The organism is Blautia parvula (assembly GCF_020215665.1).
GTDB lineage: Bacteria > Bacillota > Clostridia > Lachnospirales > Lachnospiraceae > Blautia > Blautia celeris.
Window position 1 is genome coordinate 3,212,378 of sequence record NZ_CP084061.1, and the last position, 57,671, is coordinate 3,270,048.

Consider the following 57,671-nt stretch of genomic DNA (forward strand, 5'->3'; position numbering starts at 1 on the left):
CCGCCGGTCACACCTGTGTATGCCGCTGTATAGAGCGGATCTGCTGCCACATTCAGACCTACATGCTTCATGGATGCCAGAGCACGCACACCGCTGATGGACGCACCGATTGCCACCTCTGTTGCCACTTTTTCATTGGGGGCCCACTCTGCATAAATTTCCTTATATTTTACAATGTTCTCACTGATCTCTGTGCTTGGTGTTCCCGGATATGCTGCAGAAACCTTTACCCCTGCCTCCCAGGCACCTCTTGCAATGGCTTCGTTGCCAAGCATGATTTTCTTTTCGCCCACGTCTCCTACCTTCTTTCTGTAATTATGGTAACGATGCAGTCAATGGAATCGTTACTGATATTGTAAAACTAATTCTTTCTTAAATCAATCACACGTTTCGCTTTTCCCTCAAAACGTTGTATAGAATTCGGTGATACCAGAGAAACCTTTATATCCAGTCCCAGAACCACACGAATCTTGGACTTAATCTTCTTCTCCAGCTCCTGGAGCGCTGCATAGGAGTCCATCATATAATCAGAAAGGACTTCCACACGGATTTCCAGGGTATCGCTGTGGTTCTTTCTGTCCACCACGATCTCATAGTGCGGCCCGCACTCCTCAATCCCCAGGAGCACTTCCTCGATCTGACTCGGGAATACGTTGACCCCGCGGATTTTCAGCATATCATCTGTTCTTCCAAGCAGATTCTCCATCCGCACAGTGGTTCTGCCGCATTTACAGGGCTCGTACATCAGCCTTGTGATATCCTTGGTGCGGTAACGGATAAGCGGCAGCGCTTCCTTGGATATACAGGTGATGACCAGCTCCCCCTTCTCTCCCGGAGGGAGAACCTCACCTGTTCTCGGATCAATGATTTCAGGTATAAAATGGTCCTCATTGATATGCATGCCGTTTAACTCCAGGCATTCTCCGGAGACTCCGGGTCCCATCAATTCGCTCATACCGTAATTCTGTGTAATATTCATATGATCGCCCCAGGCTTTGTACATCTCCTGGCGCATGGCTTCTGTCATCAGCTCACTTCCCACCAGCGCTGTCCTCATGCTCAGATCACACTGAGGGTGTATGCCCATCTGCTCCGCAACCTCTGCAATGCGCAGCGCATAGGAAGGTGTTGCGATCAGCAGGGTTGTACCGAAATCCTTCATAAACATAAGCTGCTTCTCTGTATTTCCTGTTGAGGAGGGAACAATAGCAGCCCCAAGCCTCTCCAGTCCGTAGTGAAGTCCAAGCGCTCCGGTAAACATACCGTATCCGAAACAAATCTGCGCAATCTCGTCAGGCTGCGCTCCGCCCATACACGCAATACGACAAACGCACTCTGACCAGACATCCAGATCCTTTCTGGTATACCCAACCACAGTGGGCTTTCCTGTTGTTCCGCTTGATGCGTGAATACGAATCAAATCCTTCTTTGGCACTGCGAACAGCCCAAACGGATAATTATCCCTCATGTCCTGCTTTGTTGTAAACGGCAGGTTATGTAAGTCTTCAAGACCTCTGATATCTTCCGGCTTCAGGCCCGCCTCATCCATTTTCTTCCGGTAAGGCTCGACTGTATGATAGACCCGCTCCACCGTCTCTCTGAGGCGTGCAGTCTGAATTTCCTTGATCTCCTCCCGGGATAATGTCTCTTCTTTTGCCCAAATCATAACTTTCTTCCCTTCATTTCCCAGCCCTTATCCGTTTCAGGGAAACATATGCCCTTTCCCGCGGGGACTGTCTGTGCTTCCTATATTAACATATTTATCACGTCAAAGCAATGAAGTACAGGGATTTTCTTGGGATAATTTCGTTATTTTTTGCAGATTTTTCTTGCTCACCCTGTATTTTATGTTAGAATGGAAAAGACGAGAATGTGTTAATCACAATTTTTAGAACAATAGTACAAATGAAACGGAGATAAGTATGAAAAACAAACTGAACGAACTGATTTACACAATTTCCCGCTACACTGAAATTGCCCTGTCAGCAATCATGCTGGTGGTGATCATAGTTCTGATCATACCCATGATCTACAATTTCATAAGCATTCCCCTGCTCAGCATAAAAGCCAGCCAGTTTACTGAATTTCTCGGCAATATCCTGACTCTGATCATCGGGGTGGAATTTGTAAAGATGCTGGCAAAACATACGGCGGAAAACCTGCTGGAGGTGCTCATGTTTGCCATTGCCAGACAGATGATCGTGGAACATCTCAACATGATCGATACTTTGATAGGAATCATATCCATAGCTATCATCTTCTTCATCCGCAAATATCTGCTGCTCAAAACTACTGACAACAAAGCCAAAGTATACGATAAATTGTAAAAGGACAGCCGCACTGCATTTATGCTTTGCGGCTGATCTTACCTCTTTCACTCCACCCGGATAAGCACCTGCCAGTATCCTTTGTGTGTGCTTCCCACGCGGCGCAGACCGCCCTTGTCCTTCCATTTCTTCATATAATATTTTACTCGGTCTGTATTCCAGCACAGCTCTGCTGCCAGTTCCCTCTGGGATATATATGGATATTTTCTAACTGCCTGCAGAAGCTGTCTGTCATAAGCTGACATGCGCACCTCGGGTGTTTGGGTAGTATCCGGTATTGATTGGGTTGTATCTTCGGCTGTTTTGGCAGCATTCGGAATTAATTGGGTAGTGTTCCGTATTGGTTGGGTAGTGTTTCCCATCATTTGGGTAGTATTTTCGGCCGTTTGGGTAGTGTTCCCGGCCGTTTGGGTAGTGTTTTCAACCGTCAGCCCTGCCTGCTCCATTTGTTTTCCGGCTCTGTATTCTGCCGGTTCTTCCATAACCAAAAACGAATTCCGTGCGGACTCCCGGTATAGATTTACGCGAAAATCCACACCTTCTTCCGAAAATTCAGGCTCTTCCACACCAAACTCCCTGCACATCTTCAACATTTTAGGTACACCACTGCCCCATTGTTCCATTATTTTCATATAGGTAAAAGCATTGGCAATCGCCCTGTTTCTGGGCTTGGAATATCCCTCCCTCATCTGCGCAAGTGTCAGTCCGCCAAACAGCATACCCGGAGATGTGACCTCCAGCCGATCATCATACAACGCAACCTGTACGCATCCCGGGTTCAGATAACTTCTGTGCGTCACCGCATTGGCAATAATCTCACGAATACAGAGAATCGGCAGTTCATAGTCATCCACTCTGTACAAACCTTTATATTTCGCCCCATACCGGATATTGCGCAGCACAAAATTGTAGGCTTCGTCTATTTGTTTGTAAATCGGCCCTGTATACTCACGTCTCTCCAGAAACTCACCTCTCGTTGTTCCTCTGAATACGGCACACTGTATTTTAGCCTGCAGAAAATTGTTGTCTGTCAACAGTACAAACGCATTTGTCGGCAGTATTTTTCCCTCTTTCTCTGTCAGTATACCCCAGGACAACAGATTGCTTCTTGTCACGTTCTTCACTGCTGCCCTTTCATTTTCCGTGCTGCACATTTTCAGCGCATACTGCCTCATGGAACTGCACAGTTCCCTGATTTGTCCCTCCTCTGCCAGCCTCGGCGCCGCATATGTCTGATCAAAACACCTGTTCATTCCTTCAAACTCCAGCTCCCTCAGCAAATAACTGTCCGCCGGCCGTGAAGTTCCTGAAATCCGTACATATGTGCCGTTCTCTTTTCCTAATGCAGTGATATAATAGGGACGCTGCCCTCCAGGATAAATCTCTACAACGATCAGTGTCTTGTCTTCTACGGTCTGCAGGGTAATATCGGGAATGATCATGGGCGTACAGCTGTCACAGATTGCATTGGTGAGACTGTCCATGGTCTCAAATACCGTTTCCTGCGGCACTCCTATAATCCTGTGCGTCCCATCCTCCACACCGAAAACCAGCCTGCCCCCTGCCGTGTTCGCAAAAGCAACAACTGTTTTCATATATCGCTCACTTCTGGCCGGCACTTCCTGCTTAAATTCCAGATTTTTTGATTCACCGGTGTATATTTCATCAATTGTCATATATTCCACCCTTCCACTTATATTATAAACCGTATCGTAACTGTTCAGTACCCTCACAGTTACAAGCAAAAATCCATGCAAAATCGCCTTTGGCGATGAAGTTTTTGCCCGGCTGCTAAACGTTTTCTTACGGTCAGCGCAGTAAATGCGCAGACCTACTGAATAATTACACCGTATCAGCAGTTATCCAGTCAAAAATGTGCATTTACTGCTTTTATCCGGCAGCCATCCTGCGATAAACATAGTTTATCACACTTTGCAAATTTCCTCAATGTATATCGAACATATATTCTGTTTTCGTGATATACAACAAATTCTGCCGGTTCAAAACCCGCCAAATTTGTCTCTATTTTCCATATACGCAAAACAGCCGGCACGGATTATATATTAATCCGAACCGGCTGCCCTTCAGACATCCTGCTGTCCTTATACAGCAACAAACGGTATCACATATGCCACGATCGCTATGACAACAGCACATGCCACAACGGTTCTCCAAATCTTAAATTCCTTGTCCATCTTCTGTCTCTCCTGTGGTGTCGGAATATCTTCTTCCATAATGATACGGTCCATCTCTTTTGTCTCATCACTCTGATAGCGTTTCCGACAGACAGCATATATGATCAGTCCGAGAATGCACCAGATCACACCTGTCACCAGTGCTTCCCGGTCAAGCTGGGTCATCATGATAAGATAAATGATAACACTGAGCGGTGCCCCGATCATAATTCCCGGCGCCTTAAAGGGGCGTTTTAAATCGGGATGCTTTCTGCGAAGCCCAAAGGATGCCGCAATGCCGATCACATAATAAAACAAATCTGCAAACAGACTCACGGATGCTATGTAGATCATAGAGTTGGACGCGATCAGAAAAGCAGAAAGCAGGCCAAGCACAATGATTGAGATATAAGGTGTCTTGTATTTCGGGTGTACTTTTGCAAATATTTTCGGCATGGCGCCGTCACGTGCCATGGTGAAAAGATATCTGGGCGGTACGGCGATACTGGCATTCAAAGTTGAAAAATCTCCGCCGAACGCAATTCCGGCTGCCAGAAGGATCAGCGGAAAACCAAGGATACCTGCTGTTTTCATAGCTTCGGCAAAAGGCGCGCTTGCTGTGGACAGCGTGGCGATCTGTTCTGTCGGAACGATACCAACCAAGAACCACTGAAACGCTGCATTTACCGCAAAAACAATAAACGGCGCAAGAAACAGTGCACGGGGAATATTGATCTGCGGATATTTGATCTCCTCCCCCATAGCGCAGCAGGTCTCAAATCCCGCAAAGCACCACCAAATCATACTGACAGATGCGATAAAACCAAGCGGAGTGGACTGGGCAATAAAATCAGGGAGTTTAACGAAATTAGGCATATTTACGTTCGGCAGCATGGTCAAAAACCAGATGATCGCTACGCCCCAGAAAAAGAACATGAATCCATTCTGAAGCTTTCCGGTCATTTCCACACCGCGGACGTTGGTGATAATGAACGCAATTACCACCACTGTGGCAACCACACGGTCGCTCACAGGCAGCTCAATGCCCAGTGCAGAGAAAAATGTTTTGAAATAAAAACTAAACGCCAGTGCCTCCCCGCTGGTAACCGCTACCAGGGAAATTATAAAATTCCACCCGGCAAGCATACCCATGGGTTTTCCTATACCCAGGGATGCATACTGATATGTGCCGCCAGCGTAGGGGAGCGCAGCTCCCATCTCCGCATACAGTAGCGCCGGATAAATACTGATAAGCATAGCAACAAATGTAGCCAGGATAACGGCCGGACCAAGGCCGCCCACCACATTAGCTCCTGTAGTGAACAGACCGACACCTACCACGGTGCCAACGGTGATGGTTACAGCTTCCTTCATTCCGAAGGTTCTTTTCAATGTATTTGTATTCTGATTACTCACTGTGAAGTCTCCCTCTCTCTGTTATGTCGTATTCCTGCTTTTATTTTTGGCTTGTGAAGCGGATGTCAGCCGCCTGCCTGTGCCCTTTCAAGCCCTCGCCGTCAGCCAGTCTGGAGACAAGAGGCGCAATATTTCTCATGGCTTCCGGGGTCATGCTCTGCTGGGTACATGTTTTCAGGAAGGTTCCCACCCACACACCACCGGTATAACGGGCTGCTTTCAGTGTTGGCAGCGTGTGATTGGTACCGGAAGCATAATCCCCAAACACCTCCGCTGTATTCTCTCCTATAAAAAGAGAACCATAGTTGCAGAGTCCCGAAATCAACGCATCAGGATTCTGCACATTCAGCTCCAAATGCTCCGGAGCGTATTCATTTACAAGGTTTACAGCCTCATCAAGATCAGATACCACAACTACCTCACCGTATGTCTCCCAGGATTTTCTGGCGATATCAGCAGTTTCAAGCTGTTCCAGTTCTCTTTCCACTGCCTCCATCACGGCTTTTCCGAATGCCTCATCTGTGGTGACCACCATGCCCTTTGCATTGACATCGTGTTCAGACTGTGCCAGCAGGTCAGCAGCCACGATCTCAGGCGTTCCGCTGCCGTCCGCGATCACCAGAACTTCACTGGGACCTGCTACAAAGTCAATTCCCACCTGACCATAACACTGTCTCTTGGCCTCTGTCACGAAACGGTTGCCCGGCCCAACGATCATATCCACCGGGGCAATCTCTTCCGTTCCATAGGAAAAAGCTGCGATCGCCTGGGCCCCGCCCACTGCATAGATCTCATCCACACCTGCAATATCCATGGCAGCCAGGGTCTTAGGATTAATCTTTCCGGTTCCCTTCATGACCGGCGAACATGCAGTCACACGCTCCACGCCGGCAGTCTTGGCCGGAATGATCAGCATAAGCGCTGTGGAATAAAGGGGATAATTTCCTCCCGGCACATAACAACAGCAGGATTTTACGGGAATGATCCTGTGTCCCAGAAAGATTCCCGGCATAGGGCTGAAGTTTTCAAGAGGCTTCACCGTCTCCCTCTGGGCTTTGGCAAATGCCTGTATATTGGATGCCGCTGCTTTTAAGTCAGCTACCTCCTGGGGAGAAAGCTGCATATAAGCTTCCCGGACCTCCTCTTTTGATACGCGCATGGAAACCCGCTCACACTGGTCAAACTTTCTGCTGTACTCCTTAAGCGCCTCATCCCCGTTTCCCCGTACATTGTCAATAATCTCCTGTACCATACGGGACAGCTCTTTTCTGTCCTCCTCGGTCCTCTCCTGAGCTTTTTTTAATATTTTCATCATCCATACCTCACTTTTTATATGAATTCTACCCGTTTTTCTTTATCGTGCTACCATAATAAATCATAGAGTCTGCTTTAGGTCAATATACTATTTTTACGAAAACTGATATAAACCTTGAGTATACTCCAGATTTATGCTAGAGTGTAGGCATAAAAATGGATTCTCAGGAGGAACCGGACTGTGCGCATAGGAAAAGTATCGGAAAAATACCATATTTCAGTGGACAACATCTATTATTACATTAATTATGGGCTTTTGGTCCCTCCCAAACCCAAAGGCCAGTACGTATTCGACGAACAGACTGTCAGGGACCTGGAATGGATCCTGGGTTTAAAAGAACTGGATTTCTCGCTGCGGGAGATTCATGTTATCCTGTCCCTGAAACGAATCTCAGGACTGGCTGACCCCCAGGACATGGAAGAATTAAAAGAAATTTTCAAGGGAAAACGTGACTTCTGTATGAAAGAAATTGAGCGGAAACAGCAGGTACTGGAACGTCTGGATTCGCATATCAAAACCATAGAAGCATCCGAAAGCACTCCACGGGCCAGCACCGGTGTCCCCCTTACTGCCCTGCCGCTTCTGTGCTGCCCCCTCTGCGGCGGGTCCCTCTCTCTCTCTGAGGTGAAAATGGATCAGCGTTTTATTTACAAAGGCAGCTTATCATGTTCCTGCGGCTACAGCGCCCATATCTCCTCCGGTATCCTTATGACACCAAACAAAAACGAAAACCTGCAGGATACACCGGATATTACCCGCGAGCTATACAAAGATCTGCCGCCTGCGCTGATCAGCACCTTCCAGCGCTCCTATAACTGGATGTTGAAACAGATTGAAGAAACAGACCTGCATGAAAAGGTGATTGCGGAGACTTATATCAATGCCTGGTTTTTTATGCACAATCATCTGGAATATCTGCCCACTGACAGCCTGTACATTGTCATTGACAAATATCCGGAAACCCTTCTCATGTACAAGCATCTGATAGAACGTCAGAAACCAGAGCTGGATATCCTGTATCTTGCGGATTCCAGCACCCGTTTTCCTCTGAAAAAAAACTGCATAGACGTACATCTCGACTTCTTTGCAGCCAACGAACATAACTTTTATCATGATACTTTTTTATTTGAAAGGATTGCCCCTTATCTTACCGCTCACGCAGACTTGATAGGTACTTATTTCTACTTTGAAAATGCCCCCAAATCCATGCGCCTTCTGCTGAGCCAGTATCCGGAATGTTTCTGTATGAATTTCCGGCTGGACTATTTTCTATCCTCACTGAAGAAAGCAGGCTTTCGCCTGAAAGGTTCTGAGGACTGCGGTGCGGTCACGGATTCGGGGAACAATCTTGGATTTGGATTTCATGTAAAAGGTGAAAAAATGCATCTCATGCCATATCATGCCAGTTCTGCACCTAATGGTCAGGATATCAGCAGCGGTTCAGACAATACTGTATGAACTCATGTGCCAGACTGCACATTTCCTCTGTCCAGTATTCAGCGCCGCCATGGTCTGCTCCTTCCAGCAGATATAAACGGACATCTTTACCACATGCTTTCATTTTTTCATAGAGCTGCACGCTCTGGTATGTATGAATCGTTCTGTCCTTTGTGCCGTGAACGATCATGGTTGGAGCCATATCCAGCTCCGGTGTGATCCAGCATTCCACGGAACCTTTTCTGCATAGTTCCGGGTGCTCTTTCAGATTTACTTTTCCCATCAGCAATCCTTCCGGGCTGTCCTCCATATGATGATTGACTGTAGATGGAAAACCTTCCTCGTACATCATGCTGACAGAGCCATAATAATTAAGTATGCCTTTTACCTCCGCTGAGACTCCCGGAAACAGGCTGGCATCCAGTTCCCCGCCTTCCCTTGCGATTCCGCAGAACATGGATGTATGTCCCCCGGATGAATCACCGCCGACCACAATTCCATCCGGGTCTGCATGGTACTCGGAAGCGTGAACCCTCATATAACGAATTGCGTTTCTTGCATCCTGAATCTGTGCCGGGAAAGGTGCAAGGCCGGAATGCCGGTATTGGACAACCGCTATCACATACCCCTTCTTGGCCAGTCCGGACAACATGGCACACTGCATCCAGACATCCTGCTCCATCCATGCAGATCCTTGGATAAATACCATGCACGGGTAAATTTTATCCGGCTCATTCCTGATAAAAGGCAGCAGGATCTGCAGATGCAGGGGTACATCGTCAACTCTGGCATATTCCACATCGTGCAGGTAACGAACCCCCACTTCATCTCCTGTTGTCTTCAATCGCACTGCTCCGGGTACTTCCTCTGAATACCCTGGATACTCCTCATAGGTCCATGCTTTAATTTCCATTTTGACACCTCCGCTTATATAGTTTTGCATTATTTAAAACCTTTTTCCGCTGCAGTTCTGATTCCCACAGAACTTTCTTCAGGTGGGAATCTTCCTGCCAAAAAAGGCCTTAAGTTCTTTTCTCTCCGCACAGGATTCCGATCAATTCTGATTTCTCGTCCAGACTCCCAGCTTTTGGCGGAGTTTTGACTGGAAAACTTTACTATATATCTATCATACATGGGTGGTATCAAGAATGCAAAGGTCTTTTTGAAAACTCATAGGAAGATATGGTTTCCGAACCTTTTATGATTGTAGAAGTGCCTTGATATATTAGAATAAGATGTTGATTGGCCTTCTATTACAGATAAGTCTTAACCGAAATATATACCCTGTAGGTAATTTGGGTGATTTTTGACATGATACGCCTCTGTTTTACAGATAAACCTTAACTGAAATATATACCCTGTAGGTAATTCTGGTGATTTCAGCCTGAAAATGACCTTGATTTACAGATAAATCCTAACTAAAATATAAACTCTGTAGGTAATTCTGGTGATTTCTGACTTGGTACGCCTCTGTTTTACAGATAAACCTTAACTGAAATATATATTTTATAGGTAATCCCGGCAATTTCAGACTGAAAATGTCCTTGATTTACAGATAAACACTGACCCATCATTATACCCTCCTCCCCCACTTCCAGCACTATTCTCCCCTCCAAAAACCACCATAATTTCCCGCCACACACAAAAAAGGGAAACATACCCCCAATAAACCTCAGAAGTATATTTCCCTTATCACCCATGTTACACTATTTAAAGAACTTCTCAGCCGCCTGGATCAGATAACAGGTATCCTTAACCCCGGCAGTCTCGTAAGGAGAATGCATGGCAAGCTGCGGAAGGCCGATATCCACGGCGTTAAGCGCCACTTTTGTATTGGAGATATTTCCAAGTGTGGAGCCTCCCAGAATGTCGGAACGGTTTGTAAATGTCTGGAAAGGCACACCTGCCTCCCTGCACAGATCCTTGAATATGGCAGCAGATACGCCGTCTGTACAGTATTTCTGGTTTGCGCTGTGTTTGATGACAATACCCTCGTTCATATAAGGACGGTTCACCGGGTCTGCCACCTCCTTGTGATTCGGATGTACTGCATGGGCATTGTCAGCGGAGAGCATGAAGCTCTTTGCAAGTCCTCTTAAATACTCCTCATAAGACAGCCCCAGGCACTCATTCACACGCACCAGTGTATCATACAGGAATGTGGATGCAGCACCCTGCTTTGTTCCGCTTCCCACTTCCTCATTGTCAAGCACACAGTGTACTGCCACGTACTCCTTTTTCTCCCCCTTTAAAAATCCCTGAAGAGAGGAAAATGCGCACTGCAGATCATCCAGGCGTGAGGAGGATACAAACTCCTCATTTGCGCCCCAGATACTGCCCTTAACACGGTTGTACAGGAAAATGTCATGTCCTAAAATGTCCTCTTCCTTCACTCCTGCAGCCTTTGCGATGGTCTTCATAAAGGTATCTTTTGAAGAGATATCACCGTACAGCGGAAGCATATCCACCTGGGCGTTATATTTATATCCGTCATTGACTTCCCTGTTCATATGGATTGCCAGATTGGGGATCATCAGCAGGTCCCTGTCCACATCCACAAGCTTTGTGACAAAGCTATCCCCTTCTTTCACGATCACCCTTCCCGCTACGGAGAGCGGACGGTCAAACCAGGGGGCGCAGAGCATACCGCCGTAACGCTCCACATTCAGCTTCACATACTTATTATCCACTTCCATCTCCGGATTTTCCTTGATCTTAAAAGTAGGGGAATCGCTGTGGCTGGCCATGATGCGGTATCCGGTAAATCCGGTTTCCGGTATGGTGAATGCCACGATGGAGGAGTCATTTCTGGTGACAAAATATCTGCCGCCCTTTTCGATCTCCCATTTCTCTTCCTCTTTCAGCTCTGCGAATCCGTCTGCCGAAAGAATCTCCTTCATATTTTTAATAGCATGAAAACAGCTTGGGCTTTTTTCAATAAATGCAAGAAGCTGTTCTGCAGTCTCTCTGTACATTAATTTTTCCTCCTGTAGTTCTGCCCGCCAATGAGGGCTTTTTCTTCTATTGTACCTGTCCGGCGCTGTTCTGCCAACAGGAATTTTCATACAACAAACGCCCAGCCGCTTTTGGCAGCCAGACGCTTCTTTTACTTATGCCTGATTCTTTGCTTTGGAACGTTTTGCGATCTGAGGCATAATGAATCCCAGTCCGATCAATACGAAAGGAGTCACAATATTCAGTACGAACTGGAAGGTATCCTCAGAGTAAATACCCAGAACACACGCAAACGCGGTAAACAGGAAACACCACGCTCCCAGAACAACGCCAAGCGTTTTGTTCTTCACAAAACGGTACTGTGCCGGGAATCTCTCCCCTGCTTTTTTCAGCGCAATATATGCCACGAATACCCACAGATAACGCAGAGGCATACACACGGAATTCACCTTTACCAGCCAGCGTACCAGTGTATCCACGCTGCCGATGCCGATTGCCGGAACAATGATCAGAATAGAAACAATGATCATGACCAGCTTATGGCCGTTGGTGTATGTGCCGTGTTCGTTCTGTTTGAACATGGATGCAGGGATGAAGTTGTCATCCGCATTGTCAAGCAGCATACGAAGAGGCGCGTCGATGGAAATGATCATAACCGTAAACTGACCGATCAGGTTACAGATTGCATAGACCACCACGAAGAAATTGCCCAGTCCGTAATACTCTCCCAGTGTCTGGAATGCATAGTAAGCACCGTTTGTCATAAGGTCTTCCGGAATGTTGTTGGAGTCAAACATCATGCCCATGGCAATGGTTCCCAGCATAGCGCAGACAGCAACCATAACAGCCAGGGCGATCATGCCCTTTGAGAAATCCTTTGCGGGATTTTTCGTCTTATTTACATATGGAGAAATTTTCTCACATCCGCCCACGGCAAATACCAGAATGGACAGGTTTAATAAGAATTTCGCATCAAAGGACGGCATAAAGGTCTTCACAGACCAATCTATATCCAGTACATTTGCATGGGTGATAGCCGGAGCTGCAAGCATCATGACCACAAACAGCAGGGACATAATGAACATGGTGGAGCCTGCCAGTGTGGAAAGCTTTTTCAGCACATTGATTCCTTTGGATGCCACCCAAACGGCAAACAGGAACAATACCAGACAGAGTACCTGCAGTACCCTGGTGTTCATGGAGCTGATCCGGTTGTCCCTAAAGATTGCCCAGCTCGCTGCAATAAAAGATGCACTGGGCTTCTGGGAAATATAAGGCATATGGACGATCCAGTAAGTCCATCCCGCCATATAAGCCATCCTTGGGCTTATGGTTTCCAGAATCCAGGAACTGACACCGCCGCCTGCGTCCTTGAAGGCACTGCCCAGTTCACCTACCATCAGTGCGTATGGCACAAAGTAAATGGCAAATATGATCACCCAGGATATGATTGCCTTTAATCCGCCGTACTCTGAGAATCCGTTGATCACATTTCCGAATCCCCACACCGTGGAGAATGCCATAAATGCAAGGCTGTACCACAAGATTTTCTTTTCACTTTCGTGTTGTTTCATTGTTTTCCTCTCCTTGATTTTTTCTCCCGGTTTTTATCAGTCTCACCGGGAATCGCCAGCCAGTTCAAGGTAACAAAGCAGCCGTCAAAATTTCGTCAAAATTCATCTTTTTTGCAATTTTCGCATTCAATTCCTGCAATTCCCATGGCTACTTTTTCCGGCGTGATGGGCATCTCCGAAACCCTTACACCTGCGGCATTATAAACGGCTGCCGCTATTGCCGGACATGGAGTGTCAATCACGATCTCACCGATGGATTTGGCACCAAAGGGATGGCTTCCTTCAAAGCTGCTCTCAAAATCTACGCGGATCTTACCTACGTCTAAGCGGGTGGGAATCTTGTACTGCATCAGGGAATTGTTCAGCATCTGTCCCCGTTCACTGTACTGAATATCCTCAAAGAGGGCCATGCCGATACCCTGAGCGATACCGCCCTCTGTCTGCACTCTGGCAAGGTTCGGATTGATCGGGGTGCCGCAGTCCACCACTGCCACGTAGTCGATCATTTCCACAGACCCGGTCTCTCTGTCCACTTCCACTTCCGCCATGCCCACCATGAATGGCGGCGGGGATATGGGTGAGGAGGCATTTTCTGTCACCTGAAGGGAATCGTTGTTGCCGAAGGTACCGCGGATGCCGATCTCCTCCAGGCTGACCGCCCCGCTTCCGTCCTTCCTGCTGACTCTGCTTCCGTCAAAATCCGTCTCCTCCCTGGGAACCTCCAGCATCCCGGCACCCAGATCCCAAATCCGTTCTTTCAGACTTTCACAGGCCTTCACCACAGCCTTGCCTGCAATATAAGTGGTGGCGGAGGCGTAGGAACCGGAATCATACGGTGAGATATCCGTATCCACCCCAAACACCACAATGTTGTCATAATCCGTCATCAGCGTATCTGCTGCCATCTGGGAGAGCACCGTGTCACAACCGGTACCCATATCCGTGGCCCCGAGGCTTAAGGTGTAAGAACCGTCCTCGTTAAGCTTCACGCTGGCGCCTCCCACATCCACGCCTGCGATGGAGGAGCCCTGCATGGCCATGGCAACACCCACGCCGCGCACTTTTCCGTTCTCCATCACTCTGCGGGGGAACTTCTCGTCCCAGTGAAACATCTCCTTTGCCCTTGCCATACAGCGGTCCAGAGCACAGCTTGTGACCTCTGTGCCGCCGTCGTATCCGATAAACCTGCCGCCCTCTTTTGTCATATTTTTCTCGCGCAGCACAACCGGATCCATATGCAGCTTTTCCGCCAGCTCATTCACAGCGGATTCCACTGCGAAGATTCCCTGGGTAGCTCCGTATCCCCTGTAAGCGCCTGCTGACATCTGGTTGGTATACACAACGTCATACACAAAGCGGTATGCCTCTGTATTCCGGTAAAGGGCAATGGATTTGTGACCGGAAAGTCCCACTGTGGTAGGACCGTGCTCACCGAAAGCCCCTGTGTTTGACAGGGTATAGACGTCAATAGCCCGGATGGTCCCCTCCCTGTCCGCACCGATGCGGACCTTTAACTCCATCTCGTGTCGGGGGGAAGAACATATCTGGGATTCATAGCGGGAAAAGATCATTTTCGCCGGCTTTCCTGTCTTCACCGTCACGATTGCTGGGTAGACCTCAGATACCAGCGTCTGCTTTGCGCCGAAGCCTCCGCCGATACGCGGCTTGATCACACGGACTTTCGATGCCCCGATTCCCAGTGCCCGCCCCAGGATTCTCCTCACATGGAAAGGCACCTGTGTGGAGGACACAATATTCAGCCTTCCGAAATGGTCCATATAGGTATAGCTTCTGAATGTCTCCATCATTGCCTGCTGATTGGCCTTTGTATGGTATGTGCGTTCCACCACACAGTCACAGTCTGCCAGGATCTTCTCCACATCCCCGTCCCCTTCCTCGGCATGGGCACAGAGATTCCGCTTATTGTCTGCTCCCACAGGAAAACGTGACTCCCAGTTGTCCTCCGGGTGGATACAGACCGCATTGTCCTTTGCCTTATGGAAATCCAGAACCGGCTCCAGCACCTTGTATTTCACCTTAATGATCTTCAGTGCCCGGTCCACGGCCTTTTCCGTCTCCCCTGCGACAATGGCAGCGGCATCTCCCACAAAACGCATTCTTCTGTCAAGGATCAGCCTGTCATAGGGGCTGAATTCCGGATAAGTCTGTCCCGCCATGGTAAATCTGTCCTGGGGCACATCCTCGTAAGTGAGGATACACGCGATCCCCGGAACCTTCATGGCATTCTCTGTCCTGATCTCCTCGATCCACGCATGGGCATGGGGGCTGCGCAGAACCTTTACCACCAGACAATCCTTCGGCGCCAGGTCATCCGTGTACACAGGCTGGCCTGTCACAAGGGCCATGGCGTCCTTTTTCCTCACCGGTTTGTTTACATAACTCATCTGTCGCTGCCCCCTTCCCTCTGCTCCTTCTTATATTTTAAAAATGCCAGAATACTTCTCGTCTGCCCCATGAATCCGGAACAGCGGCAGAGATTTCCGGCAAGATATTCGCCGATCTCCTCCTCCGTTGGCTCCTTCATCTCCTCCAGCATGGCAAAGACATTCATGATAAATCCCGGATTACAGAAACCGCACTGCTCTGCTCCCTGGTCTGCTAAAAAGGAACCGAACTCCTCCGCTTCCCTCTGCATTCCCTCCAGGGTCACGATTTCATGTCCGTCCGCGCGGACCGCCAGCATACTGCAGGAGAGCACCGGCTTTTTGTCCATCAAAACAGTACAGAGGCCGCAGTTGGCAGTCTCACATCCCCGTTTCACGCTGTAGCAGCCCTTCTCCCGAAGAAGGTCTAAAAGCAGCAGATCCGGCGCTGCATCCACCTGCATTTTCTTTCCGTTTAAAATAAATTTAATTTCCATTTTCCATACCTCCTGCTGCCAGCAGCGCCCTTTTGGTCAGAACACGGACCAGATGGGTTCTGTACTCTTTGGAAGCCCGCATATTGCTTCCCGTGACAACGCACTCTGCAGCCTTTTTGGCCAGCAGCTCCGCCTGTCTGTTCCACTCCCCGGCACTCATATCTTTTTTATTGACAGGGGTATCCATCTTCTCTTTCAGAAGAGCCGCTCTGCCGGGCCTTGCTCCGATGGAAAGCCGCATACCTTCCTCGTCAAGACATACCGCACAGGCCAGTACAGGGAAATCCGTCTTAGCATTTCTCTGGCTTACATATGCGGATCTCTGGTGATGTTTCTTAACAATTATATTTACCAGGATATCTCTGTCCGCTTTTTTTTCTGCAAACTCTTCCATGGATATCCTGCCGCCTTTATAAAGCTCCACATAGGAATCCAGCGCCAGAAACATGGTGAGCACATCAGAAAATCCAAATCTGCCATAAATGCTGCCTCCTGCAGTCGCACAGTTTCTGAACTGTACTCCCACAATATGCCGCAGGCTCTCCCGCACAGCTCCGTCCGTGCAGGCATTTAATCCCGCGTGTGTCTCCAGAGTCCGCAGGGAGGTCATACAGCCGATCACGAATTCGTCCTCTGTCTCTTTGACCGTATCCAGTCCGAGACCGGACAGATCAATGGCCGTTCCCACGCTTCGGTTCATCATCTTCATCCAGACCATTCCCCCAAGCACGCGGGATGACTTTTTCTGGTTCAGCTCATAGGCTTCCTCCAGACTGTTCACCTTCACATACTCTTTAATCTTCAGCATAATCCATTCCTCTCCGTTTTTGACATCCCGCGCTTTTTGCGGGCAGACATCACTCAAAAAAACACTGCTGATGCAGTGCTCCCAAAAGTCATTTTCTCTCTATGAGGGAATTATAACATAGGCTGTTTGTGAGGTGCAAGCTGTTTTGCCGTACCCCCGTAAATTCCAAAGGAAAATACCTGAAATACTAATGACAAATTTCTGCTTTTTATTTATAATGAGATGAGTAATGCAAAAATTTACAGACAGCCTGAAATAACAGACAGAAAAGGCAGATGATACCAATGAAAAAGAACTCTGACATACGAAATATCCTGGTGCTGACATTTCTGTTCCTCCTCAGCATCATACCTCTGGGCTTCCTGACAGATGCCTCCCAGGATACTTTTGCCTATGCACCGCTGCCGAATACGGATTACGCTTCCCCGGATCTTGATCTGGAATACGAAGCCCTGGAGAACATGGCCGATTATATACTTGTGGAATCCGATATTGCTGAATATTCCCCTGAAAGAGAAATTCCCGAGGGCAGCACAGCCGAAAGCCTGCTGGATTCCATTCTGGAAGAATACGGACTGAATGAAGAAAACTTTTCCTTCTTCTACCGCAATACCTTCACGCAGGAAATATATATATACAATCCTGACACCCTCTTTACGGCAGCCAGTACCGTGAAGGTGCCTGTCAACATGCTCTACTACGATGCCGTCAACAGCGGGGAGCGCACCCCGGAGGACGGGCTTCCCTACAATGCCTCAGCCACAGATACGGAGGGAGACGGCTCCACCCCCTATGATTACCGGCCCGGCAGCCTGGTTCCCCTCTCCTATCTCATGGAGGAGAGCATAGTGTACAGTGACAACACCGCCAATAATATTATGATTCAAAACCTGGGCGGTGTTTCCGCCTACCGGCATATGATGCTGAAATATTCGGACAACACCTACCCGGATGCGTTTTTTGCCAGCAACAAGCTTTGTGCTGATTTTTCTTTTGATGTGATAAATTATCTATATGAACATTCCTCCGCGTACACTCCGCTTCTGGAATACATGAAAGAAGCTGCGCCGGGCACCTTTTTACAAAAATACATAGACCTGGACCTCTTCCCGGTGGCCCATAAATACGGAGATTACGACGGGTGTCTCCACGACTATGGGATTGTCTACACACCCGCACCATTTTTGATCGGTGTGTTTACTGACCACGTGTCCAATGCGGAAGATCTGATCGGAGTGATCGGCGAGACCTACTTAAACTATACCCTGAGCGTTGCCGAACCAACTTATGTAAGAATATCTGTGGTACCGGCATCATAATTATTCTGTAGGCCTGCGCATTTACCTGTCATCATAATACAAGGGCTGCGCGCCCCTGAGACGAAAGGAAACAAAAAACATGAAACAGACAACTGACCTGGGCAGGGACAAGGTATGGCTGCTGGTCCTCAAACTGGCTGTCCCCTCCATGATCGCCCAGTTCGTCACCGTACTTTACAGCATCATTGACAGAATGTTCATCGGAAACATACCCAAGATCGGAGATCTGGCACTTGCGGGAGTGGGAATCTGCGGCCCTATTGTCACCCTTCTCACTTCCTTCGGAACCCTGATCGGACTGGGCGGCTCTATCCTCATGTCCATGCGTCTGGGTGCCGGGCGGAAGAAACAGGCCCAGTCCATATTGGCCCACAGCTTTGCCATGCTGGTGGTCTTCTCCGCTGTACTGACTCTGCTCTTTCTCCTGACGAAAAAATATCTTCTGCTCTGGTTCGGGGCAAGTGCCGCCACCTTTGTATACGCGGACACCTATCTCACCATCTACACAGCAGGAACGTTCTTCGCCCTCATGGCGATCGGGCTTAATTATTTTATCACCTGTCAGGGGTTTCCCGGTGTGGGAATGACCACTGTGCTGATCGGCGCTGTCACCAACATAATCCTGGACCCTGTCTTTATCTTCGGTCTGCATATGGATGTGGCGGGTGCAGCCATTGCCACGGTCATCGCACAGTTTGCATCCTGCGCCTTTGCTTTCTGTTTCCTGATCGGCAAAAAGGTTCCCATCAAAATAACCAGGCTGCGGAAACCGGCCTGGTCCCCCATGATCGTCAAAAGGATCCTGGTACTGGGTGTCTCCCCCTTCCTGATTCTGGCAACCGACAGTGTGATCATCATTGTCCTGAATGCCATGCTGCAGAAGTACGGCGGTCCCGGCGAAGGTGATGTGCTCATCACCTGTGCCACCATTGTGCAGAGCTACATGATGCTCATAACCGGCCCCATGCTGGGTATTTCCAGCGGAACACAGGCCATACTCAGCTACAATTACGGCGCAAAAGCTGTGGACAGGGTGAAAAAGGCAGAAAAATATATCCTGCTTCTCTGCCTCTGTTTTACAACCGTAATGTTTATACTGTCCAGGATCGTGCCTGTATACTTTATCCGGATTTTTACCGACGAGCCGTCTCTGGTATCCCTTTCCACCTGGGGAATCCATGTGTTTACGCTGCTGATCATTCCACTCAGCTTCCAGTATGTGTTTGTGGACGGTTTTACTGCGCTGGGACTTTCCAGAACTGCCCTGTTTCTCTCCATGTTCCGGAAAGGGGATTACATGCTTTTTACTATTTTCCTTCCCATCTTTTTCGGGGCCAGAAGCGCGTTTTACGCGCAGCCTATTGCAGACGGAATCGCCTCTGTTATGGCGACTGCTGCCTTTTTCCTCTTTTTCCGCAGACATCTGGAGAAGCGTCTGCAGCAGTGACTGTGAACAGTATTTAGAAAAACTTTCGTTGACATTTTGCTGAAATACTTTAAAATATTAGGAAACGGGAAAGGGGATGTAATTGATGAGAGACAAACTGAAATATCTTCTCCTGTTGCTGCTGTCTGTTCTGTGTCTGTCCGTACTGGGCGCCTGCGGCAAGGACGACAGCGCTGCGGAGGAGGAAGCTGCCCTGGATTCTGTATCTGCTTCCATGGACGGAACCGTGACAGCTTTTACCGGAAAGGAAATCAGTATAAATACTTCAGATAATGAAACACTGACTTTTGATATGACAAAAGCGGAACTGGACTGCAAAAACGGAATTATCCCGGGCAATGAAGTGACGCTTATTTATGTAGGTCCCCTGGACGGAACAGATACCAGTAAAGTCCGGCTTAGAAAGATCATCACCACAGACGATAATTCAGGCCTGCTTCCCACAGACGGGACAAAAGTAATCTCACCCAGCGGCGGCGCAGAAGGTTTTAATTCCGGAAAAGCCGGATACGATGAACCGGATTCCGGTGCCAAAGTGGAGGAGAAGACAGAGACCGTCACCGTAAAAAGCCCTGTAAATGTAAGAGCCGACGCGGCAAGCCAGGCAGAGGTCCTGGGCGTGCTCCAGGGAGGTGCCACAGTGACACGGACCGGAATCTGTGACAACGGATGGCATCGGATCGTCTATGAAGGGGAAACGGGATATGTGTGGGGAGATTATCTCTCTGACTGAAAAACCCCATAAACTGGGACTGTCGGTTAATCCCGATTTTTAAGTTTTCTTCTACAAAATAAGTATATCTCACAGAATTTTGTGTTTTTCAGAACACGATTCTCTGTGAGATATACTTGTTTTTTTCTTTGGGTGTTCTCCCAATCGCATACAACATGAATTCACTTTATATTTTTTATTTGCGTCAGTATTTGAACCGCTGAAAGTTTCCATTTTCCTTAATGTCTGCAAAAAGTCCTTCCATCCGGATATGGCACCTCTCTTGCATCATGGCAGATATAATGAACTTGTTTTTGTGCATAGGAGACCTCCACGCCAGCCCCATGATTTTTAATCATTATTTAATTTTGTCATTGACAAGTATTTTCGGTACTCCAAAATCCTCTTTTAACCAGCGTGATACTGAAATAATAAAAAAGATCTGAAGGACCAAAATAGGTATACAAGTCAGGATGGATGAGGTTTTTACTACCTCCATACCACCTACAAGTATCAATGACATAGTTGCCAGGTACACAAAGAATGACCAGAACAGGCGCACCCAGCGCTTGGGTTCTGCATTGTAACCAACTTCCTGGCTGGTGATGTTGGACATGGTGTAAGCACCTGAGTCAATACCGGTAGCCTGTGCTATCATGAGAAGCAGCACAAACAAAGGAATGATCACTGTCTTGCCGGGCAGGGTATCCAGGATTGCATAGATTGCCTTAGGTCCTCCCTGAGACTGCATGATACCAATCAGATCCATACCCTTATTAAAAATCAGGTCCTGAACGTAACCGCCCATGATGCCAAAGATAAGCATTGTACCGCCGCCTGCCGTGACGATCATATTAAGTACAAAGGCCCTCAGTGTTCTGCCTTTGGAAATACGGGCCATGAACAGACCAATATAGATTGCCCATGACAACCACCATGCCCAATAGAATACAGTCCAATTTTGAGGGAAACCGGATCTGCTGACTGCGTCGGTATAGAAGCTCATTCTGAAGAAGTTTTGTATCATAATACCCAGGGAATCACTGAAATAAGACAAAATCCATGAGGACGGTCCTACCAGAAATACATAGATCACAAAAGCGATAAACATAACCATGTTGATGTTTGAAAGCTTTGCGATACCCGAGTACAAGCCTTTGAAACAACTCCAGCTATATATGCAGGTGAAAAACAATCCTACTGCGATCTTCAGCGGCAGAGTATCCGGAATTCCGAAAAATTCTGATATTATGCAGGAAATCATAGGAAATACGAAGGCCAGAGAGGTAGCGAAACCACCCATCATACCGATAACTACCAGCACATCAATGGCAATACCGACTTTTCCGTATGCTCTTTTCCCCAGAAGTCCGCTGCATGCATAGCTTGCCTTAAAATGGAACTTCCGTCTGTTGTAATAGCAGTATGCAAATGCAATTGCAGGTACGGAGAATATAGCCCACGGGGTAAATCCCCAATGAAAAAAGCTGTAAGCAGATGCCCATTCTCTGGCTGCTGCAGACATTGGTTCAATACCAAATGGCGGGGATGAGAGATAGTACAGAGGCTCAACGCAAGCCCAGTACATGGCTCCCGCACCGATTCCTGCGCAGAAGAACATGGCAACCCATGTAAAATCTTTAAACTCCGGCTTATCGTCCCTTGTTCCCAGTTTTACGGAACCAAATCTGCCAATTACAATCCACAAACTAAAGGCAAGACTGACAAATCCCACCAGTTCAAACAGCCAATCCAGTCCATATGTAACCTTGTCCATTACCAGATTGACCAGTCCCTGTGCCTCATCCTGCATAATGATCAATGGAACATATAGCGCGAGACAGCCAATGACAGAAGCCAGAAATATCGGTTTTGATACATTAGCCATCTGTTTTTTTCTGTTCTTCTGTTTCCCTTCGTCGCTGTTCATTTATTGCTCCTCGTAAATAATCTCTTTCTGTACGGTTCCATCATCATTCAGGATAGTCCATTTTTTTCTGATTTCCTTGAAGAATGTAACAACCATTAAAGTAATAATAATAACTGCAGGTACAGAACCAATGATGGTAACTGCCTGTGCTGCGGAGATACCGCCGCAAAGCAGCAGAACGATCGCGATTGCACCAACGCCCAGGGACCAGAAAATTTTGTTCCATCTGGGAGGCTCATCCTCAGGTCCAAGGTCCTTTGTGGTGATCATGGCCATACTGAACACATTTCCGTTCAGCAGAGTCTGCATGCACAGGAAGCCATAGATCATCAGGATAGGATATAAGAATTTAATAAAAGGGATGTAATCCCAAAGTGCTACAATCGCTTCACCCTGTCCGGATGTTGCAATTATGGAAGCCAGATCCACATGATGGTTCTGATGAATGTAGATAGAGTAATTCTGAAATACACCGAAGAACAGCCATGAACCCAGTGTCTGAGCTGCCAGAGCACCGATAACCGTCTGTCTTACGGTACGGCCGCGGGAGATCTTTGCGAAGAATAAGCCGTTGTGGATCGCCAGAGCCAGGTACCAGCACCAGTAAAATACTGTCCAGTTCTGAGGTGTGCCGGATGCTGCATATGTATCTGTGTTGAATGTCAGACGAACAATGTTCTGCAGATACATACCGATGTTATCCAGTGTACCGTTCAAAATATAGGATGTAGGGCCTACGATCAGCAGAAATGCCAGCAGTCCAAAGCCGACTACTACACGAAAGTTGCTCAGGTATTTGATACCCTTGGAAAGACCGGTATACAGCAGTAAAGCCATTACAACTGACCACATGATGATGACAACTGCCTCTGCCTGGAAGCTCATCTGGATACCAAAGCTTCTGCCGATGATGGCGAACAGAGTAGGTACGTTTGTTCCTACGCATGTTACAACGCCGGCAAGTATGGATACAGCGAATAATGCATCGATCACCTTGCCGAAAATACCTTTGGCATTCTTCTCGCCAAGGAGAGATACGCATGCCGTGGAGGGGCGTACATCTTTAACCTTTTTGCAGAAGATCTGATATGCCCACACAACACCCATCAGCGTTGCTGCTGCCTGAATAACAAGACCCCAGTGGTGAAGAGGGTAGGCGGTTGCTTTATATAATGCTTCCATTGAATAAGGCTCAACTCCCTCAGTGGGTGTCTGATAGTAATAAAACCACTCGATTGCTGTCCATGTTAATACACCAAGACCTGCAATGGAGGTGAAGATCATGCTCAGCCATGAGAATGTGGAATGCTCAGGTGCTTCTGTACCAAAGCGCATCTTTCCAACAGGATGAATACACAGGAAGATACATAAGGCGATCATCATGAATACAAACAGTTCAAAGAACCAGCCCATATCAGCACAGATCACGCTGAATGCCAGGGTGCTCAGTGCAGCACCTGCAGATGCAGGGTCATTTATAACCCATACTACCAGCGCAATGATCACAAGCAGAGGCGGAATAAATACAACCGGCTCAATTTTGGCGTTTTTTCTCTTTTCCATTCTATTGCCCCTCCCTCTTTAAATTTTTGTTTAATCAATAATTTTTGCCATATAAGCACGCAGGTCCTTATCTGTCTCAGGATCTAACAGTGTATCGGGAGCCGCTGCCAGAATCTCTTTGTATTTCATATTTGCGCGCTGGATGATATCCATAGAACCGCTGTTAGCCCAGGTATTGTAATTTTCACACTCTGAGATGTCATTGTCGAATACCTCTCTATAGTGTTCAAAGGTATCGTCATGCTCAAGATAAGAACCTCTGGGGCCAACTTCCTTGATAACATCAACAGACATGGCATCATTATCTGTCTCTATGCCCTGTTTCAGATACAGAGCTCTCTTGATGATCTCCTCGTCTACGATATGCTTCTCGTAAGATACTGTCATAATAGCATCCAGAACGCCGAGACACTCGTTGATGATATCTGCTTCTGCAAAGACTGCCATCATTACATTCTGCATGGTCTCCAGACCTGCCTGCATATCAGGCACTTTAGAGTCGGTCATACCGCACATGCATCTGGAAGGAATATGATAGAAGTCATGCGCCATCAGCAGCAGAGGAATGTTGATCAGGGACATATCCGGCGTACCTGTTGTGTAGGTACCCTTCTTCATATAGCCGACAGTTGAAGAAGGTGTGTAAACAACTGGAGCTTTCTCATTGATCAGATTCATCAGTACAATACCGCTGAGCACTTCTGTATTCTGCAGTACCAGCATACCCATATGACGCATGGGACCGGAAATACCTGCCATAATGCAGGGCAGCAGATAAACGCCCTGTCCGCGTTTGGTGTACTCCATCATGGATCCCAGTGTATCATGTGACCATGACAGAGGGCTTAATGGGTTGGCACTGAAATTGCTGTACTGAATATCAGTCTCTTCACCAGGCGCCATACCCATGGAAATCTGAATCATATCCAGAAACTCTTTGCTGTTCTTCTGATTCATGGTGAAGCCCAGTGCAGGCTTATCAGAGTTCTTCAGGACTTCATAGCACATATGCAGATGTTTGAACTCTGAAGGAACATCTGAAGGATCCAGCGGATGTGCTCCTACCAGGTTTATAATGTCGCTGGCCTGGGCCAGTCTCATCATGTTGCCATAATCCTCAATGCCGGCAAGCCTTTTACCATGATCCAGATCCTGAATAAATACGGCACCTGCATTAGGCTGTACTGCAAAATCTTTACCGATTTCTACCGTCTGTTCCGGATTACGGCTGTATAGCTTGTAAGTACGAGGCAGTGTTTTCAGAGCCTTATCCACCATATCCCTGGTGATGTAGACACGGTATCCGTCTACCTTTGCTCCATGTTTTTTGAAGATTTCAATTGCTTCGTCATTCTGGAATATGACGCCGGTATTCTCCAGAATGTCAATGGACGCCTCATGGATTCTTCCATAATCTCTGTCCTCGATGAAACGCAGTGTTGAATACAATCCTTTTTTACCCATATACCCTCCCTAGCAATGCTATCGGTACCAGTTTCTGATTCGATAAATACTTTCATTCTGGTCACATATAATACTTCTCCTGATTTAGTTTCGCTGATATGAAAAAAACCGGTTTTGTTTTCATCTCTACTGAAAAGATAGCACAAAACCGGTCTTGACATTTTTGTTAAATCTTATGATTTTTTGCTCATTTGTCCTTTAAAAGCCTATCCAGATTTTTTCCGAGAAAATCCCGCAGTTCCAGGCCATCCTGAGTAAAATAATCCGCCCCGATGGACTGGGCATAGGACTCTGTGACCGGCAGGCCGCCCACAAAAATGGTCACCCGATTCCGCAGGCCTTCCTTTTCCAGTTCTTTGATCACCAGCTCCATCTCCCGCAGTGTTGTGGTGAGAAGTGCAGAGATCAGAACCAGCTTCGCATTATATTTCCGGACCGCTTCTACAAATTCTTCCTTTGATACATCTACCCCCAGATCGATCACTTTAATCTCCAGGGTAGATATATAAATTTTTACCAGGTTTTTTCCTATATCATGATAATCGCCTTCCACCGTCCCCAATATGGCAGTACATTTGTAGCCGTTCTTCCGCTTCAGATACGGCCGAAGGTTTTCCAGTCCGATATTCAATGCCCTGGCAGACATCAGTGCTTCCGGGACGAACATACTCATAGACTGAAATTTCTCTTCCATTTTTTTGATGCCGCCGACCAGACCCTGTTCCAGGATCATCTCAGCCGGATACATTTTTCCCAGTGCCTCTCGCACCAGGCTGTCTGTTTTTTCCGCATTTCCTATTAAAAGGGAATTACTGATCTCTTCATAGATATCCACCATACACCTCCCAAACGTATAAGGCTATGACAACAATTTATTTCTGTATTGTCCAGGCGTTAAACCTATAAACTTTCGGAATACCTTTGTATAATGACTCTGGCTGGAAAATCCGCATTTCCGGCCAATTTCCCCGGTATTCCACGCCCGGCTTTTCATCAGTTCTATAGATTTCTCCACGCGTACCCGCAGCAGGCAATCATTTATGGTCATATTCATATTTTTTTTGAACAAAGCGCATAGATAAGATCTGCTCAGACAGACGTGGGCGGCGATATCGTCAAGAGTAATATCCTCTCCATAGTGCTGCTGTATATAATTTACCACTGACTGTATCAGCCCGGTATGAGAATTTCCCTGGGACTGAAAGATCATATCAAGGTAATTGCAGATCATTCCATAAGAAACCGCATAAATCTCCTCTGAATCTTTCAGGTTCGCCGTCTCTTTTTCATACTGGCGAAGCATTTGCTGCGCCAGCTCGGCTTCCAGTCCTGCTTCAGCGCAGGCCCTGGACACCAGTACCATAAAATCCCTTACGCTTTGTCTCACCTCTGTTTGGTCATATCCTGAGAGAATCTCCATATCCGTGTACAGGACCGGGAACAGTTCCACAATCTTTTCTTTATTTTCCATCCGTACATGCTGAAGAAAGTTCCGCTCCCGCTTCAGATAAACGGAACGGTCAAATGCTGTTTTCTCATATGTTTTTTTCTGTCCCGAATCTGGGATAGCACCATATTTCTCCAGTTATATTTATTCTTCTGATCGATCAGAAGATAATAACCGGTATTGCTGAAATGTTCCACTACTGCTTTCAGAAGTTCCGCTGCAGCCTGGCACTGCCTGACGGAAATCACCTTCAGTTCCCTGGCTTTGTTCAGCAACTGGTCTGGATGTCCCGCATAAAGAGGCAGGCTTTTAATCTCATTTAAAAACAAGCGGTCCGCTTTCCAGAGCAGCACCTGGCCGCACACAATAGCGCCCACCCTGGTCTGCTCGATCTGCAGCGGCGCAGCCCACATCACCAGCCCGCCATGACAGCGGAAGAAATAAGGTTCATCCCACTTAAACGCCTCTTTGCACGCCTTTTCATAGCACCGCCTGCACCGCTCCCTGCCCTCTGCAATGGACTGAATATACTGGCAGAATGTATTTTCCTCATATTGTGCGCCGGACAGGAAAACCTCTCCATACAGATTGACAGCCACAACGCTCAGTCCGGTGGATAATGAAAAATTATCCATCACCTTGCGCAGATTTTCCTTTTCCAGCGCCAGTTTTTCATTCTCCAACTTATCATCCCTCTCAACAACTGTTCTTTGCACCGGTCCCTCCTCTTTTCTGAAATGTAACTGCCACTTTTATTACATTTCATACCAGAAGGTTCCATCATGGACAAATATCCCTGCGTGGCTTTGCCGAAAAACACACATTCGACTATGCTTAATGTTTTAAAACAGCAAAATATCCTGCATGATCTTAACAGTTTTACCAGACAGATCTGTATAATACCTGTCGGTATTATACCACATTTCGCGCAATCGTGGAAATTTTTGATTTTGCCGCTGATTTGAACCTTCCGGACATACGCCACAAGGCTCAAAATTAATCTGTGATATAGGCAGTCTATGGATGGAATGATTTCAATCAAATGACTGCCTTAAAATTATTCGTACTGGATGCGATTGGGAGAAACATGAAATTGAGAAATAAGAAAGGAAACCGAGCAGAAGACAGGGTAAATAAGTCACCCAAAGAAAAAAAGCATATCTCACAGAGACTTGTGTCCTTAAGAGCACAAAATTCTGTGAGATATGCTTATCTTATAGCAGGAACCTTATCAAAATCGTGATTAACCGACAGCCCCTGTTTTCTATTTTCTGCATATCAGCCGGTTTATCTGGGCTCCCATATATCCTCCTCCGAACCCATTGTCTATATTCACCACCGAAATCCCTTCCGCACAGGAATTCAGCATGGTCAGAAGGGCTGACAGTCCGCCGAAGTTGGCTCCATATCCTATGGAGGTGGGCACTGCAATGACCGGCACCTCCACAAGGCCGGCAACCACACCGGCCAGGGCGCCCTCCATTCCGGCCACGGCCACAATGGCGTTGGCGTGGCGCAGACGGTCCTGCTGGGAGAGAAGGCGGTGGATTCCCGCTACACCTACATCGTAAATACGCTCCACATTGGCGCCAAAATACTCTGCGGTCCTGGCTGCCTCCTCGGCCACCGGAATGTCGGACGTACCGCCGGTGCAGACAGCCACGCATCCCTCTTTTGCCGCATTCTCCTTCTCAATGACAAGGATATGGGAAAGGGGGTCGTACTGTACCTGGGGAAGTACCTCCTTCACAGCAAGATACTGGTCCTCTCTGGCTCTTGTGCCCAGGACACAGCCGTCCTGCTGGTAAAAATGCTGATAAATGCCTACCAGGTGGTCCGTGGCTTTTCCGGAACAGAACACTACTTCACCGAACCCGGAGCGGATTCTGCGGTGATGGTCAAGCTTTGCATAGCCCAGGTCCTCGTAAGGTATCTTTTCCAGCATTTGCTCCGCGGTTTCAAGAGACATCTCTCCGCTTTTCACCTGGAGCAGTATATTCTGAATATCCATATATCTTTCCTCTTTATAAGATTTCAACACCGGCATTGCTGCAGGCAGTCAGGGTAGCTTCGTCCCAGATGGAGGACTGTACCTCTCCCACATGTACCTTCTGCAGAAGAAGCATGCACACCCTGGACTGGCCGATGCCGCCGCCGATAGTGAGGGGCAGTTCGTTGTTTAAAAGCATTTTGTGGAAAGTCAGGTTCCTGCGCTCATTGCATCCGGCTTTATCAAGCTGTTCACTGAGGGTTTTGGCATCCACACGGATTCCCATGGATGAAATCTCCATGGCACACTGCAGAGGCTCATGCCAGAACAACAGGTCACCGTTTAATTTCCAGTCATCATAGTCCGGTGCCCGGCCGTCATGCTTTTCCCCTGATTTTAACAGGTCACCGATCTGCATGATGAAGATCGTCTTCTTCTCCCTGGCGTAGGCGTTCTCCCTCTCCTTCGGCGTCAGGTCAGGATACATATCCTCCAGTTCCTGGGAAGTGATGAAGGACACCTCACGGCACAGCTCTGTGTCCAGGTTTTCATAGTGGTATTTCACCTCTTCCAGCGCGTTGCAAATGGAGTTCACGATTCTGGTCACCGTATCCTTCAGATAATCCAGGTTCCTGTCTTCCGCTGTGATGATCTTTTCCCAGTCCCACTGGTCCACATACGCGGAGTGCAGATTGTCAAGCTCCTCATCCCTTCGGATGGCGTTCATATCACAGAGGATTCCTTTTCCCACATGAAAATCATAGCGGTAAAGGGCCATACGTTTCCATTTTGCCAGGGAATGCACGACCTGGGCATTCATATTTGCATCCGGGATATCAAATGTTACAGGGCGCTCCACACCGTTCAGATCATCATTCAGACCGGAAGCCGGATCTACGAAAACCGGCGCTGTCACTCTTTTCAGATTTAAAGCCAAACATAGTTTCTTCTGCATCAGATTCTTGATGATACCAATCGCTTCCTGTGTCTCATAGCTGGATAAGCATGAATGATACTTCTCTGGTATTGTTACTTTTCCCATGTCTCTTTCCTCCCGTTTTTTATGTTCTATGGAATGTCTGCATCTGCCCGTTTTCGGCGGATAACAACTGTTTTTTATTTTATTATAAAAAAGCAGTGTTGTAAATAGTCAATTCCCTCATCAGCTTACTGTCCGCTCCGTGTCCGGCGGGACAGCGGCGTGTGAGCAGCATCTTAATCAAACCGCCGTATCCGCTTTCTGTACGCACCTATGAGGATCACCATGGCGCCCAGCCAGGCACCTGTCTCGGCAAAATAGATGCCCTCTTTTCCTATTATAAGGGGCAGAAGGAGCGCAATAAGGATTCTCATGACCAGCTCCGCGATTCCGGAGCACATGGGAATGAGGGTATCACCCATGCCCTGCAGGGCGGAGCGGTAAATATGGAGCAGATAGAGAATGATCAGTGTTGCCCCCATGACCGCCAGATAATTATATGCAATGGTCAGCACTTCTGATGCATTGGATGCCTCCGGGGAGATAAATATTTTCAGGATACTGCGCCCGAAAAGGAGAAGCACAGCACCGATGGCAACTGCGATCCCTATGGATATCTTCGCTGAGGCACGGACACCTTCCTTAATTCTTCCGTATTCCCCTGCACCCAGGTTCTGTCCCACAAAGGAGGATGTGGCGTAGCCAAAGGAGACTGCCGCCAGCTCCAGAAGACCGTACAGCTTGTTGGTTGCCGTAAAACCGGCTACATATAAAAGACCGAATCCGTTGATGACATACTGGATGACAATGCCTCCGAAACCGATGATCACATTCTGGAATGCCACGGGTATGCCAAGGCCCAGCAGATGCCCTGCCATCTCCCAATCCCATTTCCAGTCCGCTTTTTCTATATTCCAGATACCGTACTTCTTAAGCTGCCAAAAGCAGATGGCGCCTGAACATACCTGGGCCAGCACAGTTCCCAGCGCTGCGCCCTCCACGCCCCAGTGAAATACCAGGACAAAGATAAGGTCCAGGATAATATTAACGGCAGAAGCTCCTATCATGGCCCGCAGCGGCGTCTGGCTGTCCCCCATGGCCCGCAGGATACCGGAGCAGATATTGTAAAGAGCCGTTGCCACCAGTCCGAACATGAGGATCAGCAGATAATTATGGGCCGGCTGGCGGATATTATCCGGCACACGAAGCAGGCCAAGCAGGCGGGACAGATTGCCGATGAACAGAGCCATGATCAGCAGAGTGATCAGGCTTCCCGTCCACACGGACATTGCCACTGCCTTTTTCAGGCGTTTTTCATCTTTTGCCCCGAAGCACTGGGCAATGAGTACGGAAAAGCCCTGGGCCACGCCTGTGATCCCTCCCATGGCCGTAAAACTCAGCCAGTCTGAAGTTCCAAGGGCTGCAAGAGCCTCCACACCCACGCCGCGCCCTACAATGACACTGTCCATCACGGTATATAGCTGCTGGAATACGTTTCCCAGCATGAGAGGAAGGGCAAAGGAAACGATGATACCTGCCGGCTTCCCGCTTGTCATATCTCTTGTCTTTTGTCTCATCACATTCTCCTCTTTCACCTGTGCCCGGTACAAAAAAAACGCACAGCCTGTAATGTTGTATTATATCACTTTTACAGGCTGTGCGGTAGACATTATTCGATTCTGTTTTTCATTCTATTTCCCGAGACGTATCACATTCCAGGATGCTTTTTTCAGTACACTGGTCATGACGCCGTCATCCAGGCTGCTGCGGTTATCCGCATTGGCAGGAGCGACTTTTTCCATCCCCAGGCCGTTGACTGCTTTCAGGTCTTCATTTTCCAGAACGATGTGTTCCAGGATACGGTATCCCTCAAAGCTTCTCACATCTGTGCTAAGTTCCACATCTTCCTCCAGGTTACGATTCACGGCAAAGATGGTCACCTCATCTGCCTCCTCATTGTAGACAGCTACAGACTCCACGTCAGTGATCTCATCGTGTTTTGCCGTGGCATGTTTTGTACTGTTCATAACAGGCAGAAGAGCCACACCGCGTCCGTATTTGGATGCGTGCATAAACGGATAGAAAATGGTCTGTTTCCAGGCGCCGCCTGCGGCATCTGTCATGATGGGTGCGATCACGTTCACAAGCTGCGCAAGGCATGCCATCTTCACACGGTCTGCGTGTCTGATCAAAGTGATGAGCATCAGGCCCACCAACAGGGCATCCTCGAAGTTGTAGATATCCTCCAGCATGGGCGGTGCCACCTGCCACGGATGGTTCTCTGTGATGTCATCATCCGCCGCGTTGGAGTGAAACCATACATTCCATTCATCAAAGCTCAGATTCATAACCTTCTTACTACGTTTTTTAGCCTTTACATAGTCACAGGTGGAAATGATGGTGCGGATGAAATCATCCATATCATCTGACTGTGCCAGAAAATCATTGCTGTCATCATCCCGGTTTCCGTAATACTGATGCATGGAGATATAATCCACGTAGTCATATGTATGGGAAAGTGTAACTGCCTCCCAGTCAGGGAATGTAGGCATATCCCGGTTGGAGCTTCCGCAGGATACCAGCTCAATGGACGGGTCGATCAGGCGCATTGCCTTTGCGGTCTCCTCAGCCAGACGTCCGTACTCCTCCATGGTCTTATGACCGATCTGCCAGGGGCCGTCCATCTCATTTCCCAGGCACCATACTTTGATGTTGTGCGGGTCTTTCACTCCGTGTCTGACACGCATATCACTGTATTTTGTTCCTGACGGGTGATTGCAGTATTCCAGCAGATTGCAGGCATCGGAAATTCCCCTTGTGCCCAGGTTCACTGCCATCATCACCTCTGAGCTCACCTGTTTTGCCCATTTTGAAAATTCGTTGAGGCCAACCTCATTTTTCTCCAGGCTTCTCCAGGCCAGTTCCAGGCGGTTCGGACGTTCCTCCACCGGACCTACGGAATCCTCCCAGTAGAAATTGGAGACAAAGTTTCCGCCCGGATAGCGGATGATGGGTACGTCCAGCTCCTTTACAAGCTGTACCACGTCCTGACGGAATCCGTCCTTGTCCGCAGCCGGATGTCCCGGCTGATAGATGCCTTCGTACACGGCACGTCCCAGATGCTCAATGAAGGAACCGTAAATCCTCTTGTCCACAGGTGCGATACGGAATTCCTTGTCCAGCACCATCTTTGCACGTCTGCTCATAAAATCAAATCCTCCTAAAATAAGTCATGTACTATGGGGTAATTATAACACTTGTATGGAAGTCCGGTAAACTTGTACTTTCCCTTGTCACTCTTTTACAGCGCCGGCTGTCATACCTTCGATGAAATACTTCTGGAAGCATACGAACAGGATGAAGATCGGCACAATGGAGAAGAAGGAACCCACTACCAGCAGGCTGTAATTATCTCCGTAAGGGTTGATCAGGGTGTTCAGACCAAGGGTCAGCGTATACTTTTCAGAAGAACGAATCACCAGCAGCGGCCACAGGTAGTTGTTCCATGCATTCATACCATTTAAAATAGCCATTGCGGCAAAAGCCGGCTTCATGATCGGAATGATCAGTTTGAAGAAAATACCGTACTCTGTGGCACCGTCAATACGTCCTGCTTCTATCAGAGACTTCGGCAGCCCCAGCAGATACTGCCTGAAGAAGAAGATGGTTGACGCGTGAGCCAGGAAGGGAAGCACAATTGCTCCGTAATTATCCATCATTCCCCAGCTTGAGATCTGTTTGTACAGAGGAAGCATAACAACTTCCAGAGGAATGGAGAGGATGATCAGTACGATCACAAAGAGTACCTGTCTTCCTTTAAATTCATAGGCCGCAAACCCGTATGCCACGAACGCGCTGATGAGCAGCGTGAGCACCACTGTGATCACGGTCAGGATGATACTGTTCGTAAACCAGGTCCAGTAATCATGGGAGCCTGTGAACAGAAGCACATAGTTGTCCAGGTTCATGACAGAAAAATCCAGGTCCAGATTCAGCCCATACTGAAGCAGATGTCCGCCCGGCTTAAAGCTTGCCAGAAATATGGCATAGATGGGCAGGATGATCAGAACAGCCAGGATGGTAAAAAGGACGAGCAGACCTGCTGTGGCAAATCTGTCTTTTTTTCTTCTTGCTTCGTTTTTATCCATAGCCATATCAGCGTTCCTCCTTCTTGAATGTTCCGGTCACGGTAAGCTGGATCAGGTTGACGATCATGACCACGATCAGCAAGACCAGACCAACGGCACAGGCATAACCCATAGCCCGTTTTTCAATACCCTGGCGGTACAGATATCCCACAATGGTAAGACCGATATTCTGCGGTGAGTTGTTTCCCTTCCATAACATGTAGCTTTCCAGGAACATGGACAGACCTGCATAGATACTGATGGTCAGCACGTATACGGTTGTTGGTTTCACAAGCGGAAAGGAGATTTTTTTGAACTGCTGCCATTTGGACGCACCGTCTATGGATGCTGCCTCGTATAAATCCGTGGAAATACTCTGTAATCCGGCAAGGAAATAGAGAATATTTACACCGGTCCATCTCCAGCAGGCTACCAGAAGCAGTGCAAAATATCCGGTCCACTGGCCTTTCAGCCATTTGATGGGGGAATGTCCGAAAAATTCAATCACGCGGTTTGCCAAAGCTGTATCCATTTCTCCGAAGATCAGACGGAAAATGGTACCTGCAACAACGACGGATGTCAGCGCCGGCAGGAAATAAATGGATTTGAAAAATCCGGGTTTTTTCATTAATTTACTGTTCAGAAGACTTGCAAATAAAAGCGGGAACGGAATCAGCAGCGCGCAGGTTCCGATCATATATTTTACACTGTTCCAGACTGCCTTCAGGAAAATCTTATCAGACAGAAGCCTCTCATAGTTTTTTAATCCTACCCATTTATCTTTTAACACATCCTGAAAGCTTAAAAGTACGCCGTTTCCAATCGGGAAAATCCAGAATAACAGTACCGTAAGTACAAACGGCAAGACAAACACGTAAGGAGCTGCTTTCTGTGAGTAAAAGAATTTTTTCACTTTGTTCATTTTATACTCCTTTCTCTCTCCTCCAACAAAACTGCAGCCTGACCCGACGGTCAGGCCGCAGCGATAACTTATGAATTTTTATTCAGCAAATTCGTTCTCTAAGGAATCCTGTGCATCGTCAAGAGCTGTCTTCACATCTGCGTCAGATTCAAAAATATCATTCAGTGTAACGGTACAGAAGGTGTTGTTTACAGACGGCATTTTCTCGTCTGTATAGCATTTCAGAAGGCCGATGCCGTCAGCCAGTTCGTTCAGTGTGTCAAATGGTTTTGTATTGAAATACTGGATAAATGCATTGTCCGGATTCTCTGTAATGGCTGTGTCTGTCCAGAGAGCTGTGTTGACCGGGTCAAATCCCAATACATTCCATACTTCTTCGTTGGCTGTCTCGGAAAGTTTGATATAAGCAAATACTTCTGCTGCCAGGTCTGCGTTCTCACTGCCTGCCACAACTGCGGTACCTGTTCCGCCGCCGCCGATGGTCTTAACCGCGTCGTTGTCACCCCATACCGGAGGAGCTGCGATGGCTACTTTGCCTTTCAGGTCTGTCATGTAGCTTGTGTAACGGCTTGTCTGCCAGAACGGCATGATAGCTGCTGCCACATCACCGGAGTTGAATAACGGATATGCTTCCTCATTGTCCGGCTGTCCGCCTGCGATGGTATCCAGGGCGCCTGCTGCCTGCATATCTTTCATATACTGTAAGCACTCTACCATTTTGTCATTGTTTACATCCAGCTTGCCGTCCTCTGTCATGTAGTCTCCGCCCTTCTGAGCCAGCATCAGGTTCAGAGTCCACTGTGCTGTTGTCTCAGCTGCCGCGAAGGTTTTTCCTGTAGCTTCTTTGTATTTCTCACCTGCTGCTTTGAAGTCATCCCAGGTCTTGATCGTGGTGTAATCAACACCTGCTGCGTCAAGAGCCTCTGTGTTGTAGAAAGCAACAGTTGTTCCTACATGAGTGGGCAGTCCGTAATATTTTCCGTCCTTGGAGTATAAGTCAAGTCTGGACTCAACCACGTTCTCTTTGTAAGGTGCGATCACATCAGATAAGTCTTTCAGTCCGACTTCGCCTGTCATGAATGCCGGGAATTTACCTAACTCAATATCAACTACGTCGGGAGCACCCTCGCCGGATTCCAGAGCCAGAGATAATTTGTTGTGCATATCATCATATGCCATATTGGAAAGAACCAGTTTTACTTTCTTGTCCGGATTTTCCTCATTCCATTTCTCTGCCATATTTGTATAGAAATCCTGGTGGTTCTCAATGAATGTCCAGACAGTAAGTGTGGTGACATCATCACCTTCCACTTCCATCTCTCTTTTACCTGTCTCCTTGGTGCTGCTCTCTTTTGCATCGTCTCCGCCTTTGGATCCGCATCCTGCTAACATAGTGCCGATCATGGCTGCGCTGAGTAATGCTGCTAAAACCTTCTTCTTCATTGTTGTTGCCTCCGTTTCTTAATATTATAGATGCTTTGTAACTTTCAGTGTCTCCACAGCTCCGGGCAAAAGTCCATGTAAGATCGTCTTTCGTGATGTGATTTTCACCTGGCTGTGAAGCGCTGTCGCTGAATCGTTACGTTCCTTTATCAAATCAGAGGATTTCTCCCTCTGTATGATACAAATGTTACAGCAGTTCTTTGATCCAAACCAGCATCTCGCCGGTTGTACGGTTGCCCCAGTGGCAATAGGGAACTGCTTTTAATTCAATATCTTCAAGTTCTGTCTTACATTCCCGGTATAAGGTATCGTCATCCCAGCAGGACTCTGTTATTTTCTTACCCTTCAGGCAGATCACAGTGGTTCCGCCCAGAAGCTCCGGTTCATAATGCTCTGACAGTTCCTGTCCCGTATCCACAAAAACAGATGCCAGGTTGCTGCCGTTGTCCGTCTCCTCCAGACAATACACAAGGGGCCCTCTCATAAGTGCTGCCTTGCCGCTGTCTGCCCGTACTTTTGGGTTTGCGTGGACAAATCTTGGTTTTATGTCAAATTTCAGGGTGATCTCTTCCTGCTCCAGCTCACCGCTTATGAGCAGGTAGCCCTTCTCTGTCTTTGGCTCTCTGATCTTTTCACCGTTTCGGAATACACAGTAGGTTTTCACCCAGCCGGGAATCCTAAGTGCCAGGGTTCCTGTTGTCTTGTGCTCCGGGTGAAGACTTATGTTCACTGTGCCGTCATCCAGATATCCGCTGTCAATCTTTACGCTGCATTTTACACCGTTTATGACAGTCTGCGCCTCGTTGGAGACGTATAAGTTTATGTACAGGGAATCCTCTCCCTTTCCGTACAGGTATTGCCCCAGGGATGCCAGCGTTCTGGCTATGTTTGGCGGGCAGCATGCCACGCCGAACCATTTCTGCCGCACAGGCTTTACATGTTCCTTTGAAGTTCTCTCCAGGCAATTGTCCGGCCATACCTCCAGAGGGTTTACATAGAAGAAGCTCCTGCCGTCCATGGCGATTCCCGCCAGGACCGTGTTATAGAGTGCTGTCTCCGCCACATCCATATATTTTGCTTCCCCTGTGATCTCGGCCATCCTTCTGCCGAACAGCGCCAGGCCGATGGATGCACAGGATTCTGAGTAGTTACAGTCATTCGGCAGGTCATAATCCGTGGTAAAACGTTCCAGAAGCCCGGAAGAACCTATGCCTCCTGTGATGAACATTCTCTTCTTCACCATATTGTCCCACAGGGTTCTGCAGGCATCCAGCAGGGATTCATCCCGGTACTCGTATGCCAGGTCTGCCATGGCACAGTACAGATATACGGCACGCACTGCGTGTCCCTCGGCGGTCTTCTGTTCCCTGACCGGAAGGTGGGATTGTGAGTATGCCGGGCTGTAATCCTTGAATTCCGGGAAGATCTGCCGGTATTTCTCACCTTTTTCCTCCTGGAAGAAGTAATTCTCCCCCACACCTCTCTGCTCTACAAAATATTTGGATACCTCCAGATATCTTTTCTCTCCTGTTGCCCGGTAGAGCTTCACCAGTGCCAGTTCCACCTCCGGATGTCCCGGATAGCCGTGGCACTGTCCCTCATCCGGACCGAACTTTTCACAGATAACATCCGCAAACCTGGATACGATCTTCAAAAACGCGTCCTTGCCTGTGGCTTCATAATAGGCAACAGCAGCTTCTATCATATGTCCCGCTGTGTATAGCTCATGCCCTTCTTTCAGGTTTGACCATCTGCGATCCGGCTCCTGAATGGTGTAATAGGTATTCAGGTATCCGTCAGGACACTGGGCCTTACCGATCAACTTAATCGTTTCATCAGCCAGACTTTCCAGCATCTCATCCCTTCCGCCGGAAGCCAGGGTGAACGCGGCAGCTTCCAGCCACTTTGCCACATCCGTATCCTGGAAAACAGCTCCCTGAAAGGTGCCTTTCTCCTCGCCGGCGGCGATTCTGAAGTTTTTGATGCAGTGGCTTGGCTCTGCATCCGGTACATTGTCATTCAGTGTTTCCCATTGGTAAGGGAGAATCACATCTTTTACCAGCCGGATATATTTACCCCAGAACGCGTCCTCTATCCTTATGTCACCAAGAGGCAGGGACTGTAATTTCTCACCGTTCATACTTGCTCTCCCTTCATATCTCTTTCCTTGCTCCGGTCAGCCCGGAGCATTTCGCCCTCAGATCATTGGCTGCTCGTCCTTTGATGAGGTTTTTGTTATTAAACGTTTAAGCGTACATCTTTTCCATCACTCTTATTTTGTTTCGGATATCCGCCTGTTTTATTTTTTCTGAGCCATTCCTGCTGTTTTAGTTATTTTTACTCAGCGGCTCTGTGTGTTTTTCTCTTTTATAGACCACTTTTCAGATGTTTTCAAGTTTGTTAATTCAGATATATTCCCATTAATCACTATTTTAAATCACTTATTCTCTGTTTTTCTCGTTTTTACTCTTATTTTAAATATTTACACAACTATTTTTATTTTTAAATCGTTTAAGTATGTGCACATTGTACAATTCTTTATTTTGATAAAGCCTTTTTTGCGCTGTTCCCCCTTTCATTCTTTGTACAAAACCACAAAAAAACAGCCTCCGGGGGATGTGCTCCACATTTCCCCGAGAGGCTGTAAAATTTTTCTGTTTTCCTTACTTGTACCATCGTTTCAGGAACTTGTACCATTGCTGCTTTTTTGTCCCTGACTGATATTTCTGACGGATTTACGCAGCAGACGCTGGCATTTCACCTGGTAGACTGCTTCTGTTTTCTGTTCCGGAATCTCTTTTTCAAGAAGACCGATCATCACTTCCCCGGCACGGTATCCGATATCGTGCAGAGGCAGGGTAATGGTGGTCAAAGGCGGTTTATAATAACTGGAAAGTTCCCTGTTGTCATACCCTGTTATGGAAATATCCTGTGGAATCTTAAGTCCCAGCTCATCCAGACGGTCATATACGCCGCCTGCCATCAGGTCATTCATGCAGAAAATGGCTGTCACCCCTTTTTCCAGCAGTTCATCTGTATACATGTATCCTGCAGGCCGCGTCCAGTCTCCTGTCTTTACAAGCTCCGGGTCATACAGGATTTTATGGTTCAGCAGGGCTTTCTGGTATCCGATCAGACGCGCCTGCATATGAAGGCTGTCCGCTTTACCTGTGATCACCCCAATCTTCTCATGTCCGTTCTCAATAAGATGATTGACAATATCCAGCGCTCCGTGCTCGTCATCCACCACAACGGAAGGCACCTTACCGCTTCTTGTATAGCCGTATGCCATCACCGCCGGTATGGGAAGGTCCTCGGGAATACACCGTATCACACGCTCATGGGCTGTCACATAGATGATTCCCTCCACCTGCTTTGCCATCAGTTTTTTGATCTCCTGCTGCACAATCCCGTAAAAATCCGTTCTTCCATAGTAAGTGTCATTATATTTCTTATAGAGCCTTAAGTTGGTCAGCAGTATCTGGTAGTCCACTTCCTCACAGTATTCTGTTATCCCGTCTATGATATCCGGAATGCTGAAAATGGTCATATCCTCAGCAATAACCCCTATGCTCCTGGAATTCTTCGTCTTCAGGTTTTTAGCCATGTAGTTGGGCATATAGTCCATCTCCCTGGCCACCTTCAGAACCATTTCCCTTGTATTCTCACTGGCCCCCGGCTTGTCGTTCAGAATATTCGACACCGTAGCCACCGAGACATGACATGCCTTTGCAATTTCTTTGATCGTAGCCATAATTACCCCCGTACCGCATCGGCGGACTGCCCGCCGCATCCTTTACTTAAACGTTTTATATATTAATTAAATACTTGTTTTTACCTGCTTGTCAACCCTTTTCTTTTGTGTTAAGATGAAAATACTCTTATTTTGTTAAAACATCTGCCCAAAAGGAGTTATTATGAAGAACATGCATATACTTCCCTGGGATGATTCTCTCTGCAGAAAAGGTCAGAAAACGGCCTGGCTGCGTCCTTATACCCTGGATTGGAACAATCCGGAATCTGACAGTCTTCACCTGGAATACAGCTACAACGGGTCTGACTGGTATCAGTTAAACGGAAACAATGGAATCTGGTTCCCGGATTTCGGTTCCAAAAGGCTGCATTCCCCATCCATTTACCAATTAATCAACGGCACTTATCTGATCGCGGCGTCTGACGCGGTATATGAGTCCAGCATGCATCTTGTATGCACAACAGATTTTATCCATTATACGGGAGCAGTCTGCACAGGCAGGGATTATGAATTTGAACAGCTCTACCCGATCACACAGAAGCCGGCCCCAAACGGCGCCGTTGAAATTCCGATGGAAATTCTCTCAGAACTTCAAAAAAATTACGGAAAACCTGAGCCGGTGCTCCTGCACGCGGTGGAGGAAGTCCATATCACCGCAAAACCGGGAGAAAAACCGTCTTTTCCGGAAAGAGTCACTGTGGAGTATACAAACGGTATGCAGGAAGAGCGGAAAGTCCGCTGGAATCTGTCCGAAACTGATAGGATAACCAAGGACTGCCAGACCTGTGAAGTAACCGGCCGCCTGGAGGAGACACGTTTTCCAAATCCCTTTATTTATCACAGAGCGGACCCGTTTATTTACAAGCACACGGACGGTATGTATTATTTCACAGCATCCCATACCGATATGGAGCACAATCTGGACGGAAAATACCAGTATCTTTACATAATCCTGCGCCGGGCTTCCACCCTGGGCGGGCTGGCAGACGGTTCCGGGGCCTATGAGGAAAAGGTGGTCTATGAGCGCCGGCCCATAGCCGGAGGCACCTTAAGCCCTCATATCTGGGCACCTGAGATCCATTATATTGACGGAAAATGGTATATTTATTACACCACCACCATATCGGAGGAATCCTCCTGGCGCATCCGCCCCCACTGTCTGGAGTGTAAAGACCGCGATCCCCTAACCGGGACCTGGGAGCAGAAAGGCCCGGTGGTTACTGAGGTAAAAGGCGATATTGCTTTCACGGATTTTTCTCTTGACCATACACATTTTGAACATAAAGGAAAACATTATTTTCTTTGGGCGCAGAAAACAAACAATATCTCTGACATTTTCATTGCACAGCTCTCCAACCCCTGGACGCTGTGCACCCCGGCTGTCCGCCTGTCCCATCCGGAATACGCCTGGGAGCTGCACGGGTTCCCCGTAGATGAAGGCCCCGGCATTATCAAACACGGAGGTAAGATATTCCTGACCTTCTCCGGCAGCGGCACAGACGCCCTGTACTGCGTGGGACTCCTCTATGCAGATGAAAATGCAGACCTTCTGGATGCTGCCTCCTGGAAAAAACTTCCCTTCCCCGTATTCCAGAGCAGTCGGGCCACCGGCCAGTTCGGACTGGGACACAACAGCTTCACCAAATCAGACGACGATACGGAAGACCTGATCATCTACCACGGACGCCAGGAGGAACGCTACCTGGTTGATGAGGATTACCAGCCCCTTTACGACGCAGGGCGCAACGCCTCCGTGGGCAAAATATTCTGGGATGAGGACGGAATGCCGAATTTCTCCGTGCCCTCTGAGAGAATCGCGCGCAGGGAGGAAGACTTAACTGTCCGGGCAGTGATAACAATAAAATAAACGTATGACAGGAAAGAAAGAGTTCAGCGGTGAAAAATTCCCCTCCTGATTTCAACAAAAATTCAACAAGTTATTCATATACTTTTGTATCATACGAAAGCAAATCAAGAAAGAAGGAGGAAACACAAATGAACAAAAAGAAACACGAATTTCCGCATGCATTTGTCATTCTGTTTGCCATTTTGGTATTGATGGTGATCTGCACATGGCTGGTTCCTGCGGGGCAGTACAACAGAGTGGAGGTAGACGGAAAACAGGTCGTGGATGCGGACAGCTTTCAATATGTGGAATCTTCTCCTGTAGGTTTTATGGGATTATTCCAGTCCATTCCCCAGGGAATCCAGGATGGAGCGGCTTTGATCACCATGATCTTTACAATCGGCGCCGCAATTGGTCTTGTAAACAGTACGGGGGCTTTAAAAGCCGCAGTCATGACACTATCCAAAAAGCTGGGTGAAAAGCACAGTAAACTGGTATTGATCGGTATTATGGTCTTCTTTCTCTTCATCGGAGGGTTTCCCGCAATGCTGGAAGGCACGATTCCCTTCGCAGCCGTCTGTATCCCCATCTGTCTTGCACTGGGATACGACGTCATAACAGGGATATCCGTCGTATTCATTGCAGATATCGTAGGGTGGTCCGCCGGCCCGGCAAACTATTACACGGTTGGAAACGCCCAGATCATCGGCGGCCTGAAACTGTTCTCCGGTTTTTCCTACCGTATGGTGGCTCTGGTCGTACTTGGTTTGGTCAGTATCTTCTACGTGATCCGCTATGCTGAAAAGGTTCGGAAAGACCCATCAAAAGGACTCATGGCCGGACAGGACTATTCTGATCTTGCAGGGGACCAGGAGGAAACTGCGTTTACCGGACGCAGAAAACTGGTGGTTGTGGTATTTATGGCTGCTATCCTTCTCATCGTTATCGGCTGTCTGAAATGGGGATGGGGAATGCCGGAGATGTCAGCCGTCTATATCATCTGCGGGATCGTATGCGGAATCATTGCAGGCTACAAGAGCGGCAAGATTGCAGACGAGCTTTTAGAGGGAGCCAAATCCGTGTTTATCGCGGCGATGGCCATTGGAATGGCAAGGGCCATCTCTGTTGTCATGCAGCAGGGACTGATTCTGGATACCATTATCCACGGTCTGTCCGGTGTGCTGGCGGGACTGCCTGAGAGTCTTACCAGTATCGGAATGCTGGTGGTACAGACCATTCTGAATTTCTTTATCCCTTCAGGAAGCAGCCAGGCACTGGTTACCATGCCCGTACTTATGCCTGTTGCAGAGATAACCGGACTCAGCAAACAGCTTACCATCCTGGCATTCCAGTTTGGAGACGGCCTGAGCAATCTCTGCTATCCTACTATGGGCGCACTGATAGCATTCCTGTCCTATGGACGTGTTCCTTTTAACAAATGGATAAAATTTATCATGCCATTTATGCTTCTGGCATGGGGCGCCTGCATTATCCTTCTTATTGCCGGCACTATCATCGGATATTAGAAATCTTATACACCATTCTGTCACGCAGTTTCATCCTGCCTGCCGGAATGGTGTTTTTCATCCCCCTCATTCCGCTGTAATTCTGAAAAAACATCTCCTCCCTTCTATTTGCATTCCCAATTATCAAAATAACCACAAATTATATTGACGTTATTTTTTACAGATGATATAATCCACATATAACATTTGCAATATATTTATTTGCATAAGTCAGTCAGGAGGTGAATTTTAAAAAGACGTCATAAATATCATTGCAGACAACACAGACGGAAAACAGCGACAACAAAGCCATACTGTACTGCCAGCCGCCGGCATCTGTACACAGCCGCAGATTTTGCAGCGACAGAATGGCCGCCTGTTAAGATGCCCATCAGACCGGGCAGCAGAAAGGAGAAGATATGGGGGATTCAGATGGAGGGAAGAAACGAAACGGAATCAGCAGATCCCTGAAAAGATTTTTTGGTGTGGGGGACTTTGGCTTTTCCTTTATGACCAATATTGAAACGTATTATTTTACTTATTTCCTGACAAATATTGCAGAATTTTCACTCCCGATCGTTACCATGATCACAACCATAGCCAGTGTAGTGGATGCTGCACTGTCCTGGATATACGGAGTTATTCTGGACACATTTAAGCCTATGAAATGGGGGCGCTACCGCTCCTGGCTGGTGGTCATCCCATGGCTGGTGCCATTTCTTTACGCATTCCAGTTCGTACGCGTGGGAAGCGGAACCGCAGCCGTGGTGATCATCATCGCAGCCACGATCACAAGCCATATTGCATGGAACATTCCATTCGTAGCCAACATTTCCATGATCAACATGGCTTCCAAGACCCCGGAGGACCGCATGGCTCTGTCCTCATCAAGAGCTATCTGGCAGTCTCTGGGCAGGGTATTTTATTCCTATGTAGGCCCGGCAGTGGTAGCTGTCATGGCCGGTATTGTTGGAGAAAAGAATTCCTACGGCGCCACAGCCTTTGCCTTTGCCGCACTGATGGCAGCCGGTTACTTCGCGCATTTTAAAATGTTTGAAGGCTACGAGGAAACCGGTGCCCAGGAAATTGAGAGGATGCGGCGTGAACTTGCGGAGAAGAAAGCCCGCGGCCGCCAGGATAAGGGAAACGGCCTTCTGAAGTGCCTCACCACCAATCCCTACCTCTTAGGGCTGACCGTAGCCGACCTGGCAAAATATATCTACAGTTTTGTCGCCAGCGGCATTGCCGTATATTATTTCACCTATGTTGCGCACAACAAGGACCTGACTGCTACATTCATCCTTATCTCCAGCCTACTGGGAGTTGCAGCTTCTTATCTTTCCAAAACAGCAGCCAAAAAGTTCTCTGCCAGAAACACTGTCATCTACGCCTATCTTGCCATGGCAGTTGTGCTTGTGCTGGGATTTCTCTTCTATCGGCAGCCCTGGGCAGTGATCATCCTGGTCAGCCTGGCTCAGTTCTTCTGCACCATGACAAACGCGTGCGGTCCCGCTCTCTATGCGGACTGTGCCATTTACAGCGAATACAAAACCGGAAAAAATGCCACCGGACTGATCATGGGACTCAGCAACATCCCACTGAAGATTGGCGTGGTGAGCCGCGGCATTTTGATCAGCGCCTGTCTCGCCATCGCAGGCTTCAATCTGGAAACTGTGGAAAAAGGGATCACGTCCCCGCAGTTAGAGCGCGGAATCAGCATGGGCTTTACGATCATTCCCGCCATTGCCGTAGCTCTGGGTGCTGTCATCATGATTTTCGGTTTCCGCCTCACAAGGGACAAAATAGAAAAATATTCTGCAGAACTGGAAAAACGGAAATAGTATGTGAATAAGAAAAGGAGGAATAATATTATGTTAACCAAACGTCAAAACCTTATGGAGACGATCAGAGGCGGCAGTCCTGACCGCTTTGTCAATCAGTATGAGGCCTTCCGGCTCATTCAGAATCCTCTTGGCGGACACAATCCCAACCCCAAATACGGGGAGATGAATGTAAAGAATGCCTGGGGTATCACACGTTCCTGGCCCAAGGGCACACCGGGCGCTTTCCCTGTACACACGCCTGAAAAGGTGGTGATCAAGGATATCCGGCATTGGAGGGATTATGTACATGCACCCAGTGTCAAATTCTCTGACGCGGAGTGGGAGCCTTTTATCAAACAGGCAGAGGAGACAGACCGCAGGGAATCTTTTGTTATGCCTTTTGTAGCCCCGGGCCTTTTTGAACAGTGTCACCATCTGGGGGAAATCCAGACCACCCTCATCAATCTGTACGAGGAACCGGAAGCCATGCATGAACTGATCGATTACCTCACGGATTTTGAACTGCAGCTTGCAGAGGAGATCTGCACACACCTGAAACCGGACGGCCTGTTCCACCACGATGACTGGGGCAGCCAGACCTCCACCTTTATGTCCCCGGCCATGTTTGAGGAGTTCTATCTGCCGGGCTATAAAAAGATCTACGGATACTATAAATCCCATGGTGTGGAACTGATCGTACACCACTCGGATTCCTATGCAGCTACCTTTGTGCCCTATATGATCGATATGGGCGTGGACATCTGGCAGGGCGTCATGACCACCAACCGGATACCGGAACTGATTGAAAAGTACGGCGGCAAAATTTCTTTCATGGGCGGGATTGACAGTGCCAAAGTGGATTATGAAGGATGGTCCAGAAATGTCATTGCAAGAGAAGTCAAAAGAGCCTGCGATGAAAACGGAAAATACTATTTCATCCCCAACGCATCCATCGGCCTCCCCACAAGTACCTATGAGGGGGTATATGATGTGATAACCCAGGAGATTGACAAGTACAGCAGGGAAGTCTTCAGATAAAAAAAAATAAAAAACTGCCGGACACGGGTATTTCCCGGTCCGGCAGTGCTGTATTTCTTATGCATTCAGCGGATATTTATCTGTCAGTTCCTTCACAATAGCCTTGGCCTGCTCTTTCTTCTCCGGTTCTTTCACCATAATGGCAATAGCCTCTGCGATCTTATCCATGTCTTCCTCATTCATTCCCCTGGATGTCACTGCTGCTGTTCCCAGACGCACACCGCTTGTCACAAACGGGGATTCCGGGTCATTGGGAATGGCATTTTTATTGCAGGTGATGTTTGCTTCATCCAGCAGGTTTTCCATGGCTTTGCCTGTCACCCCTGTGCCTCTTAGATCCACCAGCATCAGATGGTTCTCTGTGGTTCCTGACACAATGTTGATACCGCGTTTCAGAAGGCCGTCGCAAAGCGCTTTGGCATTCTTCACAATGTTTTTCTGGTACTCTTTATATTCAGGCTGCAGCGCCTCTTTTAAGCAGACTGCCTTGGCAGCTACCACGTGCATCAGCGGGCCGCCCTGGATTCCCGGGAATACGGCTTTGTTGAAATTGAATTTTTTCGCGATCTCAGCGCTGCACATAATCATACCGCCCCTTGGGCCTCTCAGTGTCTTGTGGGTTGTGGTGGTGGTCACATGCGCATACGGGATGGGGCTTGGGTGTACGCCTGCTGCCACCAGACCTGCGATATGGGCAATATCTACCATCAGGTAAGCACCTGCCTCGTCGGCAATCTCCCTGAATTTCTTGAAATCAATGATTCTGCAGTAGGCACTGGCGCCGGCCACGATCAGCTTTGGTTTTGACTCCAGCGCAATTTTGCGGACTTCCTCATAATCGATCACACCCTCATCATTTACTCCGTAAGGCACAATGTTAAAGTACGCGCCGGAGAAGTTAGCCGGGCTTCCGTGTGAAAGGTGTCCGCCGTGGGCCAGATTCATGCCCATAACCGTATCACCTGGCTTCAGCATGGCAAAGAACACAGCCATATTTGCCTGCGCACCGGAATGGGGCTGTACATTCACATATTCACAATCAAACAGTTCTTTTGCGCGTTCTACAGCGAGACGTTCCACTTCATCCACACATTCGCAGCCGCCGTAGTAGCGTTTTCCCGGATATCCCTCCGCATATTTGTTTGTCAGCGGGCTTCCCATAGCAGCCATGACTGCCTTGCTTACCCAGTTTTCTGATGCGATCAGCTCGATGTGGGAGTTCTGACGCTCAACCTCATCATTAATACACTTCGCTATTTCCGGATCTGTTGCCTGAATTTCTTCCAATGAATACATGTTTTCCAATCCTCACCTTTCTTATAATTAACCTTAGAATCCGCTGTGCGGATACTTTACCGACAATATCTTTCTTATAAAGATATTTGTTTTCCACCGAAAGACATTTGCCGTGTAAAAAAATGCCCAGAGCCGGAATCGAACCAGCGACACGAGGATTTTCAGTCCTCTGCTCTACCAACTGAGCTATCTGGGCATGTATGGGAATACGATAACAATACACCGTTTTCTCAAACAACACTGCAATATTATCATATTCCCTTTCATATTTCAATAGTTTTTTTCATTTTTTTACATTAATCTGGTAAATTGTTACTATTCACAAATCTATGAACTTCAGCGGGCTCTGCCCTGTACACAATTACACAATTGTGTTCCTGATACATCCAATACCTTCAATTCCGCACTCCACAACATCCCCGGGATTCAGGAATCTTGGGGGAATCATCCCCATTCCCACCCCTGCCGGTGTTCCCATGGCAATGATGGTGCCGGGCTTTAATGTCATGCCCGCAGATAATTCCGCGATCACATGGGGAATATCAAAAATGAACATATCCGTACTGCTGTTCTGCCGCAGTACCTCATTGACCCTGCTCTTGATGGCCAGCTTCGGCGGTCTCGGAACATCGTCCTCTGTGACGATAAATGGTCCCATGGGGGTGAATCCATCCAGGCTCTTTCCAAAATACCACTGCTTATGGCGTGTCTGCACATTTCTGGCACTCACATCATTGATCACCGTATAGCCGAATACATAGTCAAACGGCGTCTTCCTTCTTTACATTCTTCGCTTCTTTCCCTATGATAACTGCCAGCTCCGCTTCGTAGTCCAGGCTGTCCACCAGCCCGGGATAGGAGGGAATGGTACCTCCGTCAGGTGTTGCCTCATTCACGCGTTTGGAAAAATACACTGCGTAAGGACGTTCCTGATCGAATTGCTCTTTTTTAAAACGGCTGGACTCCACTGCATGCTCCCTGAAGTTCATGCCCAGACAGATCATATCCTGTCTCGGATGGGGAATCGGGGCACACTGGACAACATCTTCATAACGCAGAAGCCTTCTGTCCGGCTGGTCACAGGCCTGTTCCATAATCTTCCTCTGTTCCGGGGTTATATTCTCGATCAGATCATTCATATCCCTGAAATGAATCCCCAGATCTTCAATAGGGATAAAACGATGGAATGCAAAGGAGCACATCAATCCCAGCCGTTCCTTATCATCACCCTGCAGTTTATATGTAAGTAATTTCATGTTTTTTCCTCCTCATGCAAAACACCCGTCAAAGATTTCAGCACGTTACAACATAAAATTTCGTTATACATAATAGTATCACAGTTTTCCGGTGTTTTCCACTAAAATCTCATAAAATTTTATGTTATTTGCATAAATATTATTCCTTATTCCGGCAATTCCTTCTTAGAGAATTTTGACGAGAGGATCACCGATGACACGGTATTACCGAACTTTCCCAATTCTCCCAGGAGTCCCTCGAACTGCCCGGTATCCGGGACAAAGACCTTCATGGTGGCTCCGTAAACGCCGATGGTGTGGTACAGCTCAAGCACATAAGGGGAATCTTCACAATATCTGGCCAGTTTCTGCCAGCTGCTGCTCGGTATCTCCATGTTGATGAACGCTGCCATTCCTTTCTGGATCCTTCCTCTTTTTATAATGGTCCTGTATCCTTCAATGATCCCCTCTTCCTCCAGGCGCCGCACCCGTTCAGTGACCGCCGGGGAGGTGAGACCCACCAGGGTACCCAGCTCCTTCATGGAGATTCTGGCATTTCCCTGAAGGATATTCAGGATCTTTTTATCCGTACTGTCCATACGCCTCTGCCGCCTCCTGTCCATTCACTTTGTCCATTATAAGTCTTTCCCCACACCTTGTCCATCTATTTTCCCGCCTGTATACTACTTTTCATTTTTAAGAAAATCCATGAAAATACTTTAAATGTATAAGTCAGATGCCCCATATACCTTTTTCCCTCCATGTTCTTAATGACCAGTGCCTGCTACAATATAGACAGTTACAAAAATAGTTTTTCAGGAGGTATCCATCATGGAAAATATCAACTTACCCATTACAGGAATCTGTTCCTTTGCCAAATATCCTATCTGTACCGACATGGACACCCTGGACGCCGATATAGCGGTCCTGGGCGTGCCATATGACCAGGGCGCAGCCTGGTACGGAGGCCAGAGACTGGCGCCCCGGGCCATCCGAAACATATCCACTGCCTATGCCAGAGGTGAGACCGGCTTCTACGACCCTGAGGAGGATGCCTGTCTTTTGGCCTCCCCCATCAAAGTTGTGGACTGCGGGGATGCGGATATGCTCCACGGTGACCGCGAATACTGTTTCTCTTCTATAGAAGAAAGTGTGCGCAGGATCATAAAGCGGGGTGCCGCCCCGGCCGTTATGGGCGGTGACCACTCCATCTCCATCCCCGTGGCAAAAGCACTTGATGAAATCGGGGAAACCATCAACATCGTACAGTTTGATGCTCATTTGGATTTTGCCATGTCCCGTGGCCCCCAGAAATACGGAAACGGCAGCCCCATCCGCAGAATGCGTGAAATGCCCCACATCGGCAGTATTGTCCAGATCGGCATGCGGGGCCTGGGCAGCAGTTCCCGCCGGGACTGGGAGGAAGCCAGGGCAGCCAACACCGTCATAACTGCCAAAGATTTTCACCGTCTTGGTGTGGAAAAAGTGCTGGCTCAGATACCGGCGGGCAAGACCTTCATCACCTTCGATATTGACGCCTACGACATTTCCCTCATGCCCGCCACAGCCGCGCCTTCTCCCGGGGGGCTGCTCTATGATGAGACCTGCGAACTGCTCAGCGGCATCTGCGCAAAAACGGACATCATAGGTTTCGATCTGGTGGAAACCGCGCCGTCCTACGACACTCCCGCCACTACCGGCTGCCGTCTGGCTGCACTGACCATGCTGCATATCATGGGGCAGATCACGAAAAAAACACTGGCATAATTTTCCTTCATTGATTATAATGGTTCAAAACGAACACATTATATAAGATTGGAGGAAATGCTTATGCTTCGTTCCAGTTATTATCTTCAACAGCTCCGTGATATTTTGTATATTGCCCCTGTGGTGCTCATAGCGATCATGGGCCACGAATTTGCCCACGGCTGGGTCTCTGACCGGCTGGGTGATCCGACTCCCAGAATGGACGGCAGACTGACGCTGAATCCGCTGAAACACCTGGATCCTTTCGGCACTTTGTGTCTGATTTTTTTCAGAATGGGATGGGCAAAACCCGTGAGGATCAACACCCGGTATTATAAGAACCGAAAATCAGGCATCATCATGGTTTCCCTGGCCGGTCCTTTCATGAATTTTATCCTTGCCTTTCTGTCCCTGCTTCTCTATGGCCTTCTTGGAAAATACGGAAGCGCTGACTCCGTGTCCGTCACCGTATTTATCCGGCTGCTGTATTATTCGGCAGTTATGAACATCGGCCTGGGGGTATTTAACCTGATTCCGATTCCGCCGCTGGACGGTTCCAACGTGCTGGCCGAATTATGGCCCGGAGTCTCTGTCTTTTACCAGCGCATCCGCCCTTACCGCACCTGGATTCTGGTCATTCTGCTGGCAAGCGGTGCTCTGAGCCGGCCTCTGGGAACAGCAAATGCCCATATTTTCAACACCCTCTGGGGATTTGTGAAACTGCTGCTGAATCTGACTCCCCATATACCACAGACAAGTCCGTTCATATAATGCCAAAGCGGGAGTCCGGTTTACCGGGCTCCCGCTGCCGCTTCCCCGGCACACGCCTCCTTATCCTTAAACAAATGTCTGAAAATCCATCTCACAAACGGCCCCGCAAAAAATATCTGCCAGCAGAATGCCATGGGAAAGTTCAAAACCGTTGTCTGAAGCCATTTTGCGACAACCTGGGAATCCACCCCTTTAAAAAGAAGCGTAGCGATAAGACTCATCAGAGGACACATGATACACACCGTCATGGCTGACACCACAAGGATTACAACAATCTGCCTGTCTTTCCCCGGATCTGCTATGGAAAACGCCAGCTTCTTTGCCAGCGGCCCCGCAAGGAACATTTCCAGCAAAAACGCCGCGATTCCCATGATCACCAGTTCCCCAAAGGCCATTACAAACACCTCATTGGTAAGTCCTCCTCTGTCCAATGAAATGTTGTACACCACCAGTGCATAGACCATCACCACCACCATGAGAAGTGTAAAGATAACATCCTGAAATTTTGTTTTCGGCATAATAAATTCCTCCTTCTTCCGGCATCAAAAAAGGCAGCAAGATATATGACTCGTAACTTTCGCTGCGATCATGTCATATAATCTCACTACCATTTTCATCTGATACCATTATTTATTTTTTTCTGCTATCCTATGGTAACAGAATTTTTTTCCCTGTGTAAGCACTTTTTTTAATTTCAGCACTTCGCCCTCAGGACCTGTTCTCATCTGTACGGCATTCGTCAGATTCCCCTGTTACTCTTATCTTTGTTTTCTTACAAATAACTCATTAAACAAAATCGTAACGATTGTAACAGCCGCCCCTATCCCTACCAGAATCCATAGATTATTTACGGCGATAACAGGCCAAATTGCTACGAACACAGAAGTACAAGGTACAAAACAGCCCTGCGCCACACCAAATGCCTCCCAGCTTTCCGTCTTTACATCCGGGTCAACACAGCGGGCCAGCGCCAGGCCGCTGGGTGTAGAACCACAGCCTGCCCCGAAAAACATCAGTGCCAGAGGAAACCAGTCCTTTCCAAACCAACGGCGCATAAATACCATACACAACAGTGACATTAAAAGGATTATGATAACCATATGTATCAGAATCGGCGCAAGATATGTTGCAAAGAATGATAAATTTAATGTTGCTGTTGCCGAGCAGATACAAATTTCCAGCGCCACACCGCCGATATTATCCACGGCCGCCTTATCCGCGTATTTATCCAGATGTGTTCTTGTCAGGAAAAACCATACGATGATCGCGCCAACTATGCCGTACAGCAGAGAGGGAATATTCTGCGCTGCCGGGATCACTTTTGCAATTCCTCCGAATATAACGCTTCCAAGCCACATACTCAGAAATACAAAACACATCTGAAGTGCCAGGCCGTTAATGGAATCAGACGCAATGGTGGCTCTTCCCAGGGATTTCTGTTCTTCCGGCAAAACATAGTCATTTTTTCTTTCCCTGCTGTTTCCCCCTTTATCCAGTGCTCTTGCCCAGCCCCTGCGGACCCCCACATTAACCCAGAACATTCCCGCTACCATGGCAACGATCAGACCTAAGGTTGCCAGGATGAGGCCAATACTCAGCATCCCCTCTACACCTAATTCCTCGAACAGCGTGCCGGATGATGTAGCCGCACCATGACCGCCCCAATAGGTAAATACGGTCATAACACCCCAGCTTTCAGGCAGCCCTTTCCAAATCTTTTGCAGTCCTACGCCTGCAAGAATACCAACCAGCATCTGTGAAAAATACGACAGCATATTACTGCTGATGGCACCTGCATAGGATTTCATTTTTGATTTATTGATCGCGATACCGAATAATGTAGTAGTCAGTACAATATTGATCATTGGTGACGCCATGCTTGACCAGGTATCGGGCATTGCAAACAGGTTCAAGACCTGCGGCCCCATGATCAGTGCAGCGGCACCCCCGATCAGTCCCGAAGGAAGATACAGCTTGCGCAGAGGCTTTATAATCTGCCGAAGCACCACTCCTATCATTAAAAATAAAAATAGTAACATCAAATCATTGACTGCTGTTGTATACATAATTTTCCTCCTAACACTTCGTGTAATCCATATAGTCCGTGTATTCCACTCCCAGCGCCCGCAATTTTTCCTCGACCCAGGGACGTATGTAAGTTCCTTCCTTTTTCATGGTATCCAATATTTTTCTCTCATTTTCCTGTATTTTTCGTACCTTGTCCAACAATTCCGGGGCTTCCTCAGGCCTGATAAAAATCACGCCATCCTCATCTCCCAGAACGATATCTCCGGGATTGACCACTCTTCCTCCACACACTACAGTGGTATTGATCTCCCCCGGCCCGTTTTTATAAGGCCCATCCGGTGTCACGCCTCTGGCATAGACAGCAAAATCCTCCATTTTAGACATTGCATCCACATCCCTGACTGCTCCGTCCACAACAATCCCTCTGATTCCTTTCATCCTGCAGTAAGTTACCATCAACTCTCCAAAGACAGACCTTCTTGTGTCCCCTCCGGCATCAATGACAATGACATCCCCCGGCTTTGCCAGATCCATCGCTGCATGAAACATCAGATTATCCCCTTCCGGAACCTTTACGGTAAAAGCCGTGCCCAGCAGTCTTGTTTTATTTACAGGGACAATATCCTCATGCACTGCAGACATCCGCCCCATACAGTCATCCAGGTTTGCTACGGCAACTCCTGCAAACTGGTCTACCAGTGTTTTTTCCGGTCTCTTTATATCCTTTACGATCCTGCATCCTGTTTTCATATTTTCCAATCCCTTTCCGCTTTCTTTTATGGTTTTCTTTTATGGTTTTTTCCCATGCCTGCTATATTACTCTATGCTTCGGTTCCTTCCCTTCCAGAACGCTGAGGACCTCCTCCACGACCTCCATTCCCATGCGGTAGAGGGCCTCCTCTGTATTCGCCCCTATGTGGGGTGTTGCGCAGAAATTCTCCAGTGTCATCAGCTTATTGCTTCCATCAGGCGGCTCACTGACAAACGCGTCACAGGCAGCCGCTTTTATTCTTTTCTCTTTCAGAGCCTTATATAAGTCCTCTTCATTGACGATCCCGCCCCTTGCTGCATTTATTAAAATGGCATTCTTTTTAAAATACTGAAATTCCGGCTCTGCGATCATATTTTCAGTTGATTTCGTAAGCGGCACACTGATATTCACAATATCCGAAACCATAAGCAGATCCTTCAGCTCCGTGTACTTTTTTATCCCCCAGGCTTTCGCCTGCTCCTCCGTACAATAGGGATCATATCCCGCGAGCACTGCCGAAAAGCCATTTTTCAGTATCTCTCCTACACGCCGTGCAATATTTCCCATGCCGACTAACCCTACCGTCTTATTTGTCAGCTCAATACCTGTCATCTCCGGAGGGGCGATCCTTTCAAATCCTTCTTCTCTGCATTTTGCATCACATACGGATATTTTTCTGCTGACCGTCAGCATTAAGCCCACAATCAGTTCTGCCACAGAATTTGTGTTGGCTGACGGGGTGTTGAGCACAGTAATTCCGTATTCCCCGGCAGCTTCAAGGTCTATCGTATTACAGCCAACGCCATGTTTTCCTATTACCTTCAAGTGCTTTGCTCTCGCCATAATTTCCCTGCTTACCTCTGCAGTCCGCAGGATAACCGCATCAATATCCTCCGCATGCTCAAAAGAGTCCACTACCTCTGCTCTTTTCCTGAGTAAAGCCTCTGCATCCGGATGAATGTATTCACTTAAGTATACAACCATATTTTTTCTCCCTGTTCTATTCCTTGAGATCATGTTATCGTAACGGCCGTTACCTGCTTTATGCTTCTATTATATTTACAACATTCACTACATTCCATTGATGCTTCACACAAGAGTTTTCCTGATATTTTATATACTTTACACTACGAATTTTGTTATTTTGTTATATTTTCTTATGATTCAAAAATTTTCACTACATTTTTGTAACAGGGCATCTCTATCCTTATATCTCTGCATAAAAATAAGGCGCACGGTTTCTGCGCCTTATCCTGTCCGTATAATTATTGGGTCAGTCTATACTCATCTAAGACTTTATCCCTTTCTATCAGTTTCTGGCGGAATGTCTGCGGCTCCTTCCAGCACATGAGAATCAGCAGATATTCCAAAACACCTTCCACTCCTATCATGGAATGAAAAAAACCGCAGTGTTCTGTTTCCACCAGCAGCACCTCGTCTGCGTATTTCACAACCGGAGACTCCATGCTGTCTGTGATCAGACAGCAGTACACGTTTCTCTCCGACAAAATTTCACCTATTTTTTCGTCTATCTTGTAATAACGGGGAAAATTGAGGAAAATGGCAGCATCTGACTCATCTAATTCCGTGAGTTTCGCAAGCTGGTCATGGCTCTCCTCTGTTACCGCGCTCACTTTATCGGTAAGATGTCCCAACAATCTTGAAAACTGGACCGCGCACCCTTTACCGCCGCGTAAACCAATGATCACCTTCTTGTCTGCCTTCAAAAGTCTGTCTGCCGCATCTTCATACCGTTCTTCGCTGTTCTGCCGCAAAGAGGTATCCAGATTGATTCCCATTAACTGAATCACTTCGTTTATGGAATCCTTGCTTTTTATATATTTATGGGTCTGCATGGTAAAACGGTCATATAAGGAATGTTTCCCTATTTTCTCTCTGTCCTTTGCAAGCTCATGCTGGATATACTCTTTCATGTCAGAAAAACCATCAAACCCTATCGTTCTTGCAAACCGAATGACAGAAGCATCACTGACGCCAATCTCCTTACCGATCTCTTTTGCCGTCATGCCAAGAACCCTCTTTTCATTTTTCAATATATAATCTGCAATCTTTCCCTGCCCCTTTGTCAAAGAATATTCCATAATCCGGTTCATCAACGTTGTATCCATATGCTATGCTCCTTCTCTTTGCTGCGGTCATCATAGCCATCCGCTTTCCCATGTAAAAAAGCCCCTGCAGATACAGGGACTATAAAAAAGAGCGCGAGACGGGACTCGAACCCGCGGCCTCGACCTTGGCAAGGTCGCGCTCCACCAACTGAGCCACTCGCGCATAAGAGCGGGTGATGGGAATCGAACCCACATATCCAGCTTGGAAGGCTGGTGTTCTACCACTGAACTACACCCGCAGGTTATTCTGTTGTGTTGTGTATCTGTCCTTAGGACGTTATTTATAATATAATAAATTGTTCCAATTGTCAAGACATTTTTTACAATTTTTTTCAGGGAATTTTGAACGGTTATCTGTGTACCGCCAAACGTGCTGCCCGGCACGGGGTGAACGGTAATATTTGAACTTCTTTTCAATCTATGTTATGCTGTTAATATCTATGTGTGCAGAGGAGTTTTTTATACCTTTGGCATACAAAAACGGAGGATTTACTGACCTCTATTAACGAAAAGGAAGGATGTTGATTTTGAAAATACAAGAATCCGCAGAAAACTATTTGGAAACCATTCTCATGATCGGAAAAAGAAAGTCCCATGTGCGTTCCATTGATATTGCCAATGAACTGGAATTCTCCAAACCCAGTGTCAGTGTTGCAATGAAAAATCTCAGAATCAACGGCTACATTGAAGTTGATGCCGAGGGTTTTATCACGCTCACACCGGAAGGCCGGAAAATAGCAGAAAAAATATATGAGCGTCACCAGCTCCTCTCCGGATGGCTGATCCGCCTTGGCGTTGACCCCAAAACAGCCGCGGAGGATGCCTGCCGCATGGAACATGTCATAAGCGCGGAGAGCTTTGAGGCCATCAAAAAGCATACACACCGTACTATTACAGAATAGAAAGCGTTTTATTTATCATGAAAATATTATTAGTAACGGAACAGTTCTGTCTTGCAAACAACGGCATGACGATTTCCAGCCAGCGTTTTGCCCGAATCCTGCGGGAACACGGGCATGAGGTCCGTATGATGGGATACAGCAGAGAACCCGTGGATGCGGATGGAGAATACGCCTATGCCATGAAAAAGCTCACCATCCCTGTTTTTGACAATCTGATCACATCCCAGGGAATGATATTTGCAAAAGTGAACAGAAAAATCATCCGGGATGCCCTTGTATGGGCTGACCTGGTGCACATCCTTTCTCCTTTTGCCCTTTCCCACGTAACCATTAAAATGGCCCGGCTTTACGGTGTGCCCTTTACAGGTGCCTTCCATGTACAGCCTGAGAATATAACATCCTCCATCCATTTGAGCAGAGCAGATTTAGTCAATGATGCCATATATCACTGGTTTCATTTTTATATTTATCGTTACTGCCGTCATATTCACTGTCCCAGCAATTTTATCGCCGGAGAACTCCGCATGCGGGGCTACCATTCACAGCTCCATGTAATTTCCAATGGTATTGATCCTGATTTTGTATACCGAAAATCCCCAAAGATCAAAGCTCTGGAA

The 57,671-nt window shown here is 47.7% G+C and carries 47 protein-coding genes, 3 tRNA genes and 1 pseudogene (2 of these 51 running past the window's edge); 13 read left to right on the forward strand and 38 right to left on the reverse strand.

Annotated features, from left to right (window positions below; genetic code table 11):
• Positions 1-293: the beginning of an indolepyruvate ferredoxin oxidoreductase subunit alpha gene (gene iorA / locus LC508_RS14835; RefSeq protein WP_033141404.1), read on the reverse strand. 1,447 nt of this gene lie to the left of the window's left edge; only the first 293 of its 1,740 coding nucleotides appear in the window; its start codon is at positions 291-293; its stop codon lies off the left edge, out of view.
• Positions 294-361: 68 nt separating this feature from the next.
• Positions 362-1,666, reverse strand: a complete 1,305-nt coding sequence (locus LC508_RS14840; protein ID WP_033141405.1) for a phenylacetate--CoA ligase family protein — start codon at positions 1,664-1,666, stop codon at positions 362-364.
• 256 nt (positions 1,667-1,922) lie between these two features.
• Here LC508_RS14840 and LC508_RS14845 point away from each other — a divergent pair, with 256 nt between their 5' ends.
• A complete protein-coding gene (locus LC508_RS14845; RefSeq protein ID WP_033141406.1) occupies positions 1,923-2,327 on the forward strand; it encodes a phosphate-starvation-inducible PsiE family protein in 405 nt (134 codons plus the stop codon).
• 47 nt (positions 2,328-2,374) lie between these two features.
• Here the strand turns inward: LC508_RS14845 and LC508_RS14850 are convergent, their stop codons facing one another.
• From LC508_RS14850 to hisD, 3 genes are all read right to left on the reverse strand, one after another.
• The gene (locus tag LC508_RS14850; RefSeq protein WP_054352078.1) at positions 2,375-4,003 is read right to left on the reverse strand and encodes an ATP-binding protein; all 1,629 of its coding nucleotides are present in this window, start codon (positions 4,001-4,003) and stop codon (positions 2,375-2,377) included.
• 426 nt (positions 4,004-4,429) lie between these two features.
• Positions 4,430-5,917, reverse strand: a complete 1,488-nt coding sequence (locus tag LC508_RS14855) for an APC family permease (RefSeq protein WP_033141408.1) — start codon at positions 5,915-5,917, stop codon at positions 4,430-4,432.
• A 40-nt stretch (positions 5,918-5,957) separates the two neighbouring features.
• A complete protein-coding gene (gene hisD / locus LC508_RS14860; RefSeq protein ID WP_330425160.1) occupies positions 5,958-7,232 on the reverse strand; it encodes a histidinol dehydrogenase in 1,275 nt (424 codons plus the stop codon).
• Between the two features lie 180 nt (positions 7,233-7,412).
• On the opposite strand from hisD, the gene LC508_RS14865 reads away from it, so the two are divergent.
• Positions 7,413-8,690 (forward strand): MerR family transcriptional regulator, encoded by a 1,278-nt coding sequence (locus tag LC508_RS14865; RefSeq protein ID WP_158587225.1) that lies wholly within the window; start codon positions 7,413-7,415, stop codon positions 8,688-8,690.
• Here LC508_RS14865 and LC508_RS14870 read toward each other — a convergent pair.
• The 6 genes from LC508_RS14870 to LC508_RS14895 form a co-directional block, all read right to left on the reverse strand.
• Complete coding sequence (locus LC508_RS14870; protein ID WP_054351987.1) at positions 8,662-9,582, reverse strand: alpha/beta hydrolase; 921 nt, start codon at positions 9,580-9,582, stop codon at positions 8,662-8,664. The two genes, LC508_RS14865 and LC508_RS14870, sit on opposite strands and share 29 nt — an antisense overlap.
• Before the next feature lie 793 nt (positions 9,583-10,375).
• Positions 10,376-11,644: a M18 family aminopeptidase gene (locus LC508_RS14875; protein ID WP_033141413.1), complete on the reverse strand. Its 1,269-nt coding sequence runs from the start codon at positions 11,642-11,644 to the stop codon at positions 10,376-10,378.
• A gap of 135 nt (positions 11,645-11,779) precedes the next feature.
• Positions 11,780-13,198, reverse strand: a complete 1,419-nt coding sequence (locus LC508_RS14880) for an APC family permease (protein ID WP_103731106.1) — start codon at positions 13,196-13,198, stop codon at positions 11,780-11,782.
• A gap of 95 nt (positions 13,199-13,293) precedes the next feature.
• Positions 13,294-15,603 (reverse strand): xanthine dehydrogenase family protein molybdopterin-binding subunit, encoded by a 2,310-nt coding sequence (locus tag LC508_RS14885; RefSeq protein WP_103731107.1) that lies wholly within the window; start codon positions 15,601-15,603, stop codon positions 13,294-13,296.
• The gene (locus LC508_RS14890) at positions 15,600-16,079 is read right to left on the reverse strand and encodes a (2Fe-2S)-binding protein (RefSeq protein WP_054351985.1); all 480 of its coding nucleotides are present in this window, start codon (positions 16,077-16,079) and stop codon (positions 15,600-15,602) included. The genes LC508_RS14885 and LC508_RS14890 overlap by 4 nt, the downstream gene beginning before the upstream one ends.
• Positions 16,069-16,887: an FAD binding domain-containing protein gene (locus tag LC508_RS14895; RefSeq protein ID WP_103731117.1), complete on the reverse strand. Its 819-nt coding sequence runs from the start codon at positions 16,885-16,887 to the stop codon at positions 16,069-16,071. Before LC508_RS14895 ends, LC508_RS14890 begins: the two co-directional genes overlap by 11 nt.
• A gap of 284 nt (positions 16,888-17,171) precedes the next feature.
• Between LC508_RS14895 and LC508_RS14900 the strand changes: the two genes are divergently transcribed.
• From LC508_RS14900 to LC508_RS14910, 3 genes are all read left to right on the forward strand, one after another.
• Positions 17,172-18,206, forward strand: a complete 1,035-nt coding sequence (locus tag LC508_RS14900; RefSeq protein WP_158587226.1) for a serine hydrolase — start codon at positions 17,172-17,174, stop codon at positions 18,204-18,206.
• A 79-nt stretch (positions 18,207-18,285) separates the two neighbouring features.
• Positions 18,286-19,653: an MATE family efflux transporter gene (locus tag LC508_RS14905; RefSeq protein WP_118593795.1), complete on the forward strand. Its 1,368-nt coding sequence runs from the start codon at positions 18,286-18,288 to the stop codon at positions 19,651-19,653.
• 85 nt (positions 19,654-19,738) lie between these two features.
• The gene (locus LC508_RS14910; RefSeq protein ID WP_033141420.1) at positions 19,739-20,386 is read left to right on the forward strand and encodes an SH3 domain-containing protein; all 648 of its coding nucleotides are present in this window, start codon (positions 19,739-19,741) and stop codon (positions 20,384-20,386) included.
• Positions 20,387-20,723: 337 nt separating this feature from the next.
• On the opposite strand, the gene LC508_RS14915 is transcribed toward LC508_RS14910, so the two are convergent.
• The 16 genes from LC508_RS14915 to LC508_RS14985 form a co-directional block, all read right to left on the reverse strand.
• Positions 20,724-22,295: a BCCT family transporter gene (locus LC508_RS14915; protein ID WP_103731110.1), complete on the reverse strand. Its 1,572-nt coding sequence runs from the start codon at positions 22,293-22,295 to the stop codon at positions 20,724-20,726.
• Positions 22,296-23,858: a BCCT family transporter gene (locus tag LC508_RS14920; RefSeq protein ID WP_052099454.1), complete on the reverse strand. Its 1,563-nt coding sequence runs from the start codon at positions 23,856-23,858 to the stop codon at positions 22,296-22,298. It abuts the gene before it with no gap.
• Between the two features lie 30 nt (positions 23,859-23,888).
• Entirely contained in the window at positions 23,889-25,322 is a 1,434-nt protein-coding gene (locus LC508_RS14925) for a trimethylamine methyltransferase family protein (RefSeq protein WP_052099456.1), read from the reverse strand.
• Positions 25,323-25,509: 187 nt separating this feature from the next.
• Positions 25,510-26,160, reverse strand: a complete 651-nt coding sequence (locus LC508_RS14930) for a cobalamin B12-binding domain-containing protein (RefSeq protein ID WP_033141421.1) — start codon at positions 26,158-26,160, stop codon at positions 25,510-25,512.
• Positions 26,161-26,181: 21 nt separating this feature from the next.
• Positions 26,182-26,793 (reverse strand): AraC family transcriptional regulator, encoded by a 612-nt coding sequence (locus LC508_RS14935; RefSeq protein ID WP_103731111.1) that lies wholly within the window; start codon positions 26,791-26,793, stop codon positions 26,182-26,184.
• A 32-nt stretch (positions 26,794-26,825) separates the two neighbouring features.
• Positions 26,826-27,485, reverse strand: coding sequence for a PocR ligand-binding domain-containing protein (locus LC508_RS14940; protein WP_103731112.1), 660 nt, complete (start codon positions 27,483-27,485; stop codon positions 26,826-26,828).
• A gap of 548 nt (positions 27,486-28,033) precedes the next feature.
• Positions 28,034-28,780 (reverse strand): nickel pincer cofactor biosynthesis protein LarB, encoded by a 747-nt coding sequence (gene larB, locus LC508_RS14945; RefSeq protein ID WP_033141423.1) that lies wholly within the window; start codon positions 28,778-28,780, stop codon positions 28,034-28,036.
• Positions 28,781-28,793: 13 nt separating this feature from the next.
• Positions 28,794-29,801, reverse strand: a complete 1,008-nt coding sequence (asnA, locus tag LC508_RS14950) for an aspartate--ammonia ligase (protein ID WP_033141424.1) — start codon at positions 29,799-29,801, stop codon at positions 28,794-28,796.
• A 173-nt stretch (positions 29,802-29,974) separates the two neighbouring features.
• Positions 29,975-31,315: an MATE family efflux transporter gene (locus LC508_RS14955; RefSeq protein ID WP_103731114.1), complete on the reverse strand. Its 1,341-nt coding sequence runs from the start codon at positions 31,313-31,315 to the stop codon at positions 29,975-29,977.
• Positions 31,316-31,429: 114 nt separating this feature from the next.
• Positions 31,430-32,944 (reverse strand): arabinosylfuranosidase ArfA, encoded by a 1,515-nt coding sequence (gene arfA / locus LC508_RS14960; protein ID WP_103731115.1) that lies wholly within the window; start codon positions 32,942-32,944, stop codon positions 31,430-31,432.
• Positions 32,945-33,031: 87 nt separating this feature from the next.
• The gene (locus LC508_RS14965) at positions 33,032-33,892 is read right to left on the reverse strand and encodes a carbohydrate ABC transporter permease (RefSeq protein ID WP_033141427.1); all 861 of its coding nucleotides are present in this window, start codon (positions 33,890-33,892) and stop codon (positions 33,032-33,034) included.
• A gap of 1 nt (position 33,893) precedes the next feature.
• Entirely contained in the window at positions 33,894-34,787 is an 894-nt protein-coding gene (locus tag LC508_RS14970) for a carbohydrate ABC transporter permease (protein ID WP_033141428.1), read from the reverse strand.
• A 78-nt stretch (positions 34,788-34,865) separates the two neighbouring features.
• Complete coding sequence (locus LC508_RS14975; protein ID WP_033141429.1) at positions 34,866-36,230, reverse strand: ABC transporter substrate-binding protein; 1,365 nt, start codon at positions 36,228-36,230, stop codon at positions 34,866-34,868.
• Positions 36,231-36,254: 24 nt separating this feature from the next.
• Positions 36,255-36,383 carry a hypothetical protein gene (locus LC508_RS28240; protein WP_255611035.1) on the reverse strand — a complete coding sequence of 43 codons (129 nt, stop codon included), beginning with the start codon at positions 36,381-36,383 and terminating at the stop codon, positions 36,255-36,257.
• A 34-nt stretch (positions 36,384-36,417) separates the two neighbouring features.
• Positions 36,418-38,370: a glycoside hydrolase family 127 protein gene (locus LC508_RS14980; RefSeq protein ID WP_103731116.1), complete on the reverse strand. Its 1,953-nt coding sequence runs from the start codon at positions 38,368-38,370 to the stop codon at positions 36,418-36,420.
• A gap of 540 nt (positions 38,371-38,910) precedes the next feature.
• On the reverse strand, positions 38,911-39,984 hold the full coding sequence (locus tag LC508_RS14985; protein ID WP_033141431.1) for a LacI family DNA-binding transcriptional regulator: 1,074 nt from the start codon (positions 39,982-39,984) through the stop codon (positions 38,911-38,913).
• Between the two features lie 163 nt (positions 39,985-40,147).
• Here LC508_RS14985 and LC508_RS14990 point away from each other — a divergent pair, with 163 nt between their 5' ends.
• The 4 genes from LC508_RS14990 to LC508_RS15005 all read left to right on the forward strand — a co-directional run bounded on the left by LC508_RS14990 (position 40,148) and on the right by LC508_RS15005 (position 46,196).
• The gene (locus LC508_RS14990) at positions 40,148-41,851 is read left to right on the forward strand and encodes a family 43 glycosylhydrolase (protein ID WP_103733073.1); all 1,704 of its coding nucleotides are present in this window, start codon (positions 40,148-40,150) and stop codon (positions 41,849-41,851) included.
• A 128-nt stretch (positions 41,852-41,979) separates the two neighbouring features.
• Complete coding sequence (locus LC508_RS14995; protein WP_033141433.1) at positions 41,980-43,356, forward strand: YfcC family protein; 1,377 nt, start codon at positions 41,980-41,982, stop codon at positions 43,354-43,356.
• 398 nt (positions 43,357-43,754) lie between these two features.
• Positions 43,755-45,176 carry an MFS transporter gene (locus tag LC508_RS15000; protein ID WP_033141434.1) on the forward strand — a complete coding sequence of 474 codons (1,422 nt, stop codon included), beginning with the start codon at positions 43,755-43,757 and terminating at the stop codon, positions 45,174-45,176.
• Between the two features lie 30 nt (positions 45,177-45,206).
• Positions 45,207-46,196: a uroporphyrinogen decarboxylase family protein gene (locus LC508_RS15005; RefSeq protein WP_103732839.1), complete on the forward strand. Its 990-nt coding sequence runs from the start codon at positions 45,207-45,209 to the stop codon at positions 46,194-46,196.
• A gap of 57 nt (positions 46,197-46,253) precedes the next feature.
• Here the strand turns inward: LC508_RS15005 and glyA are convergent, their stop codons facing one another.
• The 4 genes and pseudogenes from glyA to LC508_RS15025 form a co-directional block, all read right to left on the reverse strand.
• Positions 46,254-47,492, reverse strand: a complete 1,239-nt coding sequence (glyA, locus tag LC508_RS15010; RefSeq protein WP_033141436.1) for a serine hydroxymethyltransferase — start codon at positions 47,490-47,492, stop codon at positions 46,254-46,256.
• Positions 47,493-47,615: 123 nt separating this feature from the next.
• Positions 47,616-47,688: transfer RNA gene (locus LC508_RS15015), tRNA-Phe, on the reverse strand.
• A 165-nt stretch (positions 47,689-47,853) separates the two neighbouring features.
• A pseudogene (locus tag LC508_RS28600) lies at positions 47,854-48,748 on the reverse strand (fumarylacetoacetate hydrolase family protein).
• Between the two features lie 146 nt (positions 48,749-48,894).
• On the reverse strand, positions 48,895-49,326 hold the full coding sequence (locus LC508_RS15025) for an Lrp/AsnC family transcriptional regulator (RefSeq protein ID WP_052099459.1): 432 nt from the start codon (positions 49,324-49,326) through the stop codon (positions 48,895-48,897).
• 232 nt (positions 49,327-49,558) lie between these two features.
• Here LC508_RS15025 and LC508_RS15030 point away from each other — a divergent pair, with 232 nt between their 5' ends.
• Complete coding sequence (locus tag LC508_RS15030; RefSeq protein ID WP_103732515.1) at positions 49,559-50,494, forward strand: agmatinase; 936 nt, start codon at positions 49,559-49,561, stop codon at positions 50,492-50,494.
• 63 nt (positions 50,495-50,557) lie between these two features.
• On the forward strand, positions 50,558-51,244 hold the full coding sequence (locus LC508_RS15035; RefSeq protein ID WP_054351972.1) for a site-2 protease family protein: 687 nt from the start codon (positions 50,558-50,560) through the stop codon (positions 51,242-51,244).
• A gap of 20 nt (positions 51,245-51,264) precedes the next feature.
• Here LC508_RS15035 and LC508_RS15040 read toward each other — a convergent pair whose 3' ends face one another.
• The 7 genes from LC508_RS15040 to LC508_RS15070 all read right to left on the reverse strand — a co-directional run bounded on the left by LC508_RS15040 (position 51,265) and on the right by LC508_RS15070 (position 56,391).
• Positions 51,265-51,762 carry a DUF2798 domain-containing protein gene (locus tag LC508_RS15040; RefSeq protein WP_033141441.1) on the reverse strand — a complete coding sequence of 166 codons (498 nt, stop codon included), beginning with the start codon at positions 51,760-51,762 and terminating at the stop codon, positions 51,265-51,267.
• A 240-nt stretch (positions 51,763-52,002) separates the two neighbouring features.
• Positions 52,003-53,310 (reverse strand): sodium/glutamate symporter, encoded by a 1,308-nt coding sequence (locus tag LC508_RS15045; RefSeq protein ID WP_033141442.1) that lies wholly within the window; start codon positions 53,308-53,310, stop codon positions 52,003-52,005.
• A gap of 10 nt (positions 53,311-53,320) precedes the next feature.
• Positions 53,321-54,022: an RraA family protein gene (locus LC508_RS15050; RefSeq protein ID WP_103732516.1), complete on the reverse strand. Its 702-nt coding sequence runs from the start codon at positions 54,020-54,022 to the stop codon at positions 53,321-53,323.
• Positions 54,023-54,083: 61 nt separating this feature from the next.
• Positions 54,084-55,007 carry a hydroxyacid dehydrogenase gene (locus tag LC508_RS15055; protein WP_033141444.1) on the reverse strand — a complete coding sequence of 308 codons (924 nt, stop codon included), beginning with the start codon at positions 55,005-55,007 and terminating at the stop codon, positions 54,084-54,086.
• A 281-nt stretch (positions 55,008-55,288) separates the two neighbouring features.
• A complete protein-coding gene (locus LC508_RS15060) occupies positions 55,289-56,152 on the reverse strand; it encodes a MurR/RpiR family transcriptional regulator (RefSeq protein ID WP_103732517.1) in 864 nt (287 codons plus the stop codon).
• A gap of 90 nt (positions 56,153-56,242) precedes the next feature.
• Positions 56,243-56,315: transfer RNA gene (locus tag LC508_RS15065), tRNA-Gly, on the reverse strand.
• 5 nt (positions 56,316-56,320) lie between these two features.
• A tRNA-Gly gene (locus LC508_RS15070) sits at positions 56,321-56,391 on the reverse strand.
• A gap of 288 nt (positions 56,392-56,679) precedes the next feature.
• Here LC508_RS15070 and LC508_RS15075 point away from each other — a divergent pair.
• A complete protein-coding gene (locus tag LC508_RS15075; protein ID WP_033141473.1) occupies positions 56,680-57,054 on the forward strand; it encodes a metal-dependent transcriptional regulator in 375 nt (124 codons plus the stop codon).
• Between the two features lie 17 nt (positions 57,055-57,071).
• Positions 57,072-57,671, forward strand: partial view of a glycosyltransferase gene (locus LC508_RS15080; RefSeq protein ID WP_103732765.1) — the 5' end (the start) only. 600 nt of this gene lie beyond the right edge of the window; 600 of the gene's 1,200 nt are visible here — the first part of the coding sequence; it begins with the start codon at positions 57,072-57,074; its stop codon lies beyond the right edge, outside the window.

Coding starts and splice junctions, on each gene's coding strand:
- glyA (WP_033141436.1), bottom strand. CDS start 47,492: ATGTATTCATTGGAAGAAATTCAGGCAACAGATCCGGAAATAGCGAAG.
- LC508_RS14995 (WP_033141433.1), top strand. CDS start 41,980: ATGAACAAAAAGAAACACGAATTTCCGCATGCATTTGTCATTCTGTTT.
- LC508_RS14910 (WP_033141420.1), top strand. CDS start 19,739: ATGAGAGACAAACTGAAATATCTTCTCCTGTTGCTGCTGTCTGTTCTG.
- LC508_RS14850 (WP_054352078.1), bottom strand. CDS start 4,003: ATGACAATTGATGAAATATACACCGGTGAATCAAAAAATCTGGAATTT.
- LC508_RS14985 (WP_033141431.1), bottom strand. CDS start 39,984: ATGGCTACGATCAAAGAAATTGCAAAGGCATGTCATGTCTCGGTGGCT.
- LC508_RS14880 (WP_103731106.1), bottom strand. CDS start 13,198: ATGAAACAACACGAAAGTGAAAAGAAAATCTTGTGGTACAGCCTTGCA.
- LC508_RS14965 (WP_033141427.1), bottom strand. CDS start 33,892: ATGGCTATGGATAAAAACGAAGCAAGAAGAAAAAAAGACAGATTTGCC.
- LC508_RS14885 (WP_103731107.1), bottom strand. CDS start 15,603: ATGAGTTATGTAAACAAACCGGTGAGGAAAAAGGACGCCATGGCCCTT.
- LC508_RS14935 (WP_103731111.1), bottom strand. CDS start 26,793: ATGGAAAATAAAGAAAAGATTGTGGAACTGTTCCCGGTCCTGTACACG.
- LC508_RS14920 (WP_052099454.1), bottom strand. CDS start 23,858: ATGGAAAAGAGAAAAAACGCCAAAATTGAGCCGGTTGTATTTATTCCG.
- LC508_RS15025 (WP_052099459.1), bottom strand. CDS start 49,326: ATGGACAGTACGGATAAAAAGATCCTGAATATCCTTCAGGGAAATGCC.
- LC508_RS14870 (WP_054351987.1), bottom strand. CDS start 9,582: ATGGAAATTAAAGCATGGACCTATGAGGAGTATCCAGGGTATTCAGAG.
- LC508_RS14840 (WP_033141405.1), bottom strand. CDS start 1,666: ATGATTTGGGCAAAAGAAGAGACATTATCCCGGGAGGAGATCAAGGAA.
- asnA (WP_033141424.1), bottom strand. CDS start 29,801: ATGGGAAAAGTAACAATACCAGAGAAGTATCATTCATGCTTATCCAGC.
- arfA (WP_103731115.1), bottom strand. CDS start 32,944: ATGAGCAGACGTGCAAAGATGGTGCTGGACAAGGAATTCCGTATCGCA.
- LC508_RS14915 (WP_103731110.1), bottom strand. CDS start 22,295: ATGAACAGCGACGAAGGGAAACAGAAGAACAGAAAAAAACAGATGGCT.
- LC508_RS14990 (WP_103733073.1), top strand. CDS start 40,148: ATGAAGAACATGCATATACTTCCCTGGGATGATTCTCTCTGCAGAAAA.
- LC508_RS15055 (WP_033141444.1), bottom strand. CDS start 55,007: ATGGTTGTATACTTAAGTGAATACATTCATCCGGATGCAGAGGCTTTA.
- LC508_RS14925 (WP_052099456.1), bottom strand. CDS start 25,322: ATGGGTAAAAAAGGATTGTATTCAACACTGCGTTTCATCGAGGACAGA.
- LC508_RS15060 (WP_103732517.1), bottom strand. CDS start 56,152: ATGGATACAACGTTGATGAACCGGATTATGGAATATTCTTTGACAAAG.
- LC508_RS14895 (WP_103731117.1), bottom strand. CDS start 16,887: ATGCTGAAGATTAAAGAGTATGTGAAGGTGAACAGTCTGGAGGAAGCC.
- larB (WP_033141423.1), bottom strand. CDS start 28,780: ATGGATATTCAGAATATACTGCTCCAGGTGAAAAGCGGAGAGATGTCT.
- LC508_RS15045 (WP_033141442.1), bottom strand. CDS start 53,310: ATGTATACAACAGCAGTCAATGATTTGATGTTACTATTTTTATTTTTA.
- LC508_RS14845 (WP_033141406.1), top strand. CDS start 1,923: ATGAAAAACAAACTGAACGAACTGATTTACACAATTTCCCGCTACACT.
- LC508_RS14900 (WP_158587226.1), top strand. CDS start 17,172: ATGAAAAAGAACTCTGACATACGAAATATCCTGGTGCTGACATTTCTG.
- LC508_RS15050 (WP_103732516.1), bottom strand. CDS start 54,022: ATGAAAACAGGATGCAGGATCGTAAAGGATATAAAGAGACCGGAAAAA.
- LC508_RS14975 (WP_033141429.1), bottom strand. CDS start 36,230: ATGAAGAAGAAGGTTTTAGCAGCATTACTCAGCGCAGCCATGATCGGC.
- LC508_RS14875 (WP_033141413.1), bottom strand. CDS start 11,644: ATGTACAGAGAGACTGCAGAACAGCTTCTTGCATTTATTGAAAAAAGC.
- hisD (WP_330425160.1), bottom strand. CDS start 7,232: ATGATGAAAATATTAAAAAAAGCTCAGGAGAGGACCGAGGAGGACAGA.
- LC508_RS14955 (WP_103731114.1), bottom strand. CDS start 31,315: ATGAGACAAAAGACAAGAGATATGACAAGCGGGAAGCCGGCAGGTATC.
- LC508_RS15035 (WP_054351972.1), top strand. CDS start 50,558: ATGCTTCGTTCCAGTTATTATCTTCAACAGCTCCGTGATATTTTGTAT.
- LC508_RS14890 (WP_054351985.1), bottom strand. CDS start 16,079: ATGGAAATTAAATTTATTTTAAACGGAAAGAAAATGCAGGTGGATGCA.
- LC508_RS14980 (WP_103731116.1), bottom strand. CDS start 38,370: ATGAACGGTGAGAAATTACAGTCCCTGCCTCTTGGTGACATAAGGATA.
- LC508_RS14970 (WP_033141428.1), bottom strand. CDS start 34,787: ATGAACAAAGTGAAAAAATTCTTTTACTCACAGAAAGCAGCTCCTTAC.
- LC508_RS14930 (WP_033141421.1), bottom strand. CDS start 26,160: ATGGTGGATATCTATGAAGAGATCAGTAATTCCCTTTTAATAGGAAAT.
- LC508_RS15030 (WP_103732515.1), top strand. CDS start 49,559: ATGGAAAATATCAACTTACCCATTACAGGAATCTGTTCCTTTGCCAAA.
- LC508_RS15005 (WP_103732839.1), top strand. CDS start 45,207: ATGTTAACCAAACGTCAAAACCTTATGGAGACGATCAGAGGCGGCAGT.
- LC508_RS15000 (WP_033141434.1), top strand. CDS start 43,755: ATGGGGGATTCAGATGGAGGGAAGAAACGAAACGGAATCAGCAGATCC.
- LC508_RS15040 (WP_033141441.1), bottom strand. CDS start 51,762: ATGCCGAAAACAAAATTTCAGGATGTTATCTTTACACTTCTCATGGTG.
- LC508_RS14905 (WP_118593795.1), top strand. CDS start 18,286: ATGAAACAGACAACTGACCTGGGCAGGGACAAGGTATGGCTGCTGGTC.